At 39.5% G+C, this 57,671-nt stretch carries 50 protein-coding genes (2 of these 50 cut by a window edge); 25 read left to right on the plus strand and 25 right to left on the minus strand.

From position 1 onward, the window contains the following. From ABJH98_RS11715 to ABJH98_RS11725, 3 genes are all read right to left on the minus strand, one after another. Window positions 1-300, minus strand: partial view of an endonuclease domain-containing protein gene (locus tag ABJH98_RS11715; protein ID WP_348307866.1) — the 5' portion only. The gene continues 78 nt to the left of window position 1, outside the view; the window shows 300 of its 378 coding nt (coding positions 1-300); it begins with the start codon at window positions 298-300; its stop codon lies off the left edge, out of view. Between the two features lie 134 nt (window positions 301-434). Further along, window positions 435-1,058, minus strand: a complete 624-nt coding sequence (locus tag ABJH98_RS11720; RefSeq protein ID WP_348307867.1) for a copper homeostasis protein CutC — start codon at window positions 1,056-1,058, stop codon at window positions 435-437. Further along, a complete protein-coding gene (locus ABJH98_RS11725; protein WP_348307868.1) occupies window positions 1,059-1,643 on the minus strand; it encodes a YdeI/OmpD-associated family protein in 585 nt (194 codons plus the stop codon). It abuts the gene before it with no gap. A gap of 144 nt (window positions 1,644-1,787) precedes the next feature. On the opposite strand from ABJH98_RS11725, the gene bglX reads away from it, so the two are divergent. Then, window positions 1,788-4,085 carry a beta-glucosidase BglX gene (gene bglX, locus ABJH98_RS11730; RefSeq protein WP_348307869.1) on the plus strand — a complete coding sequence of 766 codons (2,298 nt, stop codon included), beginning with the start codon at window positions 1,788-1,790 and terminating at the stop codon, window positions 4,083-4,085. A gap of 59 nt (window positions 4,086-4,144) precedes the next feature. Here bglX and ABJH98_RS11735 read toward each other — a convergent pair whose 3' ends face one another. From ABJH98_RS11735 to ABJH98_RS11760, 6 genes are all read right to left on the minus strand, one after another. Further along, a complete protein-coding gene (locus ABJH98_RS11735; protein WP_348307870.1) occupies window positions 4,145-5,452 on the minus strand; it encodes a hypothetical protein in 1,308 nt (435 codons plus the stop codon). Continuing rightward, window positions 5,439-6,428: a kelch repeat-containing protein gene (locus tag ABJH98_RS11740; RefSeq protein ID WP_348307871.1), complete on the minus strand. Its 990-nt coding sequence runs from the start codon at window positions 6,426-6,428 to the stop codon at window positions 5,439-5,441. The genes ABJH98_RS11735 and ABJH98_RS11740 overlap by 14 nt, the downstream gene beginning before the upstream one ends. Window positions 6,429-6,430: 2 nt before the next feature. Next, window positions 6,431-7,693, minus strand: coding sequence for a DUF4270 family protein (locus ABJH98_RS11745; protein WP_348307872.1), 1,263 nt, complete (start codon window positions 7,691-7,693; stop codon window positions 6,431-6,433). Between the two features lie 380 nt (window positions 7,694-8,073). Further along, complete coding sequence (locus tag ABJH98_RS11750; RefSeq protein WP_348307873.1) at window positions 8,074-8,673, minus strand: tRNA-(ms[2]io[6]A)-hydroxylase; 600 nt, start codon at window positions 8,671-8,673, stop codon at window positions 8,074-8,076. Window positions 8,674-8,678: 5 nt separating this feature from the next. Continuing rightward, window positions 8,679-10,520 (minus strand): putative porin, encoded by a 1,842-nt coding sequence (locus ABJH98_RS11755; protein ID WP_348307874.1) that lies wholly within the window; start codon window positions 10,518-10,520, stop codon window positions 8,679-8,681. Further along, window positions 10,513-11,238 (minus strand): tetraacyldisaccharide 4'-kinase, encoded by a 726-nt coding sequence (locus ABJH98_RS11760; protein ID WP_348307875.1) that lies wholly within the window; start codon window positions 11,236-11,238, stop codon window positions 10,513-10,515. The genes ABJH98_RS11755 and ABJH98_RS11760 overlap by 8 nt, the downstream gene beginning before the upstream one ends. 92 nt (window positions 11,239-11,330) lie before the next feature. Here ABJH98_RS11760 and ABJH98_RS11765 point away from each other — a divergent pair, with 92 nt between their 5' ends. Genes ABJH98_RS11765 through ABJH98_RS11775 form a run of 3 tightly spaced genes read left to right on the plus strand, consistent with a single transcriptional unit; the run spans window position 11,331 to window position 14,746 of the window. After that, the gene (locus tag ABJH98_RS11765) at window positions 11,331-12,425 is read left to right on the plus strand and encodes a Nif3-like dinuclear metal center hexameric protein (protein ID WP_348307876.1); all 1,095 of its coding nucleotides are present in this window, start codon (window positions 11,331-11,333) and stop codon (window positions 12,423-12,425) included. Window positions 12,426-12,430: 5 nt separating this feature from the next. Then, entirely contained in the window at window positions 12,431-13,210 is a 780-nt protein-coding gene (locus tag ABJH98_RS11770; protein WP_348307877.1) for a C4-type zinc ribbon domain-containing protein, read from the plus strand. A gap of 27 nt (window positions 13,211-13,237) precedes the next feature. Then, window positions 13,238-14,746: a hypothetical protein gene (locus ABJH98_RS11775; RefSeq protein ID WP_348307878.1), complete on the plus strand. Its 1,509-nt coding sequence runs from the start codon at window positions 13,238-13,240 to the stop codon at window positions 14,744-14,746. A 1-nt stretch (window position 14,747) separates the two neighbouring features. Here the strand turns inward: ABJH98_RS11775 and ABJH98_RS11780 are convergent, their stop codons facing one another. The 3 genes from ABJH98_RS11780 to ABJH98_RS11790 are packed head-to-tail and all read right to left on the minus strand — an operon-like array spanning window position 14,748 to window position 16,711. Then, complete coding sequence (locus ABJH98_RS11780) at window positions 14,748-15,083, minus strand: metalloregulator ArsR/SmtB family transcription factor (RefSeq protein ID WP_348307879.1); 336 nt, start codon at window positions 15,081-15,083, stop codon at window positions 14,748-14,750. 21 nt (window positions 15,084-15,104) lie between these two features. Beyond that, a complete protein-coding gene (locus ABJH98_RS11785) occupies window positions 15,105-15,860 on the minus strand; it encodes a DUF952 domain-containing protein (protein WP_348307880.1) in 756 nt (251 codons plus the stop codon). Then, window positions 15,860-16,711, minus strand: coding sequence for a prolyl oligopeptidase family serine peptidase (locus tag ABJH98_RS11790; RefSeq protein WP_348307881.1), 852 nt, complete (start codon window positions 16,709-16,711; stop codon window positions 15,860-15,862). Before ABJH98_RS11790 ends, ABJH98_RS11785 begins: the two co-directional genes overlap by 1 nt. A 116-nt stretch (window positions 16,712-16,827) precedes the next feature. On the opposite strand from ABJH98_RS11790, the gene ABJH98_RS11795 reads away from it, so the two are divergent. Next, complete coding sequence (locus tag ABJH98_RS11795; protein ID WP_348307882.1) at window positions 16,828-17,802, plus strand: polyprenyl synthetase family protein; 975 nt, start codon at window positions 16,828-16,830, stop codon at window positions 17,800-17,802. Between the two features lie 44 nt (window positions 17,803-17,846). Here ABJH98_RS11795 and ABJH98_RS11800 read toward each other — a convergent pair whose 3' ends face one another. Further along, window positions 17,847-18,359, minus strand: coding sequence for a phosphoglycerate mutase family protein (locus tag ABJH98_RS11800; RefSeq protein ID WP_348307883.1), 513 nt, complete (start codon window positions 18,357-18,359; stop codon window positions 17,847-17,849). Window positions 18,360-18,401: 42 nt separating this feature from the next. Next, window positions 18,402-20,309, minus strand: coding sequence for an ATP-dependent DNA helicase RecQ (locus ABJH98_RS11805; RefSeq protein WP_348307884.1), 1,908 nt, complete (start codon window positions 20,307-20,309; stop codon window positions 18,402-18,404). A 202-nt stretch (window positions 20,310-20,511) separates the two neighbouring features. Between ABJH98_RS11805 and ABJH98_RS11810 the strand changes: the two genes are divergently transcribed. Then, window positions 20,512-20,874, plus strand: a complete 363-nt coding sequence (locus ABJH98_RS11810) for a cupin domain-containing protein (protein ID WP_348307885.1) — start codon at window positions 20,512-20,514, stop codon at window positions 20,872-20,874. 36 nt (window positions 20,875-20,910) lie between these two features. Here ABJH98_RS11810 and ABJH98_RS11815 read toward each other — a convergent pair whose 3' ends face one another. From ABJH98_RS11815 to rsmA, 5 genes are read right to left on the minus strand one after another with little or no spacing between them, the layout of a single operon-like run. Beyond that, on the minus strand, window positions 20,911-21,684 hold the full coding sequence (locus tag ABJH98_RS11815; protein WP_348307886.1) for a hypothetical protein: 774 nt from the start codon (window positions 21,682-21,684) through the stop codon (window positions 20,911-20,913). A gap of 32 nt (window positions 21,685-21,716) precedes the next feature. Next, complete coding sequence (locus ABJH98_RS11820) at window positions 21,717-22,322, minus strand: hypothetical protein (protein ID WP_348307887.1); 606 nt, start codon at window positions 22,320-22,322, stop codon at window positions 21,717-21,719. After that, on the minus strand, window positions 22,312-23,262 hold the full coding sequence (locus ABJH98_RS11825; protein ID WP_348307888.1) for an NAD(P)-dependent oxidoreductase: 951 nt from the start codon (window positions 23,260-23,262) through the stop codon (window positions 22,312-22,314). Before ABJH98_RS11825 ends, ABJH98_RS11820 begins: the two co-directional genes overlap by 11 nt. Before the next feature lie 4 nt (window positions 23,263-23,266). After that, window positions 23,267-24,631 (minus strand): magnesium transporter, encoded by a 1,365-nt coding sequence (gene mgtE, locus ABJH98_RS11830; RefSeq protein ID WP_348307889.1) that lies wholly within the window; start codon window positions 24,629-24,631, stop codon window positions 23,267-23,269. After that, window positions 24,624-25,406, minus strand: coding sequence for a 16S rRNA (adenine(1518)-N(6)/adenine(1519)-N(6))-dimethyltransferase RsmA (gene rsmA / locus ABJH98_RS11835; RefSeq protein ID WP_348307890.1), 783 nt, complete (start codon window positions 25,404-25,406; stop codon window positions 24,624-24,626). The genes mgtE and rsmA overlap by 8 nt, the downstream gene beginning before the upstream one ends. 208 nt (window positions 25,407-25,614) lie before the next feature. Between rsmA and pdxA the strand changes: the two genes are divergently transcribed. The 3 genes from pdxA (at window position 25,615) to ABJH98_RS11850 (ending at window position 27,909) form a co-directional block, all read left to right on the plus strand. After that, on the plus strand, window positions 25,615-26,646 hold the full coding sequence (gene pdxA / locus ABJH98_RS11840) for a 4-hydroxythreonine-4-phosphate dehydrogenase PdxA (protein WP_348307891.1): 1,032 nt from the start codon (window positions 25,615-25,617) through the stop codon (window positions 26,644-26,646). A 2-nt stretch (window positions 26,647-26,648) separates the two neighbouring features. Next, complete coding sequence (locus ABJH98_RS11845) at window positions 26,649-27,254, plus strand: 4'-phosphopantetheinyl transferase superfamily protein (RefSeq protein ID WP_348307892.1); 606 nt, start codon at window positions 26,649-26,651, stop codon at window positions 27,252-27,254. A 70-nt stretch (window positions 27,255-27,324) separates the two neighbouring features. Further along, window positions 27,325-27,909 carry a thioredoxin-like domain-containing protein gene (locus ABJH98_RS11850; RefSeq protein ID WP_348307893.1) on the plus strand — a complete coding sequence of 195 codons (585 nt, stop codon included), beginning with the start codon at window positions 27,325-27,327 and terminating at the stop codon, window positions 27,907-27,909. Window positions 27,910-27,916: 7 nt separating this feature from the next. Here the strand turns inward: ABJH98_RS11850 and ABJH98_RS11855 are convergent, their stop codons facing one another. After that, window positions 27,917-30,064, minus strand: coding sequence for a T9SS type A sorting domain-containing protein (locus tag ABJH98_RS11855; protein WP_348307894.1), 2,148 nt, complete (start codon window positions 30,062-30,064; stop codon window positions 27,917-27,919). A 130-nt stretch (window positions 30,065-30,194) separates the two neighbouring features. On the opposite strand from ABJH98_RS11855, the gene ABJH98_RS11860 reads away from it, so the two are divergent. The 6 genes from ABJH98_RS11860 to ABJH98_RS11885 all read left to right on the plus strand — a co-directional run bounded on the left by ABJH98_RS11860 (window position 30,195) and on the right by ABJH98_RS11885 (window position 35,049). Next, window positions 30,195-30,878: an NAD-dependent epimerase/dehydratase family protein gene (locus ABJH98_RS11860; protein ID WP_348307895.1), complete on the plus strand. Its 684-nt coding sequence runs from the start codon at window positions 30,195-30,197 to the stop codon at window positions 30,876-30,878. A gap of 89 nt (window positions 30,879-30,967) precedes the next feature. Further along, window positions 30,968-31,759, plus strand: coding sequence for a hypothetical protein (locus tag ABJH98_RS11865; protein WP_348307896.1), 792 nt, complete (start codon window positions 30,968-30,970; stop codon window positions 31,757-31,759). A 171-nt stretch (window positions 31,760-31,930) separates the two neighbouring features. Then, window positions 31,931-33,031, plus strand: a complete 1,101-nt coding sequence (locus ABJH98_RS11870) for a Gfo/Idh/MocA family oxidoreductase (RefSeq protein ID WP_348307897.1) — start codon at window positions 31,931-31,933, stop codon at window positions 33,029-33,031. 50 nt (window positions 33,032-33,081) lie between these two features. After that, entirely contained in the window at window positions 33,082-33,633 is a 552-nt protein-coding gene (locus tag ABJH98_RS11875) for an inorganic diphosphatase (RefSeq protein ID WP_348307898.1), read from the plus strand. Between the two features lie 13 nt (window positions 33,634-33,646). After that, entirely contained in the window at window positions 33,647-34,003 is a 357-nt protein-coding gene (locus tag ABJH98_RS11880) for a hypothetical protein (protein WP_348307899.1), read from the plus strand. Between the two features lie 125 nt (window positions 34,004-34,128). Next, complete coding sequence (locus ABJH98_RS11885) at window positions 34,129-35,049, plus strand: phosphate/phosphite/phosphonate ABC transporter substrate-binding protein (protein WP_348307900.1); 921 nt, start codon at window positions 34,129-34,131, stop codon at window positions 35,047-35,049. A 165-nt stretch (window positions 35,050-35,214) separates the two neighbouring features. Here the strand turns inward: ABJH98_RS11885 and ABJH98_RS11890 are convergent, their stop codons facing one another. Next, entirely contained in the window at window positions 35,215-36,843 is a 1,629-nt protein-coding gene (locus ABJH98_RS11890; protein ID WP_348307901.1) for a T9SS type A sorting domain-containing protein, read from the minus strand. Window positions 36,844-37,559: 716 nt separating this feature from the next. Here ABJH98_RS11890 and ABJH98_RS11895 point away from each other — a divergent pair. The 5 genes from ABJH98_RS11895 to ABJH98_RS11915 all read left to right on the plus strand — a co-directional run bounded on the left by ABJH98_RS11895 (window position 37,560) and on the right by ABJH98_RS11915 (window position 44,464). After that, window positions 37,560-38,075, plus strand: a complete 516-nt coding sequence (locus tag ABJH98_RS11895) for a DinB family protein (protein WP_348307902.1) — start codon at window positions 37,560-37,562, stop codon at window positions 38,073-38,075. Window positions 38,076-38,094: 19 nt separating this feature from the next. Then, window positions 38,095-41,037 carry a DUF2723 domain-containing protein gene (locus tag ABJH98_RS11900; protein WP_348307903.1) on the plus strand — a complete coding sequence of 981 codons (2,943 nt, stop codon included), beginning with the start codon at window positions 38,095-38,097 and terminating at the stop codon, window positions 41,035-41,037. Between the two features lie 54 nt (window positions 41,038-41,091). After that, the gene (locus ABJH98_RS11905) at window positions 41,092-41,688 is read left to right on the plus strand and encodes a TetR/AcrR family transcriptional regulator (protein WP_348307951.1); all 597 of its coding nucleotides are present in this window, start codon (window positions 41,092-41,094) and stop codon (window positions 41,686-41,688) included. A gap of 52 nt (window positions 41,689-41,740) precedes the next feature. Further along, window positions 41,741-42,619: an alpha/beta fold hydrolase gene (locus ABJH98_RS11910; RefSeq protein ID WP_348307904.1), complete on the plus strand. Its 879-nt coding sequence runs from the start codon at window positions 41,741-41,743 to the stop codon at window positions 42,617-42,619. Between the two features lie 141 nt (window positions 42,620-42,760). Then, window positions 42,761-44,464 carry a hypothetical protein gene (locus tag ABJH98_RS11915; protein WP_348307905.1) on the plus strand — a complete coding sequence of 568 codons (1,704 nt, stop codon included), beginning with the start codon at window positions 42,761-42,763 and terminating at the stop codon, window positions 44,462-44,464. A 9-nt stretch (window positions 44,465-44,473) separates the two neighbouring features. Here the strand turns inward: ABJH98_RS11915 and ABJH98_RS11920 are convergent, their stop codons facing one another. Then, window positions 44,474-45,442, minus strand: coding sequence for a zinc dependent phospholipase C family protein (locus tag ABJH98_RS11920; protein WP_348307906.1), 969 nt, complete (start codon window positions 45,440-45,442; stop codon window positions 44,474-44,476). Window positions 45,443-45,545: 103 nt separating this feature from the next. On the opposite strand from ABJH98_RS11920, the gene ABJH98_RS11925 reads away from it, so the two are divergent. Next, window positions 45,546-46,868: a D-alanyl-D-alanine carboxypeptidase gene (locus ABJH98_RS11925; RefSeq protein WP_348307907.1), complete on the plus strand. Its 1,323-nt coding sequence runs from the start codon at window positions 45,546-45,548 to the stop codon at window positions 46,866-46,868. A 3-nt stretch (window positions 46,869-46,871) separates the two neighbouring features. Continuing rightward, entirely contained in the window at window positions 46,872-47,300 is a 429-nt protein-coding gene (locus ABJH98_RS11930; RefSeq protein WP_348307908.1) for a DUF3995 domain-containing protein, read from the plus strand. Here the strand turns inward: ABJH98_RS11930 and ABJH98_RS11935 are convergent. The 3 genes from ABJH98_RS11935 to ABJH98_RS11945 are packed head-to-tail and all read right to left on the minus strand — an operon-like array spanning window position 47,297 to window position 53,009. Further along, entirely contained in the window at window positions 47,297-48,634 is a 1,338-nt protein-coding gene (locus tag ABJH98_RS11935; protein ID WP_348307909.1) for a TolC family protein, read from the minus strand. The genes ABJH98_RS11930 and ABJH98_RS11935 overlap by 4 nt on opposite strands. Before the next feature lie 22 nt (window positions 48,635-48,656). Next, the gene (locus tag ABJH98_RS11940; RefSeq protein ID WP_348307910.1) at window positions 48,657-51,872 is read right to left on the minus strand and encodes an efflux RND transporter permease subunit; all 3,216 of its coding nucleotides are present in this window, start codon (window positions 51,870-51,872) and stop codon (window positions 48,657-48,659) included. Window positions 51,873-51,875: 3 nt separating this feature from the next. Continuing rightward, a complete protein-coding gene (locus tag ABJH98_RS11945; protein WP_348307911.1) occupies window positions 51,876-53,009 on the minus strand; it encodes an efflux RND transporter periplasmic adaptor subunit in 1,134 nt (377 codons plus the stop codon). Window positions 53,010-53,265: 256 nt separating this feature from the next. Here ABJH98_RS11945 and ABJH98_RS11950 point away from each other — a divergent pair, with 256 nt between their 5' ends. The 3 genes in view from ABJH98_RS11950 to ABJH98_RS11960 are tightly spaced (at most 6 nt apart) and all read left to right on the plus strand, a layout consistent with a single transcriptional unit that may run on beyond the window. Continuing rightward, on the plus strand, window positions 53,266-53,739 hold the full coding sequence (locus tag ABJH98_RS11950; RefSeq protein ID WP_348307912.1) for a MarR family transcriptional regulator: 474 nt from the start codon (window positions 53,266-53,268) through the stop codon (window positions 53,737-53,739). 4 nt (window positions 53,740-53,743) lie between these two features. Beyond that, on the plus strand, window positions 53,744-54,859 hold the full coding sequence (locus tag ABJH98_RS11955; RefSeq protein ID WP_348307913.1) for an HlyD family efflux transporter periplasmic adaptor subunit: 1,116 nt from the start codon (window positions 53,744-53,746) through the stop codon (window positions 54,857-54,859). A 6-nt stretch (window positions 54,860-54,865) separates the two neighbouring features. Continuing rightward, window positions 54,866-57,671: the 5' portion of an efflux RND transporter permease subunit gene (locus ABJH98_RS11960; protein ID WP_348307914.1), read on the plus strand. 338 nt of this gene lie beyond the right edge of the window; only the first 2,806 of its 3,144 coding nucleotides appear in the window; the start codon lies at window positions 54,866-54,868; its stop codon lies off the right edge, out of view.

Raw genomic sequence — 57,671 nt, forward strand, 5'->3', positions numbered from 1 at the left:
CAAGTCTTCAAATCTTAAAAATCTAACTCCTAGAGACTCCAATCTAATTTGTCTTCTTTTGTCCTTTACTGGTTGATCATCATGATAATGACTCACTCCATCAACTTCTATGGCGAGAAGCAGGTCTTTACAATAAAAGTCAACGATAAAACGATCTATCGGAATTTGACGGCTAAACCGAACACCAATTTGTTTGTTTTTAATTTCTTGCCAAAGTAGAATTTCGGCTAAGGTCATATTGTTCCTTAATTTACGCGCCAGTGGAACTAGCCTTTTGTCGTACGGAATGATTTTTCGCATGGGTTAAGATAGTTATTTTGTTGCACCCACCTCTAAATCTCCTCCCAGGAGGAGACTTGTTGATATTTCATAAATACTTACACATACAGAAGGCATGTCAGCTGAAACAAAGACTCGGAAGACTCATAGCAAACTCATTTCAAACTTCCCACAATCAGCTTGCCATGATACACATCAGCCCCAATCAATTGATCAATCTCTTTCAAGTTTTCATTGGTAATCTTACCTGCAGCAATGATTTGAATTTTGCCCTGAGCGACGGCCATCATTTTTTTGATCACCTCTGCCCCTTCTTTAGCTGTAGATTTCCCTCCGGAAGTAAGAATCGCAGTAATTTCAGGAATTTTCATCAACTGCCTCACTCCTTTCACGGGATCATCCAGTTCATCAATAGCTTTGTGAAAAGTGACTTTCATGGGATGTGCCAGCGCAACCAGCTGCTTAGTTGATTCAATGTCAATTTCGTTTTGTTTGGTAAGTAATCCTAATACAATTTCTTGCACACCAAGATTCTTGAATAATTCAATCGACTGTGCCATTTCTGTAAATTCACTTTTAGAATAGACAAAATTACCTCCTCTGGGTCGTACCATGACTTTCACAGGAATAGTCAATTTGTTTAACGCCTCCTTAACCAAATTCAGTTCTGGTGTAAGCCCATCCAAGTCTAGTCTCCCACACAATTCGATTTGAGATGCACCAGACCGCTCTGCTTGCTTGGCTTCTTCCAAACTTTCTACACATGCCTCTAAAATCATCTATTTCTTTTTATTCCATTTTAATAGTGGAATGCGTTCGCCTTTGGCCGAGCATTCAATCAAAGTTTTCAATCGCCTTTGTCGCGTTGCCTCTTGTTTGGCACTGATGACCCACCAAATCGTAGGTTTCTTTATAGAAGGAGGAAGTTTATTGAAATAGGTCCAGGCCAAATCATTGGCACGAAGCTCAAGTTCATACTCTTTGGACAGCTTTAAATCTTTCTGCTCGAATGATGCCAGTCCAGCATTTTTTTTATCCCGCTGTTCGTAGATTTCAATTCCTGCGGGACGTACTAATTTTTCAGCCAATAAATGTTTCATCTTCTCCAGATTCACTGCACTCCAATGGCTTTTGGGTTTACGGGGTGTAAACCTGATTTTATAGCTCTCCTCATTTATAGTTTTTCTCAATCCATCGATCCATCCATAGCATAAGGCTTGATCCACAGATTCAGACCAAGTCATAGATGGTCTGCCGGATTTTACTTTGTAAAACCCAATCCATTGTTCTGTTAATGTTTGATGATTGGCTTCCAACCAAACGTCAAATTCATCGGGACTTAAAAAAAATATAGGCTCTTCCACTCTGAGTTTTTTTAATCTAAATAAGCGTTTCAAAAATAAATAAGCTCATTGACAAATCTGCCTTGCCCTATTGTTACATATCCCATTGCCTTGATCAATGGCTATTTACTTTATTTGTTCATTGAAAATTTAAAATTGAACGGTATGAAAGTACAATTGGCCATTGCCATTGTGACCATTGCGCTTGTAGGGTGTAACAATAGCAATTCTAAAACGAATATTGCATCAAACCCATATGCACAACAAGTAGATAGTCTTCTTTCCTTGATGACTGTAGAAGAAAAAGTGGGGCAACTCAACCTCTATGCAGGCAGCTGGGAATTCACAGGGCCAGTACCAGAAGACGTAAACAACCAGAAAAAATTAGAAAATATAAAAAGTGGCAGAGTCGGCGCTATGCTCAATGTGATTACCGCTGATGGCACTAGAGAAGCCCAAAAATTGGCTGTAGAAAACAGCCGTTTGGGCATCCCCCTCATTTTCGGGTACGATGTCATTCATGGATATAAAACTATGATGCCCATTCCTTTGGGTCAGGCGGCCAGTTGGGATGCGGAAGTGGCTAGGTCTGGCGCTCAAGTAGCGGCAAAGGAAGCTTCTGCTTCTGGTATCAATTGGACTTTTGCGCCTATGATGGACATTGCCAGAGACGCACGTTGGGGACGAATGATGGAGAGTCCGGGTGAAGACCCCTACTTAGCCTCATATATGTCAAAAGCGTGGATAAAAGGTTTTCAAGGAAATGACATGTCGGATGCTGCTACTATTGCTGCGTGTGCAAAGCATTTTGCAGCTTATGGATTCGTAGAAGCTGGACGAGATTACAACACCGTAGACATCAGCTTGCAAACATTATACAATGTGGTGCTGCCTCCATTCAAAGCGGCTAGTGAGGCTGGCGTGGCTTCTTTTATGAATTCGTTTAATGAAATTGGCGGTGTCCCAGCCAATGGAAGTGAGCTATTGCAAAGACAACTACTCAAAGGCGCTTGGGAATACCAAAATGGTTTTGTAGTATCCGATTGGGGTTCTATTGGTGAAATGATTACCCATGGATACGCCGCTGACACCTTGGAGGCTGGTTACAAGGCCTTGACGGCTGGAAGTGATATGGATATGGAAGCTCATATTTATGAAAATTCAATCGAGGAATTGGTATCCTTAGGCAAAATCAGTGAAGACATTTTAAATGATGCAGTAAGAAGAATATTGACTGTAAAGTTTCAGTTAGGGCTGTTTGACGACCCCTACTTGTACTGTGATGTAGAAAGAGAAAAATCAGACCTACTGACAGAAGAGAATTTAGAAATCGCCAGGGCAGCCGCTAGAAAGTCGATTGTTCTTTTGAAAAATGAAAACAACCTATTGCCTCTCAGTAAAGAAGGGCAATCTATTGCGGTCATTGGATCGTTGGCAGCAGACAAAGATGTGCCATTAGGAAGCTGGAGAGCACAAGCCAATGAAGGTAGTGCAGTTTCTTTGCTCGAAGGTATAGAAGGAGCTGTTTCTGATAAAACCAATGTATCCTATTCAAAAGGATATACTTTGACCAAAGGAAGAAGACAATTCATCTATGAATTAGACATTGTAAATGGAGATCAGTCTGGCTTCAAACGAGCGATTGACCTAGCCAAAAAAGTAGATGTGGTTGTACTTGCCATGGGGGAAGACTGCTGGCAAACTGGAGAAGGAAGAAGTCAAACTGATATCGGCCTAAAAGGTGATCAAATGGATTTGATGTATGAATTGCTCAAGGTGAACAAAAATATAGTGGTCACACTGATGAACGGTCGTTCTTTGGCTATTCCTGAATTGGATGAAAGCATTCCGGCCATTCTTGAAGTCTGGCATTTAGGATCTGAGGCTGGTAATGCCATCGCTGATGTACTATTTGGAGATTACAACCCATCAGGAAAACTTCCTGTGAGTTTCCCTCGACATGTAGGTCAGTGCCCCATTTACTACAATCACAAAAATGGTGGTCGACCCACTACCAATCCTCATGACGCTGGCATGGTGTTCTGGTCGCACTACACTGACTCACCCAATTCTCCGCTTTATCCTTTTGGCTATGGTCTGAGCTACACGACATTCGAATACAGTGACTTATCACTATCGTCCATGGAGATGAGCTCTAATGGCGAAATTACTGCATCTATAAAAGTTAAAAATACAGGCAAAATAGCTGGGCAAGAAACCGTGCAACTTTACATCAGAGACTATGTAGGCAGTGTGACCCGACCTGTGAAAGAATTGAAAGGTTTTGAAAAAATTACGCTAAAATCAGGAGAAGAAAAGGAGATTCAGTTTACCATCAACAACGAAACACTCTCCTACTATCGGGCAGATCTGTCATTTGGTTCTGAGCCAGGCCAATTTGCTGTGATGATAGGTGGCAATTCCCAAAAAATATTAACGACTGATTTTAGATTAGTCGATTAATAGATTTTAGCAAAAATTAGTTTTGGGTAAGTGGAGAGGAGTCGAGAGACTCCTCTTTTTTAATCGTATTTCGGTCGTTGAAACCACCGCTGTCTCATGCTGATATTTAGAGATAGTTCATGTGTACTCTCAAAGATCAAATCATTTTCGGTAGTCCCATTATACTTCCTTTGATAGGCAATATTAATTGCACTCCCCCTCTTCAGGGGTATGCTAAGACCTGCTGTAATCCCATAAGTATAGAACATTTTATTATTTACCTTGATATATGAATTTTCGGCATAGCCCCCTATTCGATAACTCACCCTGGAAAGTGCCTTTTGACCGAATCGATCTGGCGTAATCTCCATACCAACGGCATATTTCCAAGTATCGGTAAGGTCCTCAGTATAGCCTTCTATCTCCGCCCGACTCCATTGATTGAATTCAATGTCTCCAGCCAAGATTACCTTGGCTGTGTTGTAAGACAAACCAAAACCAATTCGTCTAGGAAGTGTATAATTAGAAGCTGATTCAAGTTCATTAAATAGGGTATCTGCTGCAACATCTACACCTAAACTATAGTCCCATTCAGATATCGATGATGTGGTATTCCCATTGAGTTTTGTAGGATTTTTATAGATTAAACCAAAATTCAAATAGTAGTCTGGTCTTTGCAAGCGATAATTTAGACTATACTCTAAATCTATATTAGCAATATTCGTTGTACTTTCGGATAAATATCTTTTTAGTGTTTGTCCTCCATATACATCTTCAGTATGTTCTGTATTTCCAAATACAAAAGCCAACTTTAATCCCAATGAAAAGTTTTTTGCAATAGAATAACTATTTGAAAAATAGAATTCATTGAGGCCTCCGCTACCTTCATACGCAACATCATAGTCTGCATTTTCAAAGGAGTTGATGTTGTTTTTGTAGATGTTATACCCGACGTTGCTATAGCTAGACAGTCCAATCAGGCCATTCCACCTATCGTTAAACTTAAACCAAAAACTTAAATTCGAAAGTCCTCCATAACTACCACTTTCTGTTTCCCCTTGTGATTGGTAGTTGGTACTTGCATAGTAAAATCCAATATCGAAAACATGGTTGAAATATTTCCCTGCTAAATCATTTGCTGCAGGATTAATATTATTAATGTTATATGGGCTCGACAAACCAATAGAAGTGTACCCCATGCCTTGAGAAGCCGCTGAATAAGTTCTTGACATCTCTCCTATGCCAAAAATAGAATATACAGAGCCTGTCCCATTTTGAGCCAACAGCACAGTGTTCGCGGTGCAGCCTATCACACTAATTAGCAATAGGCTGCTCAATTTTCTGAATGACTTATTCAAAATTCCTCTGTCAAAATCAATCATCTTCATCTAATATATGATCTGGATCAAACTCCCAAACATCATCATATCTATTGGATCCACCTTGGCCTAGTGCAACAAACGACCGACCATTTATTGTAAATGAAATTGCGCCAGTTCTTCCTGCTCCTTCAAACGCAGTTTTTTCTGTCCAAAGATCAGTTGATGGGTTGTATTCCCAAGTGCTATTAACATATGACCCATAAGATCCAACAGTAATATATCCTTTACCATTTTGAGAAAAACCAACTGAACCTGCGCGATAAATATCATATTCTTCATCTTCATCATCCAAATCTATGAGTTGATACCAATCAGTCATTGTTGCATCAAATTCCCAAAAATCAGTTTCATGAAGTCCATTATTTGTGCCCGTTCCTACATAAGCGTGATCATCTATTACAAAGCACATGGCATCTTTTCTCTTTTCGCCTTTGAGGCTTACTATTTGCTCCCATTGTCCATTAGAAGAATCAAATTTCCAAAAATCTTTAAGGTAATTTCCATCATAACCTGTCCCAACATAACCGTATCCATCAACACTAAATCCAACCGCCTGATACCTGGCAGACCCACCAAAATCAGTGATTTGAGTCCAGGAATCTGAGCTTACGTCATATTCCCAAAAATCTGACAACTCAATGTCACCATCGTAACCTGTCCCAATATAACCTTTACCATCAATTTCAAAGCCGACCGCGCCCGATCGACTTAGTCCAGGAAAATCGCTAACTCGAACCCAAAAATTCTCCTCTGGACTATATGACCAAAAATCTGAAAGATAATCGTCTCCATCAAATCCCAATCCAACATATACTTTGTCTCCTGACACAAATGAGACAGCGCCTGACCTACCGACTCCTTCAAAAGATGATCTTCTGATCCAATTGCCATCCTCAACTGTCTCTTCTTCATCATCTGAACATGCTCCAAGCAAGAAGGCAAGGAAGACTATGGCTATTGAATTTTTTAATACTTCTTTCATTATTATTTAATTTTTAATTCGTTCAAAATTATTTTACTACTTGAATTGCCTATGTGGTCGGAAATGATCAAATGATCCACACTGCTTTGATATATATCAGTTGAAAACCTTAATAACAGCGCCTCATTGGCCTCCTGAGTGTCAACAAGTAATTGATCTTCAACAAACTCTTTGATATCAATGACTAATTTCCTTTCTTCATTAAATTCTAGATCCACCACCAACTCCGGCACCGCTGAGTAATTCAAAATGAGATTATTATTTCTATCAACTTTTGACAAAATCAAACTCTCTGAGAGCATTGCAACTTCTTCGGGAACCTTATTTTCAAATACTAGCTCAAGAAGAACTTCTTCGATGACAGGAGCATCTTCCGTATTTAGCAATTGTTTTAGATATGGAAACTCCAATCGGGTGGCTAAGCCACTTCCTGATTGTACATATGATTTATGGTCTAAATCCGAAGAATTCAATATTTTTTCCTCCATATCTTCAAAGAGATAAGCAGCCAGTTCACTAGTGATTTGATTAAACTTTATATGTTCATCACTTGATTCGATCGTCAGGGTGCGTTCAACAGGAGGGGAATAGAAATTGTCGAGATAGTTTATCTTTATCGTAGGAGTCGAGTGAAAACCTAAAATTGCATTGGATGATTCAGAGCAAATTTTCAAGCCATAAAAAGCATCAATGAAATCTTCCTCGGAAACCTGTTCCTTATTTAGAAATTCGAACAAATTGGTGGCAAAAGTGCCGTCAATTGGGATTTCAATAGAATCCAACGAAAATGGCCTAGGGCTAAAAGTAAATTCACCTATTGCATTAGGTTTTGTAGTGAATGAATCATCCTTGTATAGCAAGCCATCATCATCAACCACCATTTCCTCTGATAGCTCAAAGAGCTCCAAATTCATGGCGCTTAGCGTATCTCCATAAAAATAACCGTCATAGTTTAGCGTGAGATAGGCATCTACAAATTCAATATTTTCACCATCAAAAAAATAACCTTCACTTGGACTAAACTGAAAATAGGATTGCGCCACTATTGAATCTAAGTCTGAGTGATCGACCTGTCCCACTAGAACCCTTGAACCCGTATTAGTTGGTAAACTATCTAGGGCTACAGTATACAGCTCAAATGAAAGCGTATCCCAAGAGATGATTTCAAAAGAAACATCTCCAAAAAAATCCGAACCTATCTCTGGATCTTCTTGCATACAAGCCATCATGCAAATCCCACAAAAACCCCCTAACCATTTTTTCATCAGCTATTATTTTAATCTATGTTTTGCAGACTTAGACTTGTCCATCATCAAATGGTTTAATCCTTTTTAGCTGCACATTGAATGGAATGAAGAAAGGTGTGAAATGGTTGCAATGGGTCAAAAGCCCTTCGTCTTTTTATTTGAAATTATTGACTTATTATAAATATAATATAACATACAATTACAGCACATTATTACCTATTTGCATAATTAATATCTCCAAAAGATAAATTAAATATCAATTGTAGCTATTTTTTAAAAAAATAAATAACAAGAAATATAGAATCCAATAAAATGAATTATAATTATCGAATGGAGCAATAACCAACTCAAATTTGGTGCTTCAACTCATGTTTTTATGAAATGAAAACACGAACAACTCAATGCATTCGATCAGGTCGAACTTCGAGATTTTTCAATATTTCAGCTTCAGCTACTAGAAATTCAGACCATCGATTCATCACATAATCTTCAGGTTTGAATTTCTTAGCCATTTCCAGAAAACTGTTGTAATGCCCAGCTTCTGAAACCATCAATTCGAAATAAAATTTACTCAGTTCTTTGTCCTGAATGTTTTGATGTAGAATTTTGAATCGCTCACAGCTACGTGCCTCTATCAGCGCATTCAGAAGCAGTTTTTCAACCAATTGATCTTCTCTACTCCCTCCGCCCTTGAGGATCTTAGAGATGGCCATCACATATTCATCTTTACGCATTTTATCCAGCTTAATATTGCGCTTTTTCATCATATCAAGAACACGCTCAAAGTGACTCCATTCTTCTGCAACCAAATCGGTCAACATCTCTACTAACTCCTCATGCTCTGGATATTGTACAATGAGCGAAATACCGGAAGAAGCCGCCTTTTGTTCGCAATAGGCATGATCGATTAATATCTCAGCAATTGATTTTTCTGCAATATTAACCCATCGTGGATCTGTGGGTAAGTTCAGACCTAATGTAGTTTTATTCTGTTCCATTTTCATTAATCATAAAAATGCCACCTCAATCCAAAATCTATCATTTTTCTGGTAGCTGGATAATAAGGCGTTTCAAAATACCCATCTTCCTTTTTCTGATTTAGGTATTTGAATTTGGCCCAAAGTGCCAACTTCTTCGCTTTCATGACGAAGAACAAATCTGCAGTCCAGAAAGATTCTACCTCAAAATCATCTTGAATATAAAACTGCTGAGTAACTGGATCATAGGCATTGGCGTAATAAGCGGATTGCCATCGAAGGTTAACCCCGACTTGCATTTCCATGTATTCATTGAATACAATATTGTCATAATACCACTTACCTAAATAGTTCCAATCAGGGGTGCGAATCGCATTCGCACCGTCACCTGCTACATTATTGAAAATCAATTTGTTTTCTAATTTGAAGTGCTTACCCAGAAAGAAATCTGATTTCAATGAATAGTTATTGACCAACGCAACTGCTGAATTTTGAGCTGGCAGTTTATCCTCACCAAAATAAACATAATTGTCGAGGGTTGAAATCTTCACTTCAGGCTCTAAGCGAACAAAAGAAAAGGCATGAAAAAGTGAACCAGAGATCGTATTTGACAAAATATCCTCAAAACTATTCGACCATTCATAGTGGTTGCCAAAATACCTTTCTGACATGAAGGACGGTAAATATTTTCTTGAAGTGTATTGTGCCTTCAAAAAGTTGTTTTCATATTTTCCAGAAAAGTAGTATTGCCCTCCATCCATTACTTCTACTTTTCCACTCAACGAATTGCTTTTTGTCACATAGATTTTAACATCTCCTCCAATGTAATTTTCTGCAGTATGCCCAAATGTATCTAGGTATCTATAATTAAAATCAATATCTCTTCGCTTCACAAAACCTGAATAAAATATACGTTTGCCTACTCTTCCTTTTAATCCTGCTTCGACTCGCCATTCATTAAAAAGTGAGGCATCCAACGTAGAATCCGTTCGAATAAGAAAATCATCGTAATAATAAGGAGTAGTCCCATCTTCCAAAGTAGTCAAGTCTGTGTCTTCAAAATTATTTTCAATGTTGGTGCGACTGGCGACGGCATAGATTTCAAAAAACTCTGCCACAGAATACTCTTGATACAAATGAAATCTTGATCGAGTATCGAAGCTGGCTGCGGTACGCAAATAGACATCTGAATCTTGATACTGAAAATAATCCCTTTCCTCAGCATCATCAGCCACCACTATCCCTCCAGACTCCGTGGCTTTATGCTCAAACTTGTAGGCATGAAACATCAAGTGATACTTGGAGTTTTTGGAACTATGAAAAGTATAGGCATCAACTCCGGTTCCTGAAACTTGAGTTTCTCGCAAAGAGGTAGAACCCACCAGTTTAAAAGATGAGATTTTATGCACATCAAACCCAACATTCCATTGCGCATTGATATTTCTTGAAAAGTTGAAATCTACAACATTCCTACCTTTTCCCCCAAAAGCAACATTTAGCTCCATGAAAGGTGATTTAGTATCGTAATATTTGAAGTCCTCTGCTTGCTTTACATACGGTTCATAGGAATCAAATCCTGTAGTTCGACCTATAGTGCTGGACTCTGAATAATAAATCGGCCGCATGGCAGTTCCATTGTTGCCTAGGTCTTGATAGATGGTTTCTGTTTTGTCCTTAAACTCAAACCGTTCTAAGTTATGAATAGCTGTATCAATATTGTGGTACAACGTATCACTATGCTTGAGATCACTTTCATATATATACCTAGATGTAGTAGGACCGTAGACTAGCACAGTACTATCATCTAGAATTTGTGCCCAGCTTTGGGACGACAAGCATACTAAAACGAAAAAGAGTAATCTATTCACTATCCAGATTTGCGTTTGGCAAGATGTTTAAAATCAAGCGCTCAAAGTTATCACGATCTGATATAAATTCTATTTTATCCGCTGAATTATATGACTTTAATGAATCTATAGAATGTTTAATAAAGAAAACTGTAGCTCCATCTTTTAAGAAGGATCGCATTTCATTTTCCATTTCGTCGCAATTTGCTTTCTCTGGTGTTTCAACAACAACTACTATATCGGCTGTTTTCGCTGTTTTTTTTGACTCATTAAGCGTTCCTATTGGGAAAAACTCGTCATTAAAAAAAGGACGTTTAAAATCCATGACCATTACACGGAAGTGAGGTCTTATTTCATTTCTGGCAAAATCGCCATCCATAATAAATGCGGATGTATCTGGATGATTTTGATACCATTCAGAAAGCCCAAGCACTTTATGACTCGCGCTAAAAGCCCTTTCCTCTGATAATTTGGTGCAATAGTTCAACGATTCTTCTTTTTCAATCCCATATTCAGACAAACGATACTTATTCACATATAAGGCGCCTCCCAACAAATCTTGAACATATTTTGATAGCCCAATCGTACAATCAGTCGCCAATGAACCTACATAGATAACAGGAACTTCAAATTCCACAGACTTCCATACGCCCATGTCAAAAAGTCGATTTTTCAGCCACCCTCTGCACCAATTCAAAGCAGCTAAAGGCAGCCATATATATTTCCATTTTGCGATCATGCATCAAAATTAATCTGGTCAGTAGTAATTCGGTCCCATTGGCTCATTAATTTAGCAATAGCTAAACTTGACATTTCTTATATTTAAGAACTATGAAGATAAATGAAATCATTGGAGCACTTAATCACTGGGCACCACCTGCTTATCAGGAATCTTATGATAACGCCAGACTAATCACAGGAGATCCAAATTCTGAGCTTACTGGTATCTTAGTGAGTCTGGATTGTACTGAAGAAGTAGTTCAAGAGGCGATTGATAAAAAAGCAAACTTGATAGTCGCACATCACCCGATAGTTTTTAAAGGCCTCAAATCCTTTACTGGCAAAAACTATGTGGAGCGTACGATAATCAAGGCTATAAAAAATGATGTTGCTATTTTCAGTATTCACACGAATCTAGACAACGTAAATACCGGCGTGAATCGAATGATAAGTGAACGTATCGGACTGAACAACGGCCGAACTTTGGCACCAAAAACTAACATTCTAAGCAAACTAGTCACCTTCGTTCCGACTCAAGATGCACAGTCAGTTCTTGATTCACTTTATCAATCCGGATTAGGGCACGTAGGTAACTATGATCAATGTAGTTTTCAGATCAAAGGCACTGGTTCTTTTCGCCCAAATGAACAAGCCAGACCTGTCATTGGAAAGACCAATGAACGCGAATTAGTAGATGAAATAAGAATAGAAGGCATCTTCCCTTCTCATCTTAAGAACAAAGTCGTTGCAGCATTAAAGAAAGCTCATCCTTATGAAGAAGTAGCCTATTACTTGACAGCCCTGGAGAACGAAAATCAAGAAGTGGGATCAGGTATGGTAGGAGAATTAGAATCACCTATGCCCATTCTTGAATTCATGCAACTTTTGAAGGACAGGTTCAATCTAAAGGTGATTCGCCACACGTCATTTCATAAAAATGAAATCAAAAGAATTGCCGTTTGTGGTGGTTCAGGGAGTTTCTTATTAGGTGATGCTATACGCTCGGGTGCTGACATCTTCATTACGGCAGATTTTAAGTATCATGAGTTTTTTGATGCCGAACAAAAAATAATAATTGCAGATATTGGACATTATGAAAGTGAGGTGTTTACAAAAGAATTGATTTGCAATTTTTTAAAAGAAAAATTCGCTAATATTGCACTCAATTTATCCGAGGTGGATACAAATCCTATAAAATACTTTTAAAATACATGGAAAGTACGGTAGCAAAAAAGCTCGAAGCTCTTACAAAATTACAGTCAATAGATTCACAATTAGATGAATTAATTAAAGTCAGAGGGGCTTTACCTGAGGAAGTGATGGATCTCGAAGATGAGATTGCTGGATACGAAACTAGGGTGAACAATCACAACAGCCAAATCGAAGAATTGGAGTTGGCTATTTCTAATAACAAAACTGCCATCAAAGATGCTGAGAAACTCATAACCAAATATGAGGAGCAGCAAATGAATGTTAGAAATAACAGAGAGTATGATGCAATCACAAAGGAAGTAGAATTGCAGCAGTTGGAAATTCAGATTCTAGAAAAAAGAATCAAAGAGGCTTATGCTAATATCGAAGCCAAAAACGAAGAGATTGCTGATACTAAGAATGCCCTTGAAGAAAGAAAAAAAGATCTTGACAGCAAGAAAGGTGAATTAGACAATATCACTACTGAAAGTCAAGAAGAAGAAGATAAATTGCTCAAAGGAAGAGAGAAAGCATCCAAAGGCATTGAAGAGCGTTTGCTTTTGTCTTACAACAAGATCAGACAGAACGTAAGAAACGGATTGGCTGTAGTGCCAGTGAAGAGAGATGCATGTGGTGGATGTTTCAACATCGTACCTCCACAAAAGCAAGCGGAGATCAGAGAAAAGAAAAAGCTGATTGTATGCGAGCACTGCGGAAGAGTATTGGCCGACGTAGAGGAAGTGATAGTGGAAGAGAAAAAGCCTACAAGAACAAGAAGAAAAGCAGCTGCAAAGAAATAAGCTGATTTGAAGGCACTTCAAAAACATATGATATTTATAAAGGTGAGCATGTCTCACCTTTTTTTGTTTTTTGCCTTTCTTACTTTTCACGACACTGAAGCTCAAAGCATCAAAGATCATCCTGAAATTTATGATGCCTATCATGATGTCCTAAAATTGAAGATTGAAAGTGGCAGAGCCAAACTAAATCAAGTCATTCCTAATCATGCACAACTCGGCCATTATCATTATGTAAAAAGTCTGGCAGATGTGGTTGAGATTTTGATCTCAGAAGACCCCAAACTTTTTAAAAAATATGAAGACAGTGAAGAGGACAATCTGGATGGTCTTAGAGAAATGGAAGAATCCGATCCTCATTATAGGTATTACAATGCCGAAATAAGAATTCAATGGGCAATAGTGAAAATCATGTTTGAAGAAGACATGAAAGCGGGTATGTCTCTGAAAACAGCCTACAACTATATCGAGAAAAACATTGAAAAACACCCTGACTTTGTCGCCAACTATAAGGCCTATGGCTCATTGCATGTGCTGTTTGCAGTAGTGCCTGAGAGTTATCATTGGATTTTGAAATTCTTTGGGATCAAAGGAAATTCTATCCTCGGTTGGGATGAGCTCAATAAAATCCAACCAGACAGTCCCTATTGGCTGGAAACAGGTTTAATCAAAGCCTTGATCGCAATCAATATTCTCAACAAAGAGAAGCAAACACTCACCTTATTGGATGAATTAAAAAAATCGCACAAAGACAATTTGATCGTCAACTACCTATACAATACTGCATTAGTGAAATACGCCAAAAGTGAACAAGCACTCCCCAATTTGCGAAAATTACTATTTACAAGCGCAGAGTATCATCACATTGACAATGTATACTACAAACTGGGTGATATATATATGCAAAAACAGCAATATCCGTTAGCTCGATATCATTTATCTAAATTTTTAAATCAATACCAAGGAACAAATTACATCAAGGATACTTGGTTTAAGATCTTCCTGAGCTACTGGCTAGAGGGTAATGAAAAGATGGCCGAAATCCATTGGAATAAAGCTAAAGATTCGGGTCGTACCTTTGCTTCAGCCGATAGAAATGCAAATAGTATTTTAGAAGAAGACAATTACCCCAACCCATTACTAATGAAAGCAAGGCTAGCAACAGATGGCGGTTATTTTGGACTGGCCAATCAAGCTCTAAAAAACATACAGCAAGGATCTTTGGCTGACAAAAAAGATGAGTCCGAATACTTTTATCGTTATGGTCGATTGGATGATAAAACTGGCAAAGATCAAGATGCTATATTCAATTACCTTAATGCCATAAAAAAAGCAGGCAAGGAGAATTGGTATTTTGCCCCTTCAGCCTGCTTGTACACAGGCTACATCTATGAATCTAGAAAAGACTATAAGAAAGCTGAGTTTTATTACGAAAAAGCAATGTCGTATAAAAAGCATCCCTATAAGGCCGGAATAGACCACAAAGCTCATGCGGCGTTAGAGCTTATTCAAGACAAACTTCCTAAAAAGAAAAAATAGATTAGCAACAACCGTCATCGCTACAAGCCGCTCTTTGAGCAAAAAAATGGGAGAAACTATCTGAAATGGATTCCCACTTATCTGAATCTATACAATAGCAAGTGCTCGTGCCTTCAATATTACCTTTGATAATTCCAAGATTTTTTAATTCTTTCAAATGCTGTGACACAGTCGCCTGAGCCAAGCCTAACTCTCCTACTATGTCACCACAAATACACGTATTGGCTTTAAGTAAATACTCTAAAATGGCAATTCGAGCTGGGTGCCCCAAAGCTTTCGACATAATCGCCAATTCATTTTGATGTGCTGTGAATTTTTCCGTTTTAGATAGTCCCATAATCGCAATATTACGACAATTCTATTCAATAGTTTTAATATCAAGGTCTTGAGCCGATTCAATCGTACGAAGAAATACAATTGCCGACTTATTCAATTTGCCATAAACATGAGGAAATAGTGCACCTCGCGAAGGCACTTCTTCGATTTTCACGTCTGGTTCAACTTTAGATAAATCTATGCCCAGCAAAACCAAATGATCTTCTGGATGAAAATATTTTTCATACGAAATTTTCAATTCCGACAAGTAAGACGTATGAATGAACCCCTCGCTATCTAATGATGGATGAGTGTACAACGTGCTTTGATCCTGAGCTTCCCAATCTGTTTTTTTGGCCAAATGAAAACTGATAGATTCTCTCTGAGGCGGCGTTTGAAACATACGCTCCTTTGAGAATTTCAAAAAGGTATTCAATACAAAATGATTAGCCTTAATTAAGAAAACATGCCGTTCCTTGCCTTCTAATAATTCCAATCCATCCTTGCCAAGGAATCCATAATACATCCATCCAAAAAACAGAAAAACTAAAAAAAGATTGGTTTGATAATGATACCATCCTAATGACAAGGCCAACCAAGAGAAACAAGTGCCTATTCCTCCTATCACCAATGGAATGATCAATTTCTTCCTGCTTATCACGAGCCCTTTGATAGAAGTCAATGGAAAATCCATTCTCTTTCCTTTGAAAATCACGACCAATGTTCGATCATATAAAACAAGCATATTGCGAGCATCACCACTCTTACCCAGATAACATTTCAATAAAACAGGTAGCATCAGGCTAGTTTTAAAAAAGCTATCATTCGATCAACCAATATTTGAGAGTGCTCAGGCAAGGCAGTTTCTAACCATGGATGCTTACCGCCAAAGGTATGACCCGCTCCAGCGATTCGCAGTGCTTCAACCGAAGGGTAAAAACTCTTTAACACCAACAGCGACTCCACAGGTACAGTTTCATCTGCATCACCATGTATAGCCAAAAATGGAATATCCAATTTGGTCATTTGACTTCCAATTCTAAATCGCTCTGGTGTACGTTCAAAATCCTCCACCATTTGATAATTGAGTGGCATATCTTGATTGGTGCGCATGTTTTTTATGTACTGTACTCCTTTCGCTTTCCATTCTTCTAGAAATTTAGCAGACCAAAACCTTTCCAAATCAGGTACTGCTGCCCATGTTACCAATTTTTTAATTCTTATATCCTCACAAGCTGTCAATATACTCACCGCACCTCCTCTACTATGTCCAGACAAATAAAGTTTAGTCCAATCGATTTCTTTCGATTCAATAGCTAATCCTTCTTGAGCGATCAGATCAATAACAACTTTGATATCATCGAGTTCGATACTGAAGTTGTTATTAGCGAATGCTTCTAAGTCAACAAATTCTTGAGGGTGATCAGGAGTTACGCCATTGTGAGATAAATTCATTTTTACATAAACAAACCCAGATTCAGCCATCTGATCTGCGATCATATTGAAATGCATGGCATCTTTAAATCCCTTAAAGCCATGTACAAAGAGAATCACAGGTTTTTGTTTACCATCAGGCACATATCTGAAATCTATATTAAACGGTCGCTCTTTGTGTTTCGAAGTAAGAATGAGTTCTTTTTTTATCATCATTTAGCCTTGGTCTAAAACCAAATATCAACATCCTAATCTCATTATTGAAATAATTATGAAGAACCTTCTATTTATTTTCAGTCTAACCCCATGTTGTATTAATTTGCGGGCAAATAATGGCGCTTAGAATAAAAGACATCCAATCCCCTGTAGCCAATGAGATGGCTGAATTTGAAATAAAATTCAGACAGTCCATGAAAAGCAACGTGATGCTTTTGGATAAAATCATGGCCTACATCGTAAAACGAAAAGGCAAACAAATGCGTCCGCTTTTTGTTTTCCTAAGCGCTGCGACTACTGGCCAGGTTTCTGAAGCATCTTATCGTGGCGCATCCCTGATCGAACTTTTACACACGGCTACCCTCGTTCATGATGATGTGGTAGATGACTCTACGTATCGCAGAGGGTTCTTTTCTGTAAATGCACTATGGAAAAATAAAATTGCAGTTCTGGTTGGAGACTTTTTGCTGTCCAGAGGCATGTTGTTGTCTATTGATAATGAAGACTTTGATTTGCTCAAATTAGTCTCAGAAGCCATCAGAGAGATGAGTGAAGGAGAGTTACTCCAAATGGAAAAAGCCAAGAAGCTGGACATTACAGAAGAAGTCTATTACGAAGTCATACGCCAGAAGACGGCCAGTTTGATCAAGGCTTGTTGTGCGGTAGGTGCTGCTTCTACAGGCGCAGACCCAGTCACTGTCCAAACGATGGGTGAATTTGGTGAAAAAGTAGGTATGGCTTTCCAGATCAAAGATGACCTTTTCGACTATGGTACTCAAGAAATTGGCAAACCTTTAGGTATTGATATTCGCGAAAAGAAGATGACCTTGCCTTTGATTCATGCGCTCAACCAAGCCACAAGTTCAGAAAAAAGCAGCATCAAGCGGATCATCAAAAAACATAGTGAGAATACAAAAAAGGTGAATGAGGTCATTGATTTTGTGAAAGAGAAACAGGGTCTTGCTTATGCCACTGATGTAATGAATACCTATCACACGGATGCCATTCAAATGCTCAAAACATTTCCTGACTCTCCTGCCCGACAGTCACTAGAACAGCTGGTACAGTTCACCATAGAAAGGACAAAATAGTATTTATAAATCAGGAAATCTGATCACTTCAATTCCTCCAGTTTTTACTCACAACTAAACGAAGTATGCAACAAGTGCAGTCTTCCTTTTTTATTGCAAAATACCACCTGATAGACTCGATTGTAAATACTTTCATCAAATGGCTCCAATTCTTCGCCAACTAGCAGGCCTGCTAAAACGCCTGTTGTATTGCTATGCCCCACTACAAAAGCATCTTCCTTTCGCTCCAAAAGTAGCTTTGAAAAAGCAGGTAATTCTCTTGGATCATACATTTGAATATTTATACTTTTTGCCTCAGACAATGGCTGAGCCGTATCTCGGGTTCTCACATAGTCGCTGCTATAAATAGCCTCCAATTCTACAGCTTGTAATAACTCTGCCAACTGCTCGGATCGCTCCAATCCACATATCGTCAAAGCTGGATCATTCGAGCTACTAGCAGTATCCTTCTCGGCATGACGGACTAAATAAATGGTGAATATTTTTTCTTCGGCTTGCGGTTTATTTTCACATTGGAAACACAAAAAAGCCACAATTATTACTAAGAAATTTTTCATTTGATTTTAATTAATGTGTCGCAAGGATAGCCAATTCCTAGTTTAAATTAGTTCCAACTGGTCATAACCGATCATTTTCAACTTGCCCTCATCAATCAACATGCGAATGGATTCTGTAAAAACAAAATCACCTTTGACTTCTACCGCATCTTTCAGTTCGTCAATATAGGTAGTTCCCGATGATAATAGCGCAATGATTTCAGTCTTGGTCTGATCTAAAGCCGCTATCAACTTTTCTTGTTTCTTCGCTTTGATGCAAACATCACAAACCCCACAATTCAGATAAGTTTTCTCATTGAAATATTCCTGAAATATCCGTGTACGACAGCCTTCTTTGTTTGTGGCATAAGATTTCATAGCCTCTACTTTTTCCTTGATGACTTTGTGTCTCGGAGCTACTTCATTGTAGTATTTTTTCAGCTTTGATACTTCCAATCGCGGTGTCAGATATGTCAACTGTGGTAACGTTTTCATGGGGTCATATACAATCACTCCTTGTTGTTCTAAGAGCTGTAGTTTTTTAGTCACTTCACTTTTAGACAGCTTGCTCAGTTTGGCTACTTCAAACTCAGACACATTCATAAAGTCAGCATAGAGACCACCACCGTAGAGACGAAGCATAGCCTTAATGACTGACTCATAAGCTCCATTTGATATGGTGAATTTGTACACTTCATTGCCATCCAGTGCAAACTTGACCGTGCTGGATTTGTTCAAACTTTCACTTACTAAAAGTAAACCCATCTCTTCCAATTTCTGAATACAGAAATGAGCTTCCCTTGGGTTGAGTTGGTAGGTACTAGCAAACTGCTTCAAATCAAAATCATAACTCTGCCATTGACTACTTCCAGTAGCCAATTTGAAGTAATTGGCAATGGCCTGGTAAACCCTTTGCACATAATCCAACGTAGGGTTTCTGTGTTTCTCATTTTCGCTCAGGCGAAACAAATCAGAAGCATTGTATAGTAAAACGGCAAAGGCACTTCGCTCGTCGCGGCCAGCACGACCAGCTTCCTGATAGTATGCTTCTAGCGAATCAGGAAGGTCCAAATGCACCACCACCCGCACATCTGGTTTATCAATTCCCATCCCGAAAGCATTGGTTGCCACCATCACTCTTCGAATGTTTTTGATCCACTCTTCTTGTTTTTTACTCCGAGTAACTGGATCCAAACCGGCATGATAGAAATCCGAAGAGATCCCATGCTGATAGAGATATTTGGCTATGTTCTGAGTTTCCAATCGACTTTTCACATAGACGATCGCCGATCCCTTCACATTGTTTAGAATGTCGATCAACTTAGGTCCTTTGTTTTCTAGCTCAAAAGCGGAATAAGACAAATTGGCTCTTGCAAAGCTCTTTTGGAATATTGCTGGTTCTTTGAAGACCAATTTCTCACAAATATCTTTTGACACATCAGCTGTTGCTGTTGCCGTCAAAGCAATTTTTTTAGTATCCGATAAATAGTCGTAGATAGATGCAATCTCTACATAAGACGGACGAAAATCATATCCCCACTGCGAAATACAGTGCGCCTCGTCAATTGCCAATAAGCCGACATTCATCCTTTTCAATCTTTCGATAAATAGATCAGATTTCAATCGTTCTGGCGAAACATATAGAAACTTGACCTTGCCATGCACACAGTTATCTAGCAGTATATCAATCTCACGTTTGGGCATGCCAGAAGTAACAGCGGCTGCTGATATACCTCTTTTTTTCAGCTGCTGTACTTGATCCTGCATGAGTGCGATCAATGGCGAAATGACCAGGCACATTCCCTCCAACATCAAACCAGGTACCTGAAAACAGATAGACTTTCCTCCGCCTGTTGGCAGCAGTGCCAAGGTTTCCTTCCCGTCCAAAACCGAGTCGATGATCTCCTCTTGCAAAGGCCGGAAAGCGTCAAAACCCCAGTATTTTTTCAGTATGTCTTTGGCGTGTTCCAATAGATTGAATGATTTGCAACAAATAAACGAATATCTCGATTAATATAATTGGCTTTGTTGTCAATAAACAGAATAATATCGTTCTGTTGTTTCGAGCGAGCCTGTCGACTAACAAGCGATAGTGAGAAATCTAAACAATTGCATGGGTTGTTGATAAGATTTCTCCTTCCAGTCGAAATGACAAATTAAAAATCAGAAAAGCATGACCAAGATAAACCTCAAAGAAAAATTCAGCTTATTCAATGACTACTGGCATCCACGGATCATCGGTGAATTGAATGGGCAACTGGTGAAAATCGCCAAGTTCAAAGGCAGCTTCGATATGCACCAACATGATCATGAAGACGAACTTTTTCAAGTAGTAAAAGGCCAGATTCAGATCAAGTTCGAAGACCGAACAGAAACCTTAGATGAAGGCGAAATGATCGTAGTGCCTAAAGGTGTTCTGCACCAGCCGAGCGCAGAGGAGGAAGCCTGGGTGATGATGTTTGAGCCGGCTTCGACTGTGAATACTGGTGAGAATGAAAATTCAGAATTGACTAGAGAGGAGTTGGAGTGGATTTGAAGCAATTTAAATCGTTCAATTCAATTCCCAAATATTTTAATTTTTGATATTGTAATCTTCCAATTCAATAGTAAAGCTTCCTACTTTAGTTCCTAAATCATTCCCGTCAATATCTGTAAGACTCACCTCTGAAGTAATTACTCTTTTAACCAATCCAATATTCGATACATATTCGATGGCTTTTAGCTGATTGGACTCATACCAAGGTCCTGAATATTCAATCTTGTAACAATTGAATATTCCTGCAGGTACTGAAACCTCTTCAAAACTAACAACAGTTTTATTGGCAATTTCTACACCATCATTCAGCCATAAAGACCATTCTTTACCAATTTCCAACGGGTAATTAAAAATATTTTTTGGCGGATTTTCTAGGATCAAATCGTCTGAAAGTACAACCCCATCCGCCAACAGCCAAGGACTAGCAAGCCCAACTCCCATTTGTCTCAAGCTTCTTGCATTAGCATCAGTAATTGCCGAAATCTTATAAGCCAACAAGTTCAACCCTTGTGCATCTTGAAAATAATGATGGATTGAAACAAGTTCTGGTTCTTGATCCTCAACAGTCTCAAACTCGTACGTTTCAATCCCATCCACTTTTCCCCTTCCAATGATCTTTATATTAATTACTCGATGCTCTAGTTTTTCGGAGATATCTTCATTACTCGCTGTCCAATTATAGGTCCATGAATTACCTACGTTTAATGGAAATTCAGCAACCACTTCACTCCCATTAATTGACTCATTTGACTTACAAGCCATCGCCATTAATGAAATTGTTAATATATAAATCGAAGTTGAAATTTTCATTCCTTTTTAATTAATACAATTAAACTGACCCTTTAATCAAAAATAACACTATCCGGCAACAGCTCCTGATATTTCGGTCCGTAAATTTTTATAAATGATAAGTAAGTATCCGAAAGGATCAAACTCCAATTTTCGAAGGTCTTGAGCTGACCATAGTTCGAGTCTACAATGGCTTTGGCATTTTCGGATTTCTTGAACTCCACCGTATTCATGTGTTGCATATATTCCATGCCATTGCGCTGAAACATGTTTTGGAATGCATAAATGCTGGACAGTTCCAGCAGGAGGTCTTGGTCAAAATCTTTGATGGCGCCAGTGGAATTAGCCACATTCCAAGCTGCATCACTGAGCATTGGCATATTGAATCCTAAGGAATATTTCATGGGCTCGCCCTTGTCAAAGGAATCTTTATAGACTTTTACCTCCTTCAAACGTTCCTGGTAAGTCAACCGTTCATCGGCAACATCTTTTTGATTAGTATAAACCTCAAGGAAAATATTCAATAGCGCTCTTTCAGCAAGTTCTTGATCATTATTGGCTTCTCTCCAGTGATTGAGACCAAGAGCCAATAACACGGCGAAAACGACTGAGATAAATTCAGTCAACAGTTTCCCTATCCATCCTTTCTTATTCTCCATCGGTCAGGTTTAAGTGTTTGATTTTATCAACCAATACTTCATTGATCTTTTGATATGACTCGAATGACCAGCCACCTACGTGAGGCGAAAAAAGCACCCGATCATCTTTGATCAATTGGTTGAATGTTTCGGCTTGTGCATTAGTCAAGAAATGTAATTTTTCATTTTCCAACACATCCAATGCAGCCATACGAACCGTGCCATCATTCATGGCAGTGAGCAAATCTTTGAGCGGCACCACTTCTCCCCTCGAAGCATTGATAAAGACGATCGGCTTTTTGAATTTCTTGAGATAAGTGAGGTCAACCAGATTTTTGGTTTCGTCGGTAAGCGGAACATGGAGACTAAATATATCCGCCTGTTCATAAATATCTTCCATTGCCACTTGCTCGGCATATAGATCGCCGTACTTTTTCTTATACTTATCAAAAGCAATGACGCGACAGCCAAACCCACTTAGTTTTTCTGCCACGGCACTTCCCATGTTGCCATATCCAAGCAAACCAACGGTCTTTCCGCTGATTTCAAATCCCCGATTGCCTTCACGATCCCACACTTTGTTTCTTACGTCCATGTCTCCATGGCGAAGATTATTGGATAAGGAAAGCAGCATGCCTACTACATGTTCGCCAAGCGCATCCCGATTTCCCTCGGGTGCATTGAGCAATTCAATATTTCTTGAATCTAGATAATCCACATCACACTGATCAATTCCTGCGCCAGCTCGTGCGATGAATTTCAGCTCCTTTTGGCCTTCTAGTAATTCTTGGTCAATGCTGGTTTTGCTTCTCACCACAAAACCAACAAACTGGTCTTGGTGATTGGTAATTTCTTCCCGAGTAATTTCAGGTTTATAGTTGGGCTCATAGCCAGCCTTTATCAACAAAGGAGAAATGCTTTTATGCATTTCGTCGATGATTAAAATGCGTTTATTGGACATGGATTTAAAAACCGTATAAGAAGTGTGCAACTAAAAAATAGACCGTCAGACCCAGAAGGTCATTGGCCGTGGTAATAAATGGCCCTGAAGCCATGGCAGGATTAATCCCTACTTTATCTAATATCAGCGGAGTAATGGTTCCCATAAATGATGCTAGCAAGACTACACTAAACAAAGCAATCGCCACAGTGCCCGCCATCGCTTGATCCGAAGTAGAGAAAATGACAATCCCAAAAACGATCAGCGCCAGAATAATACCGTTGACCACTGCCACAAAAAGCACTTTCACCATTTTTTTGAGTAACGTATCTTCAAAGGCGTTGTAACTGGCTAAACCTTGCACTACAATCGAGGATGATTGAATTCCGACATTGCCACCCGTGGCTGTAATGAGTGGAATGAAAAATGCCATCGCTGGGATGAGTGCAATATCTTTTTCAAACAGACTAATAAATTTAGCGCCAAGTAACCCGCCCACTAAACCGATCACAAGCCAAGGCAAACGAGCTTTGGACAAGACCCAAACGGTGTCATCTTCCTCCACGTCACCCGAGATACCTGTCATCATTTGGCGATCTTCTTCGGCCTGTTCGGTGATGACGTCCATGGCATCATCAATGGTGATTCGACCAACCAATTTGCCTTTTACATTAACGACCGGCAAAGCTTCCAGGTCATACTTCTGCATGGTTAGCGCCACTTCTTCCTCATCGGCATGTGTGCCAACAGAAACGATATCATCTTCGTATATGTCAGCCACCAGGGCGTCTGGCTCAGAAAGAATAATTTTTTTAAGAGCAACCCGACCGAGTAGTTTTCCATCGTTATCTACCACATATACGGAGTAGATTTTCTCTACATTTTCGGCCTGCTTTCTAATTTCTTCAATACACTGCTGGATGGTCCAATTGAGATTGGCGCAGATCATCTCCTTCGCCATCAATCCACCAGCTACATCTTCTTCATAGCGGAGCAGGTCCAGGATGTATCCGGCTTTCTCTTCATTTTCAACCGAAGCAATAACCTCCTCACGTTTTTCAATAGGAAGCTCATTGATAACGTCCACGCCATCATCAGAGTCCATCTGGTCCACGAAAGTGGCTAATTCATCTGCTGTGAAATTTTCGAGGAATAAGGATTGGCGGTCTTCTTCTAGATTGACGATGATCTCAGCACCAATTTCTACATCCAACAAATCGATAACAAACTTGGTTTGTTCCGCATCCAGCTCACGTATGACTTCAGAGATATCTGCAGGGTTGACGCCATCGAGGGTAGAAGTGACAAAGTCTGCCTCCTTAGCATCTACCGCTTCTGTAAATCGCTCGAGATACTCCTTCGACAGTTCAAACTCCATGTGTTCAATCATGACCCTGTATTAGTTTAGTCAATTCGATAAAATCCGCTACTGAAAGCTGCTCAGCACGCTTATTTAGCACGTCCATTTGCTGTACGGATTCGGGCAAATTTAGCCCTTTCAAGGCGTTTCGCAAGGTTTTGCGTCGCTTTCCGAATCCTTCTTTTACTACTCGTTTAAAGAGTACTTCATCGCAGTCCAATTGCTTCACCTTGTTCCTAACCAATCTGATGACACCAGAGTCCACTTTGGGCGGTGGATTAAAAACATTAGGAGGTACGGTAAACAAATATTCTATGTCATAATAGGCCTGTAGCAGCACGCTTAAAATGCCGTAGGTCTTATTTCCTTCCTTGGAAGCAATACGCTCTGCCACCTCTTTTTGGATCATTCCTACCACATAGTTCACCTGATTTCTATTCTCCAGGACTTTGAAAAATATCTGAGAGGAAATATTGTAAGGAAAGTTGCCTATGATACTCAAAGGTTGATCATTGAAAATCCCCTTAAAATCACTTTTTAAAAAATCCGTAAACTGAATCTCAACTTCTTTACCTATGTATCGGTTTTTGAGGTAATCAATTGACTCCGAGTCCAAATCCATCAATACTAACTGTTTGATACCTTTGTCCACCATCAAGTCAGAAAGAACACCTGTACCTGGCCCTACCTCCAACACCGCTTTAGGGTCTGTCACATCGAACAAGCCTTTCACAATGTTATTCGCGATGTTTTGATCTTTCAGAAAGTGTTGTCCTAAATGCTTCTTGGGCTTAACTCCGGCCATAGTTTATGCAATGATTAATCTAGAATCCGATCTAGTTTTCAGTTATACTTTATAATTTAATTGATTCTTAGGATGGCGAGAGATCACTAGGTGTATCTCATGTATTCCTACTAAATTAGCAATCAATAATTCATTAAATACATACCTAAATGTAGGTGATCCTAAAACCAAAACAGTGGAAGCGGATCATTAAATTTTGACATTAGACATGGACAAAGAATCTAAAAGCCATAAACAAAAACCACTCATTGGAATCACCATGGGTGATATCAATGGGATTGGCCCAGAAGTGATAATCAAAGCACTGGAAAACAGTAAGATTACTCACCACCTCACACCAATAATTTATGGTTCGGCAAAAGTACTTTCGTTTTATAGAAAGCAACTGGGTCGAAACAACTTTAATTTCTCTCCGATCAACGACTTGTCCAAACCCTATCATCGCAAAGTGAATGTACTCAACTGCTGGGAAGATGTAGTAGACATCAATCCTGGACAAGATAATGCTGTAGGCGGAAAGTATGCTTTCAAATCGTTGGAGGCTGCAACTAACGATCTTAAGGATGGTAAAATTGCCGCCTTGGTAACGGCTCCGATAAACAAACTCAATATCCAAAATGACAACTTTAAGTTTGCTGGACATACTGAATACCTCGCAGAGAAAGCTGGCTCAAAGGAGAGTTTGATGTTCATGATCTCGGATACTATGCGAGTAGGTGTACTGACTGGACACATTCCACTCAAAGATGTAGCAGCCGCTGTCACAAAAGAGGCCATCGCCAAAAAACTCAAAATGATGACCAAGTCTCTTAAACAAGACTTTGGAATTACCAAGCCAAAAATTGCCGTTCTAGGGCTCAATCCTCATGCTGGAGAAGACGGTTTATTAGGTCAGGAAGAAATTGAAATCATACGTCCAGCCATTGAAGAATTTAAGTCAAAAGGACAAATCGTAATGGGTCCATTTCCTGCAGATGGTTTTTTTGGATCTGGCGAGCATCATAAGTTTGATGCTGTATTGGCCATGTATCATGATCAAGGGCTGATTCCATTCAAGAGTTTGACCTTTTCGACAGGAGTGAATTTTACAGCAGGATTGCCTTTCGTCCGAACCTCACCAGACCATGGCACGGCTTATGGAATTGCGGGAAAAGATCAAGCCGATGAAGGGTCCATGCGTACCGCCATATTTGCGGCATTGGATATTGCCAATTCTCGATTGGAAAACGCTCAAGACTAATTATGCGCACACATTGGATCAAAACCAATCCAAATTGTACCTCTGTGGGGCTGGCAGAAATAACTTCTGAAAATGACGAGATACTTAAACTAGATCATGCGGATCTGGATCATTTTCATCCTAAAAAGAGACTTGAATTTTTGGCTTCCCGCCTCTTGATTGAACAAATGTGTGAGGAGTTGAGCATTGCCTACAATGGCATAAGAAAAGATGAGTTTGGAAAACCTCACCTAATCGATTCAGCATTTCAGATATCCATTTCACATAGCTATCCTATGGTAGGATGCGCTATTCACCCATCGAAGCCTTGCGGAATTGACATTGAAGGAAACCGCCCTCAATTACTCAAAATCAAACATAAATTTCTAAATAAAGAAGAACTTGATTATTGTGGGGACGATTTGAATAGACTATGTCTGCATTGGTCTACAAAGGAGGCCTTATATAAAATACATGGTCGCAAAAGTTTAATATTTGCCGAGCAATTGAATTTAATTGATATTTCACCCAAAGAAATCAAAGCTCAAATCCATGCTGAAGGAATCACAAAGAATTATGTACTCAATTATGAATGCTTTTTAGAATATTTTTTGGTTTATAACGTTTAACTATTGCGCTTCTAGATTATTTATCAATAAAGTTCCTACCTTTAAGGTAGCAGCGCAAAAAAAACCAAACATGTACCGTAAACTCCCCCTCACCGTTACGGCTATTTTGGTCTGTTTTTATTGTTTTAGCCAGAGTTTGGTCAGTAAAGACCTGCGCCTCTATAACGTCTCAACAGATCAAGAAATAGCCATGAATCAATTTGATTCTCATAGCGCTGTTGTTATGATTTTTACCAGTATCAATTGTCCTTACGCCAAGCTATACAAGGATCGAGTTTCGGCGTTATCTCAACAATACGCTGATCAAAATGTACGCTTTGTATTTGTGAACGCCAATGGTTCGGATCCTTCAAAAAAGGAGACCATTGCTCATATGAAAGCCGAAGCAAAGACCACACTAGATGACATTCACTATTTTGCTGACAAAAATCACTCCGTAAGGAAGACGTTGAATGTGGAAAAAAACCCCGAAGTGATCATTCTTACTCCCTCCTCGAAAGGTTACCAAAAAGTTTATCAAGGTGCTATTGACGATAGTCCCCAATCGGAATCACAAGTAAGCAAAAACTATGTGGAAATGACGCTGAATAGCGTCCTTTCAAACCAAGAAGTACCCCTATCTTACCAAAAACCCATTGGATGTCGGATAAAATAAAACCTTTTTATTCCACAATCACTTTTTGAACGAAATAGGTGTCTTTTCCTTCTCCTCTCAGAATGAATACTCCTCTCTGTGCGTTACCTAAGTGGAGTTTAGCCTCACCATCAGTCACCAATATTGACTGTATTGCGGTTCCATTAAGGTCATACAGAGTTAATCGTTGAATGCCCGGTGCCTCTACGATAAATGACTCATTGTGTGTGGGGTTTGGATATATTTTTACTTGTTCAATCAATGCTTCATTGAGCACAAGAACAGGCTCTTCTGGATCATCTGGAACGCTCGAATCATCATAAGATGCACCTGCAAAACGACCAGCATCTTCATCTTTCAGCTGTGCCGTGCTGGCTTCATTAAACCCAGGAATGTCGTTGATATTTCCTTTCCATGCCCCTACTAAAAGGTGATGCTGGGTAAAAGGACCTACTGTATTATCATCTTGATCTTGGTAAGTAATATCTCCACCAAAAGCATGATAGTGATAGCCAAAACTGCTATGATCATGTCCACCATACTCATCCAAGTCTTCATCAAACCCTTCCATATTTGGATAATTACTTTCGTACTTTCCAAAAAGCGCAATACCGTCATAGGAGAACCCAATCAATGGCGGGTGATCTTGTTCGTCGTAATCAGAATAATTATAAAGATTGATCCCATTGCCATTGTAGCCGTGACCATCCGCGTGGTAATGCAAGCCCATTCCTCTTCCTACATGGATTCCTGTGCTAGTGATTTCAGCATCTGCTGCAGCCACTCTTAAGTTATTATTGTAGGAAGGGTAAATCACTACACCATCTATGGCCAATCCATTTGATGCCGTACCCGTATAATTGTAAACATCGTATTCAGAAGGATCTAAATCCAAATCGCTAGCCAAACTTCCGTAAGGAGTCAAGTCATTGTCCGTTAATTCATCTATAAGTCCATAATCCTTTAGCGGTATTTTTACCAATTTAACTTCGAGAACCGCATTTCTGGTAATCGATTGTTCTTCGTAGCCACCTCCCTCTCCATCTCCCGGAGGTCTGGCTACATCTATCAGGAAGTTTGGTCCATCAGATGCATTGTGCGAAGCGATCACCATAAATGGATGATGAACACCCTCATCATCAGCAGCATTTGTGAAGTACATGTATTCTACTGTGCTTTCACCGATTCTGCCATTGTAAATATCATTGGCACCAAATGTCCTTGCTAATAAATTATCTCTAAAGGTTAAATAGGTTGATTTATCATATCGCAAGGATTCACCATCCTCATCGAGTGTAGTTTCTATTTCATCCAGTGCGGTGCTGGCCGCTGTGTTGGCTTCATCAGTCGATCCAAACTGTGTTTGATAAGCCTCATCCACTTCATCAAAAAATTGATCCCCGAATAAGGCACTATCATCATAATCCCAAACTTCCTCTGGGTATGCAGCAAAGGAATTGTCCTGCCACTCAATACTCGTGGGATTGAATTCAGAACCTGCTTCCAAACTAAAATCTATTAAATCATGTGCTTTCGCCAAATAAAAGGCCGAAGCATCCACCTCAGTCGAAGTCAGTTCCACCTCTTCTCCCGAAATGGTCAGCCAATGGTCTGCCCAACTATCATTGGCTTCAAATTCACCCGATGATGTATTGTACTCATATTGAGCGACTGCCTTGAGGGTGGTACTTGTTGCACTCCCATCCAATTCAAAAACCAAATAACCTCCTGTGTTGTCCACATAATAAGAGCCTGCGTCTGAAACGACAACCGACGTGCCGTCTGCATTCAAAGCTGCATAACTATTCAATAAAGGATGAATCCTATATTGACCAGCCAAGTCATCATCCATATTTGAGTTGATATCCACCAACTGAAACATGCCTTTTAGCAAAGAACCATAGGTGGCAGAAGCACCATTCAAATGATCCTTACTTTTAAAAGTTAGGCTCGAAGTAGAAACATCATCGAGCATCATGGCATCTGTTTGCGAATCAGCATCCATAATAATCACATGCTTCAAATTTTCTATTCCGGAAATACTTGAAGGTGTCCATGGCACATCAAAGGTTTGATCTAGTATTTCGGCAAAGGTTTTAGGCGCATGAGGTTCAAAGGATTGCGCATGACCACCATAGTTAATAACAATCAAAATATATAGTAGTATTTTTTTCATAGCAGATTATTAGTTTTCAGTTTCCCTATTTGATTTAAGGGTTCACAGTTAGAACGACCACAGGAACAATTGCCCTACCAGCTCAATAATTTTGAAAGAATGATGATATCTTTAGTCAAATTATCAAAATATGGGTTTAAAAGTAATTATCACTGGAGCGACTGGCATGGTGGGCAAGGGCGTGTTGCTTGAATGTTTGGATCATCCTGATATAGATGAGGTGTTGTCCATTAGCAGATCAAACCTGAACCTGACACATCCAAAATTGAAAGAATTGATCCATGCTGATTTTTTGGATTACTCTAAAGTAAAAGACCAATTAACAGATTATGACGCTTGTTATCTGTGCATGGGAGTTAGTGCTGGAGGACTGAGTAAAGAAAAATATACAGAACTGACTTACGACTACACCTTGACTCTAGCCAAAATTTTACTAGAATTGAATCCAAGTATGACTTGCACTTATGTATCAGGAGAAGGCACAGACTCCACCGAAAAAGGTCGTTCGATGTGGGCAAGGGTGAAAGGGAAAACAGAAAATGATTTATTGAACCTTGGTTTCAAACAAGCTCACATGTTCCGCCCAGGTGCCATCATTCCACTTCGAAGTATCAAGTCCAAAACAAAAGCCTACCAATTTATGTACGATTACTTTATGTGGCTCGTGAAGTTCATCAAATTAGTAGCTCCAAACTCAGTGGTAAACACGACCCAGATCGGATTGGCTATGATCAATGTGACCAAAAATGGATGCAACAAGAAGATCATTCGACCTAAAGATATTCTGGAACTCGCTCAATTGAAAGACATTTAATATTGCTTAGATTTGGTATGATGCAGTGTGGGTATTGTGCATATGCACTATATCCAATTATTGGCAACAACCTGAAAACACCCAACAGAATGGCAAAATCTACAAGAAGAAAATTTATAACTGGAACCTTATCTGCACTTGGATTAATTGGAATTAGCACTTGGTTGGGAAAAAGGAAGATATTGACTTGGATTGTGAGACAAGACAATGATAGCGAACCTAAAATGACTTTAACCCCGAATATTAATGATGAAATCTGTGTTTTATCATCACCAGTTTCAGAAGGGCCTTATTATCTAAAATCACCTTTTCGAACGGATATTAGGGAAAGCAGAATAGGAAAAACCTTAAGCCTTAAATTTCAAATAGTGGACTATCCTAGCTGTAATCCAATTGAACATGCAGTAGTGGAAATTTGGCAATGTGATGCTCATGGCAACTATAGCGGATATATAGAAGGTATTGGACATAATATGTGGGAATCAGCAAAGCAAATGGAGTTTGGAAAAAAGCAGCATATTGAGCCAAGTAACGAATCTGCTTATCTGCGTGGTTATCAAAAAACTGACATAAATGGACAAGCAGAATTTACAACTATAATTCCTGGCTGGTATGACCCAAGAGTACCACATATACATTACAAAGTCATATTAAATGACAAAGAGCACTTGACAAGTGAATTGTATTTCGAAGAAGACTTTTGTAATGAATTATTTACATCTGTTGAACCTTATAATCAATATGGAGAATCGCCTTACGATTTTAGGAATGACAAGTCATTAGCAAACGTAAAAGAAGGGACAGGGCTTATATTAAATCCTGAAAAAAAGTCGGATAATACAGTTCTTGCAACAGCAAAAATTGGAATTAAATTATCATGAAAGAGCTGAAATTAGTGTGTTAAGACCCTCTACTATTCTTATGCTAGACCGTATAATTTAAAAAAATCCCATATCTTCGTTCTTGAATGACCTTAAGCATTCACCCCCCACTAAGCACTCAAAAGTAAGCTTTGCCCAAAGCTGTATTATCAATTTCAAAACTTTAGATTTATGAAAAGAGGAATTCTTATATGTTTCCTGATGGGGATTATGTTCGCACATACTTCATTCGCACAAAAAAACAAACCACTCAAAGTCGGCATCATAGGGCTGACCCACACTCATGTGCATTGGCTGCTCGGTAGACCAAAAGCCGATGACATCCAAATCGTAGGCATTGTTGAACCTAACAAAAATTTGGCTCAGCGATATGCAGACCAGCATGGCTACTCCATGGATTTGGTCTATGATACCATGGAAGAAATGATCGAAGCTACCCAACCTGAAGCGGTCACAGCCTTTGGCACGATCTACGAGCACCTGGCCGTAGTAGAAACTTGCGCACCCAAAGGCATTCATGTGATGGTAGAGAAACCTTTGGCTGTCAGTATGGCGCATGCAAAGAAAATGGAAGCTCTAGCCAAAAAGCATAATATCCAGCTCCTCACTAATTATGAGACCACTTGGTACGCGACTAATCACAAAGCTTATAATATGGTCAATCAGGGGCAAGTGGGTGACTTGAGAAAAATCGTGATACACGATGGTCACAAAGGCCCGATTGAATTGGGTATCAATTCGGAGTTCATCGATTGGCTCACGGATCCTGTTCAGAATGGTGGCGGTGCTGTGGTGGATTTTGGTTGCTATGGTGCCAACCTGATCACTTGGATGACCAATGGACAAAAGCCAGATCAGGTCATGGCTGTGACTCAAACGATTAAACCTGATGTTTATACCAAAGTGGATGATGAAGCAACGATTATCCTGAAGTACCCAAAAATGCAGGGTATTATCCAAGCCTCCTGGAATTGGCCGATCGCCAGAAAAGACATGGAAGTGTATGGACAAACTGGATACATCTATGCGGACAATCGCAATGATCTACGTTATCGATTGAGTGAAGCCCAAGAGGAACAAAAAGAAAATTTGGAGGAACGAAAGTATCCGTATAACGACCCGTTTGCACTTTTGGCTGCTGTAGTGAAAGGTAAAGTGACGCTCCCTCCCTATGCGCTATCATCTTTGGAGAACAACATGATCGTGGTAGAAATCTTGGACGCTGCACGAGAAAGTGCGAAAACAGGCAGAACTATTGACCTGAACCCTTAGGCTTTATTGCCCTAGCGGTTAACTTTGCTTTTTTATTTGAAACACACACTATGAAAATATTTCCAAGTAATCCCTGGCACAAAGTGGCCGTTGGTGCGGGCACGCCAGATGTGGTGAATGGCATCATCGAAATTCCACAAAACACTAGAGCCAAATATGAACTCGACAAAGATTCAGGTCTATTGATGATGGACCGTGTGCTCTATTCTGCCATGTACTATCCAGCCAATTATGGGTTCATCCCTCAGACTTATTGTGATGATGGTGACCCATTGGATATTGTGGTTTTGTCACAGATCGACATCGTACCAATGTGTATCGTGTCTGCCAAGGTGATTGGTGTGATGCGCATGCTCGATGGAGGTGAGGCGGATGATAAAATAATCGCTGTAGCGGAAAATGACATGAGTGTCAATCACATGAATGATATCACAGACCTACCTCCACATTTCACCAAAGAATTGAAGAATTTCTTCGAAGATTATAAGAAGCTAGAACATAAAACTGTTGAGGTTGAAGAATTTCAAGATGTAGCTACGGCTAAACAAATCATTTTGAAGAGTATCGAAGACTACAAAGAGCTAATGGCCAAAAACTCATAAAACCGAACCAACCATGACCGACATTCTAATCCCTACCTTGGCGGCGCTGATTGGTACCGCCTTTGGTGGGCTGATCACTTACTTCACCCAACGGCAGCAACTCAAGCACAACTTGCAAATCCTCAAGGAAACCTACAAAACAGATTTTATGGCTGAAGAAACTGCCAAACATTTCTTAAGTCATAAAAGCCATATCGAAAGATCATTTGATGTCCTTCAAAAGCATTTGGGTGGTTTTGAGGACAATGAACTAAGAAAAATCCTCGTTCGATCGGGTGCCATTCGGGAGTTTAGAGAAGATGGCTCTGAGTGGTGGAAGCTTCTGTCACGAATGGATGAATATATTGAGAAGAAAAGGAATGGGAAGTAGAAAGTTCCTCACCACTTGCCGCATACTCGCGGAAGTAACTTCCGCGATAAACGATAATCAGAAATTCAGCAAAAGAACCAATCCTAGCTATATTTGCTGGATTCCAAATCAGAATTTCAATAGCTATGAATAATCAAATGACCTCTTTCTATTCCATGGGCATCCTTCTTTGCCTTTTCACTTTAGCTTCTTCATCCTCATATGCCATCCAACAGCCTGATTCAGATACACTTAGCATAGGTCTGGATAGATTTATGCCTGAAGAAAAATTTACCTTAATTGCCAAGCACCTGAGTACTCAATTGAATGTTCCGGTAAAATATGAAAACTTCAATTCTTTAATTGAATTGACAAAAAACCAATCCAAATACGATTTGATTTATACCAATGCGTTTGGTTATGCTTATGCCCAGGTGACCGATCTGCCATTTGCAGCCTTTTTGATTCGAGCCGACAAAAATGGAGACCCTCTGACCTATAAGAGCTGCCTCATCACAAACTCAGCATCCGGCATTACTACCGTTGAACAAGTAAAAGAAAACAGTGACTCTCTGGATGTTTCTTTTACCTATGCTTCTTCCACCTCTGGCCATATAGTACCTAGAATATACCTGTCTCAATTGATTGGAGAAACGCTCGAAAGCGGATTTCAAGGTGTGGCTTTTGAGTCTAGCCATGAAGAAATAATCAAAAAAGTAGGCGAAGGAAAAACTGACTTGGGTGCCTGCTCTTGCTATTGGGCACAAAAAAAGGCACAAGAAGACTCAGCGCTCAAAGGTCAGATTAAGATACTGTGGGAATCCACCCCTATCCCTCATGTAGTTTGGGCTACTGGCAATACCATGAATGAAGCCATGAAAGTACCACTACAACAGGCATTCAGCACCTTGCTGGAAAATGAACAGATCCGAACTCTTGTGATGCGTCCAGACTTGACGGCTTATAGTTCCATCAAAGATGAAGCTTTTTCATTTCTGATCGACCAACTTAAAAAAGATCAGGAACTGGAATTCTATCTCTACTACTACGAGTCATTTTCTGAATAAAATATTAGTAATCTATCTCGGAACTTAGTTCCGTGCCAATTGCTTCATACTCGCGGAAATAACTTCTGGGCTAGAGAGTCGGTCACTGATTGCAAATCCGTGCCAGTGGGGTTAGAAAAATAAATTTTAGGCAAACTAGTACTCCTCGCCAAGACAGTTTAGATTTTAATGCTTTATCATTTTTTGCGAATGGTATTTTCCATCTGCAAAAGTTCTAACCACATAGACACCTGGTTTGAGTGAGCTAACATTAATTTCGTTTTTAGGCTTAGAAATTGACAAATGAAGCTTACCATCAAGTCCCAAAAATTCAATTAGTTCCAAATCTAGCTCAGCAAATTTCAATATTGAATACGTAGGATTGGGGTATAGATATAGATCAACTGCTTGTTCGTCAATATCAGCAACTATGTTATCTATGTCTTGAGCAGTTAATGTTATGATCGAAGAGTTATATCCTGCCCATCCATCCGTTGCCGTTACCTTAACGTCAATCTCTCCTAAAGTCAGTGGAGTTAGGGTTAGAATTCCACTTGACTCGGTTATATTGACTAACTGTTCATCATATTCAACACTAAATGTTAATAAATCTCCCTCAGGATCGGTAAAGAGTTCATTAAGATTAATATCCGAAGTAGTATTAAGCACTCTTGCATTATCATTATTAGATTCATTTTCTTCTGGGTCTTCATTTAACCATTTCAAAATCGTTCCCCCAGAATTTGGACCGCCTTGTTGAGCAGCAATAAACACATCTCCATTTAGATAAGCTGGGTTTGAAACTACATCATATCCGAAATCCGGGTTACTTTGAAGGTCGTCAAATATCCTAATTTCACCGTCAAAAGGATTGACGCCAAATACATTATTAGCACTAATTCCATAAATCAAACTATCGGTTGACAAAAGTTTACCGAGGGCTCTATTATCTAATGCTCCTAATGAATCATAAGATGTGCCATCTATATTGCATCTGAAAAACTGGCCTCCCCATGCACTATTACTCCCTGAATAGGCAAACAATCCTATTATTTTGTCTTCTTGAATTATTAAGGATTGAGGTTGTGTTCCTACTTCATCTGAGCCCTTTACAATGCTTTCGTAACCAGTCCCATCTGTATTAATTCGTATGAAACTTCCACTTGCAACTGTACCTCCAACTCCATCTGAATACGGCGTTCCCCCACCGTTAAAACAGGCTATATAAATTTTATCTTGATGGAATATAAAGTCTACTGGATTTTGACCTTTTTCCATATTGGTGTCATCGTAGATTTTTTCAAAGCTTGTACCGTCCTTGTTGATAATGAATATGCTTCCTTCATCTACAAATGACTGTAGAGAACTTAACCATAGCACACTATCAGTCAAGTATTTCACTCGAACTTCCTGAACATCAAAAGGGTCGAAATCTTTTACAAACTTAAATGAGTAATCCAGCAATGAATACTGAAAAATAGTACCACCACCATTTGCACTGAATCTAGTGGTTCCAAAAATAACTGTATCATTGGCTATTAAACTACTGGGTGCATAATTTACGTCATCATATTCCCAAATCACTTCATACCCATCTCCATTTTCGTCTATTCTGAAAAATACTCCCTGTCCGTTTGGAGTAGTACTGATGATATATAAAGAATCATTTGTTCCCACCATACCTTTTACTGAGTAATCAAAATCTTCTCCATCAAAATCATAAATTAATGATAAATGATTCTCTTGTGGAGTTTGCCCTAACATGAATTGATTAAGACCGATCATGATAGTAATAATTAAAATTATTCTTTTCATTATTCTTGATTTGATTTGTTACCATTCTAATCAATGGTGCCAAAATTTAAGGAAAAAACAAATAGGCATGTTATCATACATATTTATGTATGATAACAAACTTGCATAATACTATATAGTTATTTTCAGTTGCTCTAAAACCAGAGTGACTGGGTTGAAATTTAATTAATGATTTTCTAAAAAAAGAGCTGCAACTCAAGAATAGAACATTTTGGAGTGAGATCAAAACATGCTCTCGCCATTTCATAAGGAATTCGACGGCAGTCGGATGACTAGAAAAATCTCATCAGCTTCTAGCAGACTGCATCCCACTGACAAGATTCCTCGGCTGCGCTACGGAATTTCATCCAAATAGTAGAAGGCTGGCTGCTTGTTTCAAGCAGATCACCTGGACTTAAGCTAGGTGATATTTGGTGTAAAATAACCCTTCTGGCATTTCGCATGAACCGACCTGAGGAAGGTGAAGGAGAAATCTTATTGGTCCTTAGTGATTTAAACCCTTCAGAGTTACTCGACCGAGAACTCTGAAGGACTAGACTCCACAAACCTCAGAGTCCCTATTTAGCTAACTCTGAGTGGTAGTAGTCTTAATATACTGCTATAAGATTTCTCTCTTTGGTTGAAATGACAAGTCAATTTTGAGCCAACAAAACCCACAATTCCTGAAACCAAACCCACAGTTCTTACGATTAGGAAGGGAGTACAACTGAGAACTTATGATTACAAGAACGAAATGGTTTGATAGAAAATTCGAAACCATAGAAGACAGCTCTCTCCTATTCGACATCATCGAAAGACTGGAGGGCACTGGCTTACGCATCGAGCACAAGCTCCATAATAGTGGAAGCGCCTACCTACAATCAACCGCCACTCACAAGTGGTCCATCAAAAAACAGATCGGCCATCTAGGCGACCTCGAACCGCTGTGGCTGGAGCGAATCAAACAAATCAAAATGGGTGAAGCTGACCTGAAAGCTGCTGATTTATCCAACCGCAAGACAGATGAAGCCGCACATGACGCCAAAAAAGTAAAAGACCTGATCAGTGACTTTACCCGATTACGAAGTAAGATGATTGAAGAACTCAGAACAAGTACTGCTGATCAACTCAAACATGAGTCCAAGCATCCCAGGTTAGATAAACCGATGAAACTGGTAGATTTGGCCTACTTCGTAGCCGAGCACGACGATCATCACCTAGCGACCATCCAGGAAATGCTAAACGCTAAATAAACTCCAAAACCAATCCACTATGCACTTCAACAAAACCAATAATCTCATTGGCTGGCTACTGTTTTTATGCAGCACAGTCCTTTACTTATTTACATTGGAATCTACGGCTTCCTTCTGGGACAGTGGAGAGTTTATTGCGGCAAGCTATAAGCTCGAAATACCTCATCCTCCAGGAGCTCCTTTGTTCCTTTTGATTGGGAGGCTTTGGAGTTTATTCGCCATGGGTCAGGTCGAATCAGTGGCCTTTGCAGTGAATGCCTTGAGTGCGGTAACTAGCGGTCTGGCCGTGATGTTTTTGTACTGGAGTATTGTTATGATCGCAGACAAATTGTTGAAGAATATTTCAGACGAAACTTCTTCTTGGTTGGTATTTGCGAGCGGCATGGTAGGTGCTTTGTCATTTGCCTTCTCAGACTCATTCTGGACATCTGCCACAGAAACGGAGGTATATGCTTTTTCAGTCTTTCTGACCGCACTGGTTTTCTGGGCGATTTTAAAATGGGAAAGAAAGGAAGACACGAGTGATCAAAACAAATGGCTGATCCTGATCGCCTATCTGATGGGTTTGTCTGTGGGCGTTCATTTACTCAATCTATTAGCCATTCCAGCTTTAGGCTTGGTCTATTATTTCAAAAAATATCATAAGACTTCCTTTTGGGGTGGAGTGGCTACTCTAGCGATTTCCTGTTTGTTTTTGATTGGCATATTGTACGGACTCGTGTCTGGTGCCAATGTGGCCAAAAGTCTTGAAATTCTGTTTGTCAATAGCTGGGGACTGCCTTTTGGCTCGGGTGCTTTTACGTTTTTGGTTTTAATTATTGGCGGATGGATGTATAGCCTCAACTACACCCACAAAAAGGTTTGGGCGAATGCCAATACACTTGTCTTGGCTTTGGGATTTATCATGATTGGCTATTCTTCTTACACACTAGTATTAATTCGAGCTGAAAACAACCCTCCCATCAATCAAAACAATCCGAATAACCTATTGGGATTGATTTACTATCTAAACATGGAGCAGTATGGCACACGACCATTGCTTTATGGAAAGCATTTTGGGGCTTCACCTGTAGACCAAAAAATCGGCAAAGCCTATTACGAAGTAGGGGAAGATCATTATGAGGTCAAAGACCACAAAATGGAATACATCTATCACGACGAAGACCAAATGTTTTTACCTCGGATGCATAGTAATATGATGCCACAGCATGCTCCAGCTTACCGTCAAATGTTGGGATTGAAGAAAGGTGAAAAACCATCTTTTGCAGACAACATAAAATTCATGATTTCACATCAGATCGGGCATATGTATGTGCGCTATCTACTTTGGAATTTTGCAGGAAAAGTTAGTGGGTCTGAAGGTGCTGGATGGATGGGTCTTGCAGATTCATTCGAAAAAGCACCAGAGTCTTTAGCTAGTGATCAGGCTCGTAACAACTACTTTATGCTACCGCTATTGCTCGGTTTTGCAGGATTGCTGCTACTCATCAAATCAGACAAAAAACAGCTATACGTTACAGGAGTGCTATTTATCATGACGGGTTTGGCCATCGTGGTTTACATCAATGCGCCACCTGTAGAACCAAGAGAGAGGGATTATATCTATGTGGGATCGTATTATGCTTTTTGCATTTGGATAGGACTTGGCGTAATTAGTCTTTACCAAGTATTGAAATCCGTACCCAAACTGTCCATACGCCATTCGATGGCTATTGCCACTTTAATGTCGCTTTTGGTTCCCGGTATTTTGCTGTTAGAAAATTACGATGATCACGACAGAAGCAATCGCTATCTCAGTATAGATCAGGCCAAAACCATGCTCGCATCTTGCGATGAAAATGCCATTCTCTTTACTGGTGGAGACAATGACACCTACCCGCTCTGGTACGCACAAGAAGTCGAAGGATTCAGAACCGATGTGCGTGTGATTGTACTTAGCTATGCCAATGCCGGTTGGTATGTGGGCCAGCTGTATAGAAAAGTGAATGAATCAGATGCTTTGCCATTAGCCTTAACCAAAGAGAATTATAAATCTGGAGGACTCAATGACTATTTGCCTTTGGTGAAAAACCCAAGGATCAAAGGCGCCATTAGTGCGAAGCAGTATTTGAAATTGATTGAAAAAGAAAGTAAGGCCTTGCAGGCCAGCACAGGCTTTGGCGATTTGAATACCACTCCGTCTGATAGTTTTTATATCAATTCCAATCTTGCCGAGGTTCGGCACAAAGTTCCTGAGCGTTTTCAAAACCTAATGACCGAAAAACTGGAAGTCAAACTGAAAGGAAAAGCACTGGAGAAAAAGGATTTGTTGATTTTGGATTTGATTGATTCTAATGCCTGGAAGCGACCCATTTATTTCAACTTCACTTCATTGAATAGCGTGAATTTTGATCTCCAAAAAAACTTGGTACAGGAAGGTTCTGCTTACCAACTTTTTCCGCTTATCAATCCAAATGATAACAATCTTTTGGTAGACGAAGATAAAATGTACGATCGATTAGTAACTCATGGACTGTGGAGAGACCACAAAGAGAAATCTCCATACTATTCAGATTACTACAAGGGCATGGTCATGAATCAACGTCATCAGTATAATGAACTAGCTAGAACGTTACTAGATACAGGCAAAATAGCTCGAGCGAAAGAAACGGTTAATTACTCGCTTGAAGTATTCCCAGAAAGACTAGCACCTTTTGACTTGTCGCATGTCGAGACCACAAGTATATTGCTTAGTTTGAAAGACCTACCTCAGGCAGATTACATAGCAGATACTTTAGCGGGGCAATCCAAAAATACATTAGACTATGCCGTGCACTCAGGAAATCTGGATTCATTGAACGTCAGAAAAAGTTTGTACACCTTGAGAGAATTGGCTGTCATATACCACCGTAATGGTCATACTGAGCGTAGCAGTGTATTTGCAGCGTTATTTGAATCATACGCTAAGAAGATGGAAGGATAAAATAATTATACCAATCGGTATATTTTAAAATATTTTGTTTATCATTGCTTTGTGATGCTGACAAAAGCCGAAAAAACAACGCAATTTATATTGGAGAAAGTAGGTTCCTACTTCAATAAACACGGCTATACAGGCACGAGTATGTCAGCCATCACCGAAGCTACGGGTTTAACCAAAGGGGCAATCTATGGCAACTTTAAAGACAAGGAAGATTTAGCCCTTCAGGCATTCAACTATAACATCAGAAGAGCCATGGCGATCCTGGCGGATAAAATGACCATGGACGCTGATGGACTAACCAGGCTCAAGGAAATCACACGATTTTTCAGAAAATATTATGCAGCAGAAAAACTTCATGGTGGCTGCCCCATGATCAACGTGGGCATTGACTCCCTCAATCACAACCACACGCTCTACAAGCGTGTAGTAGAGGTAATGAATAAGCTTATCAATAACATTGCAAACATTATTGAAGAAGCCAAAAAAGAAGGAACCATAAAACCAGAAATAGATTCGGCTAAATACGCCAATAAAATTTACGCACAAATTCAAGGTGGTATTTTCATCACCAGTATGCTGAAGGATGAAAGTCACCTTTCAGAAATGATGGCACATATTGATCAAATGATTGATAGTGAAATGATCAAATAAAAAAAATTTAAACTTAAATATACCGTTTGGTATATTTTAAACCAGAAAAACCATGTTAAAATTGATCCGATCTTATTTTAGAGCAGCCTCAGCCCTCTCACCAAAAATGGCTGGCAATCAGGCATTTGAATTATTTCAAAGACCATTGAACAAGAAAATCAGGAAGAAAGAAATGTCATTTTTCAAAGTAGCCAAAACTTTTAAAATCAAACATTATTTAGAAGATATCCAATGCTATGAATTGGGCAATCCATTGGGCCAATTGGTATTGCTAGTGCATGGTTGGGAATCCAATGCGGCTAGTATGTCTGCGATTGGCCTGAAGTTGGCAGAGAAGGGCCATCATGTGATCCTTTTCAATCTACCTGCTCATGGTTTTTCAAAACTAAAAAAGGCCAATATTAAAATGTGTAAAGAGGTGCTTTTGGAAGTCATCAATCACATCAATCCACAGCAACCATTTTCTATCGTTTCGCATTCGTTCGGATCGGCTGTAACCAGCTATGCTTTATCCAAAACGACTCACCAGGTAGATCAGTTGATATTCCTGACCACACCCAACAGTATTACCAAAATATTTGAAGACTATTCCAAATTCATAGGCATCAATCAACAGGCTCATGAGCAGCTGTGTAAGCGAGCTGAAAATATTTTGCACGAACCATTGGAAGGGATCAGAGTAGATCAACTCGGTGCAAAAATCAGATATAATCATTTATTATTGATTCATGATGCAGATGACAAAGTGCTGCCAAAATCCAACACGATAGAGATCTACAATCAATGGCCAAACTCTGAGTTAAAATTGCTGGAAAAAACCGGACATTATAAAATGTTATGGGATCAAAAAGTGATCAGTATGGTCATTGAACAGCTATCTTATGGACAACAAACCAAAAAGGAGAAAAGTGTTTATGCAATGGCCTTTTAGACGTCATTTTAGGAATTTTATACTGAACTATAAGAATACTCATTTCTAAGTATTTTTTCGAAATAACAATCTAAAATCAAATTCTCGTTTTGGTTCTAGAAAGCTAGTTCATATCTTGTGGGTTAATTAATCTCACTTATTATGTTTTCTGCCGCTAAAATTCTTACTGCATATTCAGTTTTATTTTTAACTGCCATTTGTTCTTCTGTAGCTCAACAATCGGAGTTCAATCAGCTTTTCGAAGAACTTGATGCTGCTGTAGGCATCGTGGAAACCAGTAAATACAAGTACGAACCTGAACTCCTCTTTGAGCACACCAGTGTGATCAAATACAGCTATACTAAAACCAGTACGAAAGGTACAGCCAAGACTTATGCGTATGAGCTAAATATTGCAGATATCGATCCTTATACGGTAAGAGAGAGTACAGAGCGAGACCTGATCATTGTCAATGTTAAAATAAAAAACAGTCAGGACTTAATTAAAACCTTCGAGAATCAAGAAGTCAAATCTTATACTGAGGAATTACAAATCGTGGCAACTGATATTGACAATGCCAGAAAAATTAGAGAAACCATAGAGAAGGCCATTCCGTTGGCAGAAAAAATCATGCTGAATAAATTGAGCTTAAAAACTTATGATGAAATGCTCAATTGGTTGACGACCAATGTAAAGGATGCTACCTACTCCGATAAGGTCTATGCACAATCATTACAATCGGATCCACTTTTTACTGGAAAAGTGAATTTGAGTATTGTAGAAACCGGTAGATCATCAAAGCAAGCCGATTACTCCTTTAACCTTGCCGATATAAATGTAAATACAGTCCGGTTTGATATTAGTGGTTCTGAATTTGGCCTAGAATTTGAAACCAAGAGAAAACACAAACTGATCAAATATGCAGAAGATGGTGAATCCAAGCCCTTTATCGATGACATCATTATCAAAACTAATAATGTAGAAGAAGCAAGAGATCTACAAACGGTATTGACACTCATCATCCCCGAAGCTGAAAAACAAGTAGAAGCCGCATTCCCAAAATTCAGCAATAAAAATGGAGCATTGGAGGCTTTGAGCACGGGTACCAAAACACTCAATTATGGTGGTGTGACACTAGAACAAAAATTCAATACCGATTGTCTAGCCGAGTATGCTGTTACTGAAATTTCAGAGAGCAAATCTGATAAAATGCAATACAATTTCAATTGGATAGACATCAATGACAAGGTGATAGATTACGACATCAGTGGATCTAAAATGTTCATAGAGCTTATCACTAACAAAAAACAAAAATTGATGAAAGTGATTGAAAATGGGGAGGTAGACCCATACGATGAATCTTTCAAGCTCTATTGTGAAGATGCGGAAAATGCCAGACGTCTACAATATGCAATAAAAAAATCGATTGAACTGTGCAGGAAAAACTACCGACCTGATGTCCCAGAGTCTGGACTAAGTGCTAAAATAAATTGGCTCACTCAAGCAGTGAAAGAAGTAAGAGAAGGCGATGAATCTTTTAGTCAGTCATTGAGCTTGGTGGAAGAAGGAGATTTGAAAAAATTCAAGTTTACTAAAATAGAAATAGACGAAAGGGGGAGTACAGAATATATCTATGAACTCAATTTTTCTGATCTGAACGAACGAAATATTGACTTTGATATTTCTGGAAGATCCATATCCGTTTTGATCGAAACCAATTTCAAAGAAAAAATCATTAAGTGCTATAAAGATGGTGAAATTCAGCCTTATGAAGATGAATTTACTATTCATGCAAATAATGTGGAAGAATCTCGAAACATTATCCGTGCATTTGTTGATATTGTAACGCTCTCGAAAAGCAAGTAAATTATTACTTTAATTGTGTTCGCGGCTCTTGATGGATCGTTTCTCCCAATTCTTCTTTTCTTCTTCCATTTTCTTTTTGTCCTTGTCGTCTAAATCGAGCGCCATCAACAAGGCAACATCAGGTTGACCCGCATCTACCCAACAGGTAAACCAGATATCCCCAACCATCTTTATGCTAGCTCTCATCCGGCGCTCTACCATGCCATCAAGCAATTGATCATATGCACGGGAATACTTTTTGGAATAAACTCTTGTCGTTGAGTTTCCTCTTTCTTCATAAGAGTATTTCTTGCTTTCAGAAAATCTTTCTGATAACTGCTTTTCAAAAGACAAAACCGAATCCATAGCCAAATGAGCAGCTGTAACCGCAGCCCAAGCTCTTTCTTGTACGTTGTCCACATATTCGGCCTTGCCCACAAAAAAGTCATAATCATCTGCGTATAGCTCTGGCAATCTGGATTCCCAAAAACCATGAATACCGTACTGACCTGTCAGCTGACCATTATAGTTTTCTGTTGTGTGTAATGGCACATTTGAATCACCAATATAATGTCCTATATCTGCCGAATAGCGTAGAATTTTGTCCAAATCCCTTTCTTCAAAAGCTTTGGTTAGTTGATGTTTCATTAATGTAATATGCCAGGGCACAATGCCATAGGTTTGCAAGGTATCTTCTGTGTACTTTTCTACCGCATCAAACCAATTGTGTGGAACTACTTGCAACGCACTATCTCCATAGATATCCAAGTCAATATAGTGTCTGGGAGCCTCATAATCTACCGCATATCGTCGCTGGTCAGGATTGATCGCGTTTTCAGTGAGGTAAACAATGTGTTTTTTGTAAAACCCCATAAGCTCTGGTGGAATAGTAAATACAGCCAATCGATTGATTCTTCGATGTGCATAAAATCCCCAGCGATAAGAAGACAAACCAAGACTGGTTACTGCCAATAATAAAATGAAGATGTTTTTTTTCACTTAGAAATGATTAAGTACAATAAATCTCAACTAAAATAAAAAGACTTTCATAGTATAATTATTTCCTCAGACATTAATTTTCAGTTCTAATGCCTGTTCATCTATGACCTTTAGACATTTACTATTCTTTCTGGCTGTTTCCACTGTTTTTGTGTCCTGCAGTGCCATCAAAGGAGTAACCAATAAAACGATGATGAATAAGACTTTATCAAAGTCTCCCATGTTTGATAGTCATCTCACCGGGTTTGCACTTTACGACCCGCAAGACAGTACTTTTCTCTACACCTGGAATGAAGATAAATACTTCATTCCCGCCTCTAATACCAAACTGCTAACCTTTTATGCTGGCTTGACACTCATGAGGGATTCTGTGCCTGGCTTGAAATATATCATTAAAGGTGATTCTCTACTATTCACTGGAACAGGAGATCCTACATTTCTTCACCCTGATTTTGAAGATCAACCAATTTTCGAAATGTTAAAGGATACCACCTATAATTTATTTTATGTTCAACCCATTTTCAAGGATGCACCATTTGCACCTGGGTGGTCGTGGGAAGATTATGAATACTACTTCCAACCAGAACGAACTGCTTTTCCCATTTATGGCAATTCTATTCGCTACGTCTATGATTCTGTTTCAAACCAATTTAACGTACAACCCAATTTCTTTGCAGACTTCGCCGACATACGGGAAATTGATTCAGAAAAACTCAGTCCTTATCGTTTAAAAGATTACAACATTTTCAGTTTTGCACCTGATACTGCACGTAGTGCCTACAAAAACAGTGTGCCTTTCAAAACCTCGGATGAGCTCACCATCTCGCTATTGGAAGACACACTGAAAAGGAATATAAATTGGATAGCAGATTTTGAATTCGAGAATTCAAAAATAGCATACAGCAGATCTTCCATGGAATTGTTTGCGTTCATGCTCAAGCGCAGTGACAATCTAGCCGCAGAGCAAATCCATTACCTCTGCGCAACAGAAATGCGAATGCCACTTCAGTCCGATCTTATTAGACAATTTACATTAGAAGAAAATCTTAGAATTTACCCAAAACCACCCATATGGAAAGATGGAAGTGGATTGTCTCGCTACAATCTGGTAACGCCAAGAAGCATGATCGCCGTCATGAGCTATATCTCTACAGAGATCAGTTTGAATGAGTTGAAACAAGTACTATCCATAGGTGGTGTAGATGGAACACTCAAAAATTGGTATAAACCCAAAGAGGGTGAATCCCCGTACGTCTTCGCCAAAACTGGCACATTAAGCAACAACCATAATCTCACAGGCATCATCCACACCAAGTCTGGCAAGGACCTATTCTTCAGTTTTATGAACAATAACTACTCTTCCAGCTCTAGACCGGTGAAGCTAGAAATGGAGAAAGTGATGCGACTCATTTATGAAAAATACTAAAACATGAAATCCTTAAAGCCTGCTATTCTTGTCCTTGTATTTTTCGCCCTGGCTGGAATTCATTTTTCATGGGCATTAGGAAGTTCGTGGGGTTTTATGGCTGCTTTGCCCACCAATGCAAATGGGGATCTTTTACTTCAACCTACAGCCATAGATTGTGCTATCGTAGGATTTGGCTTATTCGCTTTTAGCCTATTCTATATACTTCAGACTCATTGGGTGACCAACCCTCTATCTGATAAAGCTAATCGTATCATTGGCTGGACGATTCCTAGTATATTCCTACTTCGAGCCGTTGGGGATTTTAAATATATTGGAATTTTCAAACCACCTATGGATACCGCTTTCGCTCAAGCTGATTTTTTCTTTTATTCTCCTTTGTGTCTTTTAATTGCTCTTTTGGGTTTTCTGATTATTAGGCCAATAGATTAGTTTTCACTTAAAATTCCTCCACTGAGACGAAGCAACTCAGTTTTAGATTCAATCACATTATAAATTGATTGATAATAGGATAGAGCCGTTTGTAGATAAGTGATCTGCAAATCCCGGTAGTTGAAAGAATTGATACTTCCGTTGCGGTAACGCTCCTCTCCCATGCTCAAGTTCAGATCAGAAGTCTCCAAATTGACTGCTGCAATGCTATTTAGATTCTGACGAAGGTTGTATCGATCATAAGAACTGATCAAAGAATTGTCCAAAGTCAGTTCTAAATCTTTGATCTGCAACTGTCCAATTTGTTCTTGGATACTAGCATTTTTGATTTGATTCTTGATCTTCCCCCCATTGTAAAGCGTGAATGATAGCGTGAGATTAGCAGCCAAAGACAAAGTAGTTGTATTAATACCAGATATTTGATCAGGCGGGCTTCCTATCGGAGTACCTAACTCCACATGGTTCCAACCATTACTGCCCGATACATTAAATGTCAAACGTGGATACATGGCTGAACGCGAAATACCTATTTCTTTCTGTAAGATTTCAAGATTTACATACTGATTTCTCAAGTTACTATTCGAAGACTTCATGGCAGCTGCCAATTCGTCCAGACTAAAACTCGTTTCCTGGGCACTGAGACTGTCGGTGAACTGATAAGTTTTGTCAACTGGCTGAGCCAAAAGTAGATTCAAATTTCTTACCGCATTTTTATGATTCAATAGCTGAGTCAGGTAATTTGACGAATCTGTCAAATAAGCATTTTTATCTCGAAGAATGTCAAACGTAACTGCACTACCCAAGTCTCCTTTCAGTTTGACATAGTCATATCTATCCCTTGACAAATTGAGAGTATTGGCAAAAACCTCCGTTCTTCTTTCTTCCAACAATACCGTATAATAGGCCAGAATAATAGCCTGCACCGTATTTTCTATAATAATTTGAGCATTACCGCTTGATTGTTCTTCCAACAACGCCAACTTCCCTTTGGTCATCCTTACATTTAGACCATCAAACAGCACCCAACTGGCCTGTAAAGTTGGAGAAACGTCCGTTGAAGTATTTGCCCCACCAAACCTAAAAGGGTTGTCTGTTTCAAGGTCCTGATAAGAAATCGAAGGGCTGGCGTTCAATGAAATGTTTGGAAACATCCCTGCCTGTCCCCAGGTATTCAAATTAGCTGCCTGAAGTTGTTTGTTTTGTTCTATTTGGATAGAAAAATTATTAGCTAACCCTTGCTCTATCGCCTGAGAAAGAGACAATTCATCCTGGGCTCGAACTACATTTCCTATAAAAACACCCAATAGGGTTAAAGTCAAGGTGACTTTCCTCATTTGATTATTCATTTAATATTAATCAGTATTCTGCCAATTTCTTTCCTTCAATAATGGCCGGTTCCACTTCTTCCTTAGTAGGCTTCAAAATTTCCTGATGGTCACCCCAGAACACCGCTCTTAAGCTCAACCATATCCCTCTAAATAGCCAAGTCGTATATACCTTAATATCATTGAAACACAAGATCATGACCGGGAAGAAGAACAGGATAAACAACGTACCAAACAACACACCATAAGCCAGTGAAATGGCCATAGGTATAATGAATTGGGCTTGAAAACTTTTCTCCAATATCAACGGGAAAAGCCCTGCGACTGTCGTCATAGAGGTCAACAAGATAGCTCTAAACCTAGCGGTACCTGCTTTGTTAATGGCATCCATCACATTCATCCCCTCTTTGAGGTTTCTGTTGTATTGATCTAGCATCACCACGGCGTCATTCACAATTACTCCTGATAAAGCCAACATACCGTAGAAACTCACAAAGGAAACTACTGCATCGTGGAAGAAATGCCCAAAGGCTGCACAAGCCCACCCAAGCGGCAACAACACCAAGATCAATGAGGTTTGGTAAAACGACCTAAAGTTCAATGTGATAAAAAGCAACATAAATAAAATAACAGGCACCAGAATCTCCATAAAGGAGTCCGTTTGTCGCTGTGATCCTCTCGATTGTCCTTCAAAACTATACTCCAATCCCGCATACTTGTTCATGATTGGAGGCATGATCTCATTGGTGATCTTATCCAAGATCGGAGGTAAAGTGGTTTTAGAGTTAGCCAATTCGGCATAGACCTGTACAGCCCTTTTGCCATTGAAGTGGTTGATACTCGTAATGCCACGACCGATCTCATAGTCTGCCAATTCCGACAATGGATACTCGGCTCCGTTTTTCTTCACCTTCATTGATTCCAACTGAGTAATACTCAATCTGTCCTCTTTAGGATATCTTACCCACACTCGAATCTCATCAGTATTAACTTGAAGTCGTTGCACCTCTTCACCAAAGAACCCTTGACGGATCTGCTGGGTAATATCGTTTTGAGTCAAGCCCAAATGATAAGCCAGCGGCTTCAATTTCAACTCCAATTCGCGTTGTCCGGCTGATGCATCATCACCTACATCAATTAAGTCTGACATTTTGAGTAAGGCATCTTTCACCTCTTCTTTGGCTTTTTCCAAATCTGGAATATTCTTACTCTTCAAAGAGACTGCGACAGGTTTACCCCAGTAGTTGGCTGCCCCTACGCTAAACTTCTCCGCTTCCGGCACCAGGCCTATTTCTTCACGTACTTTAGAGGCTACTTCGTATCCGGAGATTTTGTTTTCATCGAGATGATCAAAATCAATCCTCACAGCACCAGTATGAGAACCTGTGTTTTGCCTATCAGAGGTAGAGCCTAGTTGAACATCCACATCTGTCATGATGGTGTCTTTGATTCGACCTTCGTCCAACATACGCTGATGCACTTTCCATATTGATCGCTCGAAGCTCCAAAGATACTCTTCGGTCAAAGTCTCTCTAGTCCCTGGTTTCAATACCAAATCCACATTGATATCATCGATTGGTGGACGACTGAATGGCGTAAACTTGATAAGACCACCAGCAAACATGCCTAACACCATGACAATAAATACAAACGGCGCCATAAATGAAATCCAACGATGTTTCAATAATCTACCGATAAATGGTGAATACATATTGAAACGAACATGGTCAATCATTTTCTCCATGCCTTCTCTGAACCTATGATACCAGCCATCTGTTTTTCTTCCTTCCAACACCCACTTATGCGACAAGTGAGCAGGCAAAACAAAAAAGGCCTCCACTAAGGAAAATGCCAGACAGGCAATCACCACAATGGCCATTTCCTTGGTAAAACCATTATTATCCAAAAAGATCAATGGCATAAAGGCTACAATGGTTGTCATCACGGAGGTAAAGACAGAAGGCAGCATTTCCATGGTACCGTCGATGGCTGCTTCGTGTGGTTTCTTACCTCTTTCGAAATGTGTATAAATATTTTCTGCAATTACAATACCGTCATCGACCAAAATCCCCACTACTAAGAGCATACCTGTAAGGGTCAACATGTTGATCGTGATACCCGCCATATCTCCAATGATAAACATGGCACAGAATGAAATTGGAATTCCCATGGCTACCCAAAAGGAAAGCCTCAAAGACAAGAAAAAGCCGAGTGTCAGTAACACAAGTATCAGCCCCGTACCAAAGTTTCTAATCAACAACTCCAGTCGATCCTCTAGCATCGAGTTGAAGTCAAAGCCCATGGATAACTCGATGTTTTCTTGCTGTGAGTTGAATTCTTTGACGTACTCATCCAAAAACTTTGAGATTTTCTCAATATCCTCTTCGGGCAATTTTTGTACAGCGATATTGATGGCTCGTTTGCCGTTAGAATAAAACTTATTAGGCACATCTGCGAATTGTAATTTCACATCCGCAATCTTTCCCAAATGGAGCTTGGTTCCATCTGGGTTTGCTCTGACAATAATTTCATCTAGAATGCTCGGGTCAAATTCTTTCGAATTGGCACGAATACGAATCTCCTCATCTACGGTTTTGATAGATCCTCCCGACACATCTCGGTTGTTCATCCGAATGGCGCTGGCCACTTCAGCAAATGTCAGATTGTACCGTCTTAGGTCTTGTTCCCTTACTTCAATAGAAATCTCCAAATCGGAATAACCCGAAACCCTGACTTGCGAAATGAAACCTGATTTTAAAAAATCATCTTCTACTTGCTCTGCCGCTTTTTTTAGTTCTAATAAAGAAACTGTACCGCGTATCCCCATATATGCGGCCATACTGGTAGATTTTTGTTTGGCCACCACAGGCTTCTCTGCCGACACCGGAAAGGCATTGATTCGATCCACTGCATTTTTCACTTCTGTAGTCAATTCATCCAAATCATAGCCATCTCTGGAGCGGATACTGATATTGACAAAGTTTTCAGACGATGTAGAAGTAACCTCCTCAATACCCTCGAGTCCTTTGAGCGATTCTTCTATTTTAATGGTCACTCCTTCCTCCATTTCCACAGGAGAAGCCCCCGGGTAAGACACATTCACGCTTACGTATCGTGCCTCACGCTCAGGGAAGAACGATTTCTTTAAATTAAAATAGTAAGTTCCTAACCCACCAAACACGCCTACCATAATAATGGCATTTGCCCAAATGGGGTATTTGACAAAAAATTCTATAACCTTTCTCATGACTTACGATTTAGGTTTTATGATTTCCACTTTCATGTTTTCAGAAGCATTCGAAGGTCGATCGGTGACCATCATTTCTCCTGATTGCAATCCGCTTATAATGGCATTGTTTTCAGAGATCTTGTGCACACGTACTTTTTTAGTAACTAGCACACTATCCTGAACTATAAAAATTTCATTCTTATTCTTAAGGATTCGCCTTGGTACTTCAGCGGCATTTTTCACTGACTTTCCAGGGATTCTGGCCTTCAAAAACAAGCCGTCCAATGCTTCATATTTAGATCTTTTCTGGATGTTGATAAAGACGCTCACACTTTGAGAGTTGGGATCGATAAAGTCTGCCACTCGAATGATTTTCCCAATCCAGTTTTGTTCAAAATCAGACTCATCCACAATGGTCACTGTTTTACCCATCTGCACAAACTCAATATCACGCTGCTCAACAGGCACTTCTAACTCTAATTCATCTGTGCTAATGATAGTCCCAATATTAGCTCCAGGATTAACTACAGAGCCCACTTGATAATTGATAGAAACAATACTGCCATTGAACGGGGCGTAAATATGAAACTTCTTCAGGTTCTCCTCTTCGCTTTTTATTGCATAATATTCGCTAAGAATATTTTTTGCAGCTAAGAATGTCTTTTCTTTAGAGGACTTAGGTTCTGGAAGCGCTGGCAATTTTTCATCCAGTTTGATACCATCAAAATAAGACTGCCAGACGCTAAAACTATTAGGAAAGTCTATTCGGATATCTGGAAGAATGGATGCCAGGGTATGCAAGAAACTACTTTTTCGTGCTTGCAAGGTTAAGTTTTCTTCAACATTATCAATCCTACAAAGCAACTGTCCTTTTTTAAACCTTGAGCCTTTTTTCAATACTGAGCTTCCTTGAAGTAATTTCCCTCCTACTTCAGCTATCACGCTGAGCTGTTTTGCAGACCCGACCCTACCGAAAGCCTCTATGACTGTCTCCACGGTTTGTGGTTGGAACGGTTTGGCAGACACATAATTTTTTGCGATTGGCTTGGGCCTTTGTGGCGGTTCCACTTTCTGACCAGAAAGCCTTTGATAGCCAAAATAAACAGCAACAACAGTTAGTACAACAACTGCAAACGATACAAGTTTTCTTCTCATTGGTGATAGATAGTAATAGTCAATCTTCTATCGCAAAAATGAGTTAATTGTTTCAGAATGGTACTAGTATTTTATGAATGGCAAATATATGTGATGTAGCTATACACCATCATAGTAGATGAACTGCAATTGCTCAGCCCGATTAACCCCAGTATATTTCACCATAGTCATGCAGTTCATACCAAGTCTACAACGCCTAAATAAAATATTAATTGCATATGCAACTAATTTCCAATTAAGACGTAAACTTTGCGGCATGGAAGAAAATAAACTCCCAGAATTGGATAGAACCATACTGCCTTGGCTCGGAAGAACGATGAAGGCTTTGGACTATTTCCTGAACGATCATTTTGCATCGAGAGGACTTAAACTGACCAAAGCTCAAATGATCTTACTTAAGGTTTTGTCCAATCGAGGTGCCATGGCTCAAAATAGTCTAGCTTTTATCACGGATCGAGACAAGACTTCCCTCACTCGATTGATCAATACGATGGAAAAGAAAAATTTCGTGACAAGATCAGTTGATGAGAATGACAAGCGAATTAAGCTGGTGGACATTACTGAAGAAGGTAAAAAAATGTTTAACTCAGCTATTCCTATCCTTCAAGAAATAATAGTAGTCGTGCAGGACGGAGTAGAACAAAAAGATTTGGACACTACCATTAAAGTATTAAAACAAATCGGTAAGAATATTAATGTAGATGAGCTAACAGCTCCACTCAATAAATAGATTCATGAAAAGACAAATATCAATAGTAGCAGGTGTACTGATCATATTAGGTGGGATTTTTGGATCCAAAATGATCATGGAAAGTAAAAAAGATCAAAAACCACCCACACAAAAAACGATAACCACAGTGTTTACTCAAAAGGTGATGGGTTCAGATATTGGTGTGAATGTGATCGAAAATGGCAGGTTGGTTGCCAAAAGAAAAGCCGACCTGTATGCTGAAGTACAAGGAGTGATGGAATCGAACAACAAACTCTTCAAACCAGGTATAAAATATTCGAAAGGAGAAACTTTAGTTAACATCAGAAGTAATGATGCATACGTGAGCCTATTGGCTCAAAAAAGTGTGCTGCAAAATTTGGTGACAAGTATTTTGCCTGACCTTAGGTTAGACTATCCTGAAGCTTACAAAAAATGGAATGCATATGTTTCCAATTTTGATATCGATGCACCGATTGCAAAGCTACCTGAAACCACCTCAGAAAAGGAAAAGTATTTCATCACGGGAAAGAATATTTACACCACTTATTACAACACTAAGAATTTAGAAATACTTCAAAGTAAATACAAAATCAGAGCGCCTTATAGCGGTGTGCTAACTGAAACCTTGGTCAATCCTGGAACGGTGATCCGTCCTGGTCAAAAACTCGGAGAGTTTATCGATCCATCAGTTTATGAACTGGAAGTAGCTATAAGTCAATCTTTGCTTCCGTCTTTGACTATTGGTAAAAAAGTGAAAGTGAACAATCCTAATTCAAATGATCAGGAATGGACTGGTTATGTTTCTAGAATTAATGGAAAAGTAGATGCAACTACACAAACCGTTCAGGTGTACATTGAAGTATCTGGAAAAGAGTTGAAAGAAGGCGTGTATCTCGAAGCCATTATTGCCGGAGAAAGAATTCCAAACGCAGTTGAAATTGACCGGAAACTTTTGGTAGAAGGAGATAAAATTTTCGCGATCCAAAATAGCAAACTCTATCTGATGCCGGTTACGATAGCTCACAAAACCGAAAAATCAGTCATTGTGAACAATTTGAAGAATGGAACGGAAATCCTCTCAAAAATTGTCCCAGGTGCCTTTGAAGGTATGGAAGTAAAAGTGTTCAGCGAAAACTAAAATCGAATGCATAAAATAATTGATCACTTCATCAAGTACCCAGTCGCAGGTTGGGTCATTGTTATCGCTTTCACTTTTTTGGGAACGTTTGGCTTTCTGAATCTGAAATCTTCTTTTTTCCCATTAGTTGAAAGTAGAGATATCACCATCAGTGTCACCTACCCGGGTGCATCTCCACAAGAGATGGAAGAGGGCATTATCCTAAAGATTGAAGACAACATCCGAGGATTAGTTGGAATAGACCGATTTACATCAACTTCTTCCGAAAACTCTGCATCTGTACTTATTGAAGTCTTAAAAGGTTATGATATTGATGCCGTACTAGCCGATGTAAAAAACGCAGTGGATAGAATCCCTTCATTTCCTGTCGGCATGGAGCCCGCTATTATTTCAAAGGGGATATTCATTACGGAAGCCGTGACTATGGCCATCAGTGGCCAAAATATTCCACTTACTGCATTGAAAACTATGGCTCGGGACGTGGAGACAGACCTAAAAAATCTAGAAGGTATTTCTCAAGTTGAACTGACAGGTTATCCTGAAGAAGAAATAGAAATTGCTATCAATGAAGATAAGCTAAGGGCTTATGACCTTACTTTTCAACAAGTAGCTGAAGCAGTTTCATCTACCAACATATTGGTTACAGGAGGCACTATAAAAACAGCTCATGAGGAGTATCTCATTAGAGTAAGCAATAGAAAGTATTATGGTGACGAGTTAGATCACATCGTGGTAAAAGCAACAGAATCAGGTGAATTAGTTCGATTAAAAGACGTAGCAGAAGTGCGAGATCGCTGGTCTGAAACTCCAGACCGATCTTATTTTAACGGTGAGAGTTCTGTAAGAATTCAAGTGAATGCTACTATCTCAGAAGACCTGATCGATGTGGCAGACAAAACAAAAGCTTATATCAGTGAATTCAACGAGAGTCACGACAATGTGCAAATCAACATAACACGTGACTCATCAATCACCATTGTTCAACGCTCCGAATTGCTTTTAAGAAATGGCGTGCAGGGTATGCTGTTGGTATTGTTTTTCCTGGCCATTTTTCTCAAACCAAGATTAGCCTTTTGGGTCGCTTTTGGTTTACCTATCGCCTTCTTTGGAATGTTTATGTTTGCCGGATTCTTCGATGTGACTATCAACGTGCTGTCCTTATTTGGGATGATTATCGTGATCGGTATATTGGTAGATGATGGTATTGTGATAGCTGAAAATATCTATCATCACTACGAGAAAGGAAAAACACCTATTCGGGCCGCGATCGATGGCACCGCGGAAGTCATTCCTGCTATTACATCAGCCATTCTCACTACTCTGGTAGCCTTCTCCACTTTCTTCTTTTTGGAAGGTAGAATTGGAGAGTTTTTTGGAGAAGTTTCCACCATTGTTATCCTTACTTTGGTTGTTTCACTTGTAGAGGCATTAATCATTTTGCCATCGCATGTCGCACACTCAAGAGCGTTGTCTAAGGAACAAAAAACTTACGTTTTCAATCGATATGCGGATCAATTTATGGCATGGGTGAGAGATAAAGTATATGCCCCTGCCCTGGTATTTTTTCTAAATAATAGAGTGCTGGGGTTTGCTATACCTATCTTTTTATTTATGCTAACCATAGGGTCGATTGGAGGCGGAATTATCCGAGTAACTTTCTTTCCTCAAATAGCAAGTGATAGAATTTCTGTTTCATTAAAAATGCCCCAGGGCACTCATGAGTCTATCACTGATTCGATTATTTCGCACATTGAGACGGTAGCTTGGGAAGTAGGTCAAGAATTCGACACCCAGCAGGAAGGAGATGCCATCGAAAACATGGTCAGAAGAATGGGGCCAGGAACTTCTACGGCCTCATTAAACATCAATTTACTAGCAGGTGAGAATAGAAATTTTCCTTCCCATGAAATGTCTTCCGCACTGCGTGAGCGAGTAGGTGAAATACATGGTGCTGAAAGCGTAGTCTTTGGTTCTGGCGGAAACTTTGGTGGTAAACCAATCTCCATGGCACTGCTCAGTGACAACATTGAAGAGCTAAAGGAAGCAAAAAAAATAATGAAGTCTTACCTTCAAGCAAATCCTTTAGTTAAAGATATAGAGGATAATGACCCGCAAGGCATCAAAGAAATCAAGATTACTTTGAAAGATGAAGCCTATGCCATGGGATTCCGCCTCAATGACGTCATCAGTCAAGTGAGGTCAGGTTTCTTTGGTTATCAAGCCCAGAGATTTCAAAGAAGAAGAGACGAAATCAAGGTATGGGTTCGCTATGACGAAGATGAACGATCATCCATCAAAAACTTAGATGACATGCGCATAGTTAATTCATCTGGCGATCGGGTACCACTCACAGAGATTGCCAATTTTGAAATATCAAGAGGTGAAATTTCTATCAATCACTTGAATGGCAAAAGAGAAATTCGGATTGAAGGTGATTTGAAAGATCCTAAAACTAGTGCAACAGATATTATGAATGAAGTAAAAGCTGAAATGCTGCCAAAATTAAAAGCACAGTTTCCCCACGTCACAGCAGTGTTTGAAGGACAGAATCGAGAAGCTGGCAAGACCACCTCAACTGCAGCAGCGGTATTGCCGATTATTATCTTTTCCATCTTTGTTATTATCGCATTTACATTCCGGTCCATCAGTCAGCCCTTCCTCCTACTACTCATGATTCCATTTAGTTTGATTGGTGTGGCTTGGGGACACTGGATCCATGATTTCCCAATCAATATATTATCCTTTTTAGGGATCATTGCACTCATTGGAATTGTGGTAAATGATGGCCTGGTTCTGATTGGAAAAATGAACG

The organism is Reichenbachiella sp. (assembly GCF_039969095.1).
Lineage (GTDB): Bacteria > Bacteroidota > Bacteroidia > Cytophagales > Cyclobacteriaceae > Reichenbachiella.

Excerpts from the sequence above, each read along its gene's own strand:
- ABJH98_RS11720 (WP_348307867.1), bottom strand. The coding sequence starts at position 1,058 with ATGATTTTAGAGGCATGTGTAGAAAGTTTGGAAGAAGCCAAGCAAGCA.
- bglX (WP_348307869.1), top strand. The coding sequence starts at position 1,788 with ATGAAAGTACAATTGGCCATTGCCATTGTGACCATTGCGCTTGTAGGG.
- ABJH98_RS11735 (WP_348307870.1), bottom strand. The coding sequence starts at position 5,452 with ATGAAGATGATTGATTTTGACAGAGGAATTTTGAATAAGTCATTCAGA.
- ABJH98_RS11740 (WP_348307871.1), bottom strand. The coding sequence starts at position 6,428 with ATGAAAGAAGTATTAAAAAATTCAATAGCCATAGTCTTCCTTGCCTTC.
- ABJH98_RS11745 (WP_348307872.1), bottom strand. The coding sequence starts at position 7,693 with ATGAAAAAATGGTTAGGGGGTTTTTGTGGGATTTGCATGATGGCTTGT.
- ABJH98_RS11750 (WP_348307873.1), bottom strand. The coding sequence starts at position 8,673 with ATGGAACAGAATAAAACTACATTAGGTCTGAACTTACCCACAGATCCA.
- ABJH98_RS11760 (WP_348307875.1), bottom strand. The coding sequence starts at position 11,238 with ATGATCGCAAAATGGAAATATATATGGCTGCCTTTAGCTGCTTTGAAT.
- ABJH98_RS11765 (WP_348307876.1), top strand. The coding sequence starts at position 11,331 with ATGAAGATAAATGAAATCATTGGAGCACTTAATCACTGGGCACCACCT.
- ABJH98_RS11770 (WP_348307877.1), top strand. The coding sequence starts at position 12,431 with ATGGAAAGTACGGTAGCAAAAAAGCTCGAAGCTCTTACAAAATTACAG.
- ABJH98_RS11775 (WP_348307878.1), top strand. The coding sequence starts at position 13,238 with ATGATATTTATAAAGGTGAGCATGTCTCACCTTTTTTTGTTTTTTGCC.
- ABJH98_RS11780 (WP_348307879.1), bottom strand. The coding sequence starts at position 15,083 with ATGGGACTATCTAAAACGGAAAAATTCACAGCACATCAAAATGAATTG.
- ABJH98_RS11785 (WP_348307880.1), bottom strand. The coding sequence starts at position 15,860 with ATGCTACCTGTTTTATTGAAATGTTATCTGGGTAAGAGTGGTGATGCT.
- ABJH98_RS11790 (WP_348307881.1), bottom strand. The coding sequence starts at position 16,711 with ATGATGATAAAAAAAGAACTCATTCTTACTTCGAAACACAAAGAGCGA.
- ABJH98_RS11795 (WP_348307882.1), top strand. The coding sequence starts at position 16,828 with ATGGCGCTTAGAATAAAAGACATCCAATCCCCTGTAGCCAATGAGATG.
- ABJH98_RS11800 (WP_348307883.1), bottom strand. The coding sequence starts at position 18,359 with ATGAAAAATTTCTTAGTAATAATTGTGGCTTTTTTGTGTTTCCAATGT.
- ABJH98_RS11810 (WP_348307885.1), top strand. The coding sequence starts at position 20,512 with ATGACCAAGATAAACCTCAAAGAAAAATTCAGCTTATTCAATGACTAC.
- ABJH98_RS11815 (WP_348307886.1), bottom strand. The coding sequence starts at position 21,684 with ATGAAAATTTCAACTTCGATTTATATATTAACAATTTCATTAATGGCG.
- ABJH98_RS11820 (WP_348307887.1), bottom strand. The coding sequence starts at position 22,322 with ATGGAGAATAAGAAAGGATGGATAGGGAAACTGTTGACTGAATTTATC.
- ABJH98_RS11825 (WP_348307888.1), bottom strand. The coding sequence starts at position 23,262 with ATGTCCAATAAACGCATTTTAATCATCGACGAAATGCATAAAAGCATT.
- mgtE (WP_348307889.1), bottom strand. The coding sequence starts at position 24,631 with ATGATTGAACACATGGAGTTTGAACTGTCGAAGGAGTATCTCGAGCGA.
- rsmA (WP_348307890.1), bottom strand. The coding sequence starts at position 25,406 with ATGGCCGGAGTTAAGCCCAAGAAGCATTTAGGACAACACTTTCTGAAA.
- pdxA (WP_348307891.1), top strand. The coding sequence starts at position 25,615 with ATGGACAAAGAATCTAAAAGCCATAAACAAAAACCACTCATTGGAATC.
- ABJH98_RS11845 (WP_348307892.1), top strand. The coding sequence starts at position 26,649 with ATGCGCACACATTGGATCAAAACCAATCCAAATTGTACCTCTGTGGGG.
- ABJH98_RS11850 (WP_348307893.1), top strand. The coding sequence starts at position 27,325 with ATGTACCGTAAACTCCCCCTCACCGTTACGGCTATTTTGGTCTGTTTT.
- ABJH98_RS11855 (WP_348307894.1), bottom strand. The coding sequence starts at position 30,064 with ATGAAAAAAATACTACTATATATTTTGATTGTTATTAACTATGGTGGT.
- ABJH98_RS11860 (WP_348307895.1), top strand. The coding sequence starts at position 30,195 with ATGGGTTTAAAAGTAATTATCACTGGAGCGACTGGCATGGTGGGCAAG.
- ABJH98_RS11865 (WP_348307896.1), top strand. The coding sequence starts at position 30,968 with ATGGCAAAATCTACAAGAAGAAAATTTATAACTGGAACCTTATCTGCA.
- ABJH98_RS11870 (WP_348307897.1), top strand. The coding sequence starts at position 31,931 with ATGAAAAGAGGAATTCTTATATGTTTCCTGATGGGGATTATGTTCGCA.
- ABJH98_RS11875 (WP_348307898.1), top strand. The coding sequence starts at position 33,082 with ATGAAAATATTTCCAAGTAATCCCTGGCACAAAGTGGCCGTTGGTGCG.
- ABJH98_RS11880 (WP_348307899.1), top strand. The coding sequence starts at position 33,647 with ATGACCGACATTCTAATCCCTACCTTGGCGGCGCTGATTGGTACCGCC.
- ABJH98_RS11885 (WP_348307900.1), top strand. The coding sequence starts at position 34,129 with ATGAATAATCAAATGACCTCTTTCTATTCCATGGGCATCCTTCTTTGC.
- ABJH98_RS11890 (WP_348307901.1), bottom strand. The coding sequence starts at position 36,843 with ATGAAAAGAATAATTTTAATTATTACTATCATGATCGGTCTTAATCAA.
- ABJH98_RS11895 (WP_348307902.1), top strand. The coding sequence starts at position 37,560 with ATGATTACAAGAACGAAATGGTTTGATAGAAAATTCGAAACCATAGAA.
- ABJH98_RS11900 (WP_348307903.1), top strand. The coding sequence starts at position 38,095 with ATGCACTTCAACAAAACCAATAATCTCATTGGCTGGCTACTGTTTTTA.
- ABJH98_RS11905 (WP_348307951.1), top strand. The coding sequence starts at position 41,092 with ATGCTGACAAAAGCCGAAAAAACAACGCAATTTATATTGGAGAAAGTA.
- ABJH98_RS11910 (WP_348307904.1), top strand. The coding sequence starts at position 41,741 with ATGTTAAAATTGATCCGATCTTATTTTAGAGCAGCCTCAGCCCTCTCA.
- ABJH98_RS11915 (WP_348307905.1), top strand. The coding sequence starts at position 42,761 with ATGTTTTCTGCCGCTAAAATTCTTACTGCATATTCAGTTTTATTTTTA.
- ABJH98_RS11925 (WP_348307907.1), top strand. The coding sequence starts at position 45,546 with ATGACCTTTAGACATTTACTATTCTTTCTGGCTGTTTCCACTGTTTTT.
- ABJH98_RS11930 (WP_348307908.1), top strand. The coding sequence starts at position 46,872 with ATGAAATCCTTAAAGCCTGCTATTCTTGTCCTTGTATTTTTCGCCCTG.
- ABJH98_RS11935 (WP_348307909.1), bottom strand. The coding sequence starts at position 48,634 with ATGAGGAAAGTCACCTTGACTTTAACCCTATTGGGTGTTTTTATAGGA.
- ABJH98_RS11940 (WP_348307910.1), bottom strand. The coding sequence starts at position 51,872 with ATGAGAAAGGTTATAGAATTTTTTGTCAAATACCCCATTTGGGCAAAT.
- ABJH98_RS11945 (WP_348307911.1), bottom strand. The coding sequence starts at position 53,009 with ATGAGAAGAAAACTTGTATCGTTTGCAGTTGTTGTACTAACTGTTGTT.
- ABJH98_RS11950 (WP_348307912.1), top strand. The coding sequence starts at position 53,266 with ATGGAAGAAAATAAACTCCCAGAATTGGATAGAACCATACTGCCTTGG.
- ABJH98_RS11955 (WP_348307913.1), top strand. The coding sequence starts at position 53,744 with ATGAAAAGACAAATATCAATAGTAGCAGGTGTACTGATCATATTAGGT.